47 protein-coding genes and 1 pseudogene (1 of these 48 running past the window's edge) are annotated in these 57,428 nt (G+C 63.7%); 29 read left to right on the forward strand and 19 right to left on the reverse strand.

The window, feature by feature from the left end; translation table 11 throughout:
• The 12 genes and pseudogenes from UB48_RS16885 to UB48_RS16940 all read left to right on the forward strand — a co-directional run.
• Positions 1-765: pseudogene (locus tag UB48_RS16885) on the forward strand (serine hydroxymethyltransferase); the annotation flags it as partial.
• Between the two features lie 20 nt (positions 766-785).
• Positions 786-2,036, forward strand: a complete 1,251-nt coding sequence (locus UB48_RS16890; RefSeq protein WP_038998326.1) for a sarcosine oxidase subunit beta family protein — start codon at positions 786-788, stop codon at positions 2,034-2,036.
• Between the two features lie 14 nt (positions 2,037-2,050).
• Entirely contained in the window at positions 2,051-2,380 is a 330-nt protein-coding gene (locus UB48_RS16895) for a sarcosine oxidase subunit delta (RefSeq protein ID WP_045199126.1), read from the forward strand.
• On the forward strand, positions 2,377-5,394 hold the full coding sequence (locus UB48_RS16900; RefSeq protein ID WP_045199128.1) for a sarcosine oxidase subunit alpha: 3,018 nt from the start codon (positions 2,377-2,379) through the stop codon (positions 5,392-5,394). Before UB48_RS16895 ends, UB48_RS16900 begins: the two co-directional genes overlap by 4 nt.
• Positions 5,395-5,531: 137 nt before the next feature.
• Positions 5,532-6,164, forward strand: a complete 633-nt coding sequence (locus UB48_RS16905; protein WP_045199130.1) for a sarcosine oxidase subunit gamma — start codon at positions 5,532-5,534, stop codon at positions 6,162-6,164.
• 11 nt (positions 6,165-6,175) lie between these two features.
• On the forward strand, positions 6,176-7,033 hold the full coding sequence (gene purU / locus UB48_RS16910) for a formyltetrahydrofolate deformylase (RefSeq protein ID WP_045199132.1): 858 nt from the start codon (positions 6,176-6,178) through the stop codon (positions 7,031-7,033).
• A gap of 178 nt (positions 7,034-7,211) precedes the next feature.
• On the forward strand, positions 7,212-8,411 hold the full coding sequence (fdhA, locus tag UB48_RS16915) for a formaldehyde dehydrogenase, glutathione-independent (RefSeq protein ID WP_045199135.1): 1,200 nt from the start codon (positions 7,212-7,214) through the stop codon (positions 8,409-8,411).
• Positions 8,412-8,594: 183 nt separating this feature from the next.
• A complete protein-coding gene (locus UB48_RS16920; RefSeq protein ID WP_045199137.1) occupies positions 8,595-9,161 on the forward strand; it encodes a DUF2780 domain-containing protein in 567 nt (188 codons plus the stop codon).
• A gap of 71 nt (positions 9,162-9,232) precedes the next feature.
• Positions 9,233-9,661, forward strand: a complete 429-nt coding sequence (locus tag UB48_RS16925) for a DUF350 domain-containing protein (protein ID WP_045199139.1) — start codon at positions 9,233-9,235, stop codon at positions 9,659-9,661.
• Positions 9,662-9,677: 16 nt separating this feature from the next.
• Positions 9,678-10,445, forward strand: coding sequence for a DUF1190 domain-containing protein (locus tag UB48_RS16930; RefSeq protein WP_045199141.1), 768 nt, complete (start codon positions 9,678-9,680; stop codon positions 10,443-10,445).
• A 13-nt stretch (positions 10,446-10,458) separates the two neighbouring features.
• A complete protein-coding gene (locus UB48_RS16935) occupies positions 10,459-11,055 on the forward strand; it encodes a DUF1190 domain-containing protein (protein ID WP_045199143.1) in 597 nt (198 codons plus the stop codon).
• 9 nt (positions 11,056-11,064) lie between these two features.
• Entirely contained in the window at positions 11,065-12,222 is a 1,158-nt protein-coding gene (locus UB48_RS16940) for a glutathionylspermidine synthase family protein (protein ID WP_045199145.1), read from the forward strand.
• On the opposite strand, the gene UB48_RS16945 is transcribed toward UB48_RS16940, so the two are convergent.
• On the reverse strand, positions 12,223-13,110 hold the full coding sequence (locus tag UB48_RS16945) for an acyltransferase (protein ID WP_045199146.1): 888 nt from the start codon (positions 13,108-13,110) through the stop codon (positions 12,223-12,225). It abuts the gene before it with no gap.
• Positions 13,111-13,290: 180 nt separating this feature from the next.
• On the opposite strand from UB48_RS16945, the gene UB48_RS16950 reads away from it, so the two are divergent.
• The 4 genes from UB48_RS16950 to creD all read left to right on the forward strand — a co-directional run bounded on the left by UB48_RS16950 (position 13,291) and on the right by creD (position 17,454).
• On the forward strand, positions 13,291-13,794 hold the full coding sequence (locus UB48_RS16950; RefSeq protein ID WP_045199147.1) for an ATP-dependent zinc protease: 504 nt from the start codon (positions 13,291-13,293) through the stop codon (positions 13,792-13,794).
• A 113-nt stretch (positions 13,795-13,907) separates the two neighbouring features.
• A complete protein-coding gene (gene creB / locus UB48_RS16955; RefSeq protein WP_045199148.1) occupies positions 13,908-14,591 on the forward strand; it encodes a two-component system response regulator CreB in 684 nt (227 codons plus the stop codon).
• Positions 14,591-16,024 (forward strand): two-component system sensor histidine kinase CreC, encoded by a 1,434-nt coding sequence (gene creC / locus UB48_RS16960; RefSeq protein ID WP_045199149.1) that lies wholly within the window; start codon positions 14,591-14,593, stop codon positions 16,022-16,024. The genes creB and creC overlap by 1 nt, the downstream gene beginning before the upstream one ends.
• Positions 16,025-16,119: 95 nt before the next feature.
• On the forward strand, positions 16,120-17,454 hold the full coding sequence (gene creD, locus UB48_RS16965; RefSeq protein ID WP_045199151.1) for a cell envelope integrity protein CreD: 1,335 nt from the start codon (positions 16,120-16,122) through the stop codon (positions 17,452-17,454).
• Between the two features lie 150 nt (positions 17,455-17,604).
• On the opposite strand, the gene UB48_RS16970 is transcribed toward creD, so the two are convergent.
• The 5 genes from UB48_RS16970 to aceE form a co-directional block, all read right to left on the reverse strand.
• Positions 17,605-18,237 (reverse strand): glutathione S-transferase, encoded by a 633-nt coding sequence (locus UB48_RS16970; protein ID WP_045199153.1) that lies wholly within the window; start codon positions 18,235-18,237, stop codon positions 17,605-17,607.
• A 9-nt stretch (positions 18,238-18,246) separates the two neighbouring features.
• The gene (msrA, locus tag UB48_RS16975) at positions 18,247-18,915 is read right to left on the reverse strand and encodes a peptide-methionine (S)-S-oxide reductase MsrA (RefSeq protein WP_045199155.1); all 669 of its coding nucleotides are present in this window, start codon (positions 18,913-18,915) and stop codon (positions 18,247-18,249) included.
• A gap of 131 nt (positions 18,916-19,046) precedes the next feature.
• A complete protein-coding gene (locus tag UB48_RS16980) occupies positions 19,047-21,740 on the reverse strand; it encodes a bifunctional diguanylate cyclase/phosphodiesterase (protein WP_045199157.1) in 2,694 nt (897 codons plus the stop codon).
• Between the two features lie 297 nt (positions 21,741-22,037).
• On the reverse strand, positions 22,038-23,669 hold the full coding sequence (gene aceF, locus UB48_RS16985; RefSeq protein WP_045199159.1) for a dihydrolipoyllysine-residue acetyltransferase: 1,632 nt from the start codon (positions 23,667-23,669) through the stop codon (positions 22,038-22,040).
• 13 nt (positions 23,670-23,682) lie between these two features.
• Entirely contained in the window at positions 23,683-26,328 is a 2,646-nt protein-coding gene (gene aceE / locus UB48_RS16990) for a pyruvate dehydrogenase (acetyl-transferring), homodimeric type (protein WP_045199161.1), read from the reverse strand.
• Between the two features lie 434 nt (positions 26,329-26,762).
• On the opposite strand from aceE, the gene glnE reads away from it, so the two are divergent.
• From glnE to UB48_RS17030, 8 genes are all read left to right on the forward strand, one after another.
• Positions 26,763-29,699: a bifunctional [glutamate--ammonia ligase]-adenylyl-L-tyrosine phosphorylase/[glutamate--ammonia-ligase] adenylyltransferase gene (gene glnE, locus UB48_RS16995; protein WP_045199165.1), complete on the forward strand. Its 2,937-nt coding sequence runs from the start codon at positions 26,763-26,765 to the stop codon at positions 29,697-29,699.
• Positions 29,700-29,855: 156 nt separating this feature from the next.
• Positions 29,856-30,905 (forward strand): lipopolysaccharide heptosyltransferase II, encoded by a 1,050-nt coding sequence (gene waaF / locus UB48_RS17000; protein WP_045199166.1) that lies wholly within the window; start codon positions 29,856-29,858, stop codon positions 30,903-30,905.
• A complete protein-coding gene (gene waaC, locus UB48_RS17005; RefSeq protein WP_045199168.1) occupies positions 30,906-31,964 on the forward strand; it encodes a lipopolysaccharide heptosyltransferase I in 1,059 nt (352 codons plus the stop codon). It begins immediately after the preceding gene.
• The gene (locus UB48_RS17010) at positions 31,964-33,088 is read left to right on the forward strand and encodes a glycosyltransferase family 4 protein (RefSeq protein WP_045199170.1); all 1,125 of its coding nucleotides are present in this window, start codon (positions 31,964-31,966) and stop codon (positions 33,086-33,088) included. Before waaC ends, UB48_RS17010 begins: the two co-directional genes overlap by 1 nt.
• Positions 33,085-33,891 (forward strand): lipopolysaccharide core heptose(I) kinase RfaP, encoded by an 807-nt coding sequence (gene rfaP, locus UB48_RS17015; protein WP_045199171.1) that lies wholly within the window; start codon positions 33,085-33,087, stop codon positions 33,889-33,891. Before UB48_RS17010 ends, rfaP begins: the two co-directional genes overlap by 4 nt.
• Positions 33,891-34,625 carry a lipopolysaccharide kinase InaA family protein gene (locus tag UB48_RS17020; protein ID WP_045199173.1) on the forward strand — a complete coding sequence of 245 codons (735 nt, stop codon included), beginning with the start codon at positions 33,891-33,893 and terminating at the stop codon, positions 34,623-34,625. The genes rfaP and UB48_RS17020 overlap by 1 nt, the downstream gene beginning before the upstream one ends.
• Complete coding sequence (locus UB48_RS17025) at positions 34,622-35,374, forward strand: lipopolysaccharide kinase InaA family protein (RefSeq protein ID WP_045199175.1); 753 nt, start codon at positions 34,622-34,624, stop codon at positions 35,372-35,374. The genes UB48_RS17020 and UB48_RS17025 overlap by 4 nt, the downstream gene beginning before the upstream one ends.
• A complete protein-coding gene (locus UB48_RS17030; RefSeq protein WP_045199177.1) occupies positions 35,374-36,816 on the forward strand; it encodes a lipopolysaccharide kinase InaA family protein in 1,443 nt (480 codons plus the stop codon). Before UB48_RS17025 ends, UB48_RS17030 begins: the two co-directional genes overlap by 1 nt.
• Before the next feature lie 85 nt (positions 36,817-36,901).
• Here the strand turns inward: UB48_RS17030 and UB48_RS28010 are convergent, their stop codons facing one another.
• The 7 genes from UB48_RS28010 to UB48_RS17060 form a co-directional block, all read right to left on the reverse strand.
• On the reverse strand, positions 36,902-37,075 hold the full coding sequence (locus UB48_RS28010) for a hypothetical protein (protein ID WP_176794207.1): 174 nt from the start codon (positions 37,073-37,075) through the stop codon (positions 36,902-36,904).
• Positions 37,072-38,205, reverse strand: coding sequence for a PepSY domain-containing protein (locus tag UB48_RS17035; RefSeq protein WP_045199179.1), 1,134 nt, complete (start codon positions 38,203-38,205; stop codon positions 37,072-37,074). The genes UB48_RS28010 and UB48_RS17035 overlap by 4 nt, the downstream gene beginning before the upstream one ends.
• An 8-nt stretch (positions 38,206-38,213) precedes the next feature.
• The gene (locus tag UB48_RS17040; protein WP_045199182.1) at positions 38,214-40,640 is read right to left on the reverse strand and encodes a TonB-dependent siderophore receptor; all 2,427 of its coding nucleotides are present in this window, start codon (positions 40,638-40,640) and stop codon (positions 38,214-38,216) included.
• Between the two features lie 93 nt (positions 40,641-40,733).
• The gene (locus UB48_RS17045) at positions 40,734-41,714 is read right to left on the reverse strand and encodes a FecR family protein (protein ID WP_045199184.1); all 981 of its coding nucleotides are present in this window, start codon (positions 41,712-41,714) and stop codon (positions 40,734-40,736) included.
• A complete protein-coding gene (locus UB48_RS17050) occupies positions 41,711-42,229 on the reverse strand; it encodes an RNA polymerase sigma factor (RefSeq protein ID WP_045199186.1) in 519 nt (172 codons plus the stop codon). The genes UB48_RS17045 and UB48_RS17050 overlap by 4 nt, the downstream gene beginning before the upstream one ends.
• Before the next feature lie 95 nt (positions 42,230-42,324).
• Positions 42,325-43,035: a PolC-type DNA polymerase III gene (locus UB48_RS17055; protein WP_045199188.1), complete on the reverse strand. Its 711-nt coding sequence runs from the start codon at positions 43,033-43,035 to the stop codon at positions 42,325-42,327.
• Positions 43,032-44,969, reverse strand: a complete 1,938-nt coding sequence (locus tag UB48_RS17060; RefSeq protein ID WP_045199350.1) for a DUF294 nucleotidyltransferase-like domain-containing protein — start codon at positions 44,967-44,969, stop codon at positions 43,032-43,034. Before UB48_RS17060 ends, UB48_RS17055 begins: the two co-directional genes overlap by 4 nt.
• A 235-nt stretch (positions 44,970-45,204) precedes the next feature.
• Between UB48_RS17060 and UB48_RS17065 the strand changes: the two genes are divergently transcribed.
• Entirely contained in the window at positions 45,205-45,648 is a 444-nt protein-coding gene (locus UB48_RS17065) for a response regulator (RefSeq protein WP_045199190.1), read from the forward strand.
• Positions 45,649-45,758: 110 nt separating this feature from the next.
• Here the strand turns inward: UB48_RS17065 and UB48_RS17070 are convergent, their stop codons facing one another.
• Positions 45,759-47,936 carry a malate synthase G gene (locus UB48_RS17070; RefSeq protein WP_045199192.1) on the reverse strand — a complete coding sequence of 726 codons (2,178 nt, stop codon included), beginning with the start codon at positions 47,934-47,936 and terminating at the stop codon, positions 45,759-45,761.
• Between the two features lie 435 nt (positions 47,937-48,371).
• Here UB48_RS17070 and UB48_RS17075 point away from each other — a divergent pair, with 435 nt between their 5' ends.
• Positions 48,372-48,890: a glycine cleavage system protein R gene (locus UB48_RS17075; RefSeq protein ID WP_045199194.1), complete on the forward strand. Its 519-nt coding sequence runs from the start codon at positions 48,372-48,374 to the stop codon at positions 48,888-48,890.
• Positions 48,891-48,988: 98 nt separating this feature from the next.
• On the opposite strand, the gene rarD is transcribed toward UB48_RS17075, so the two are convergent.
• The 5 genes from rarD to UB48_RS17100 form a co-directional block, all read right to left on the reverse strand.
• Positions 48,989-49,876, reverse strand: a complete 888-nt coding sequence (rarD, locus tag UB48_RS17080; protein WP_045199195.1) for an EamA family transporter RarD — start codon at positions 49,874-49,876, stop codon at positions 48,989-48,991.
• 65 nt (positions 49,877-49,941) lie between these two features.
• On the reverse strand, positions 49,942-50,916 hold the full coding sequence (locus UB48_RS17085; protein WP_045199198.1) for a serine/threonine protein kinase: 975 nt from the start codon (positions 50,914-50,916) through the stop codon (positions 49,942-49,944).
• Positions 50,917-51,077: 161 nt separating this feature from the next.
• Positions 51,078-52,985: a PhoX family phosphatase gene (locus UB48_RS17090; protein ID WP_045199200.1), complete on the reverse strand. Its 1,908-nt coding sequence runs from the start codon at positions 52,983-52,985 to the stop codon at positions 51,078-51,080.
• Between the two features lie 63 nt (positions 52,986-53,048).
• Entirely contained in the window at positions 53,049-53,813 is a 765-nt protein-coding gene (locus tag UB48_RS17095; protein ID WP_045199202.1) for a TOBE domain-containing protein, read from the reverse strand.
• Positions 53,814-53,872: 59 nt separating this feature from the next.
• Positions 53,873-54,610, reverse strand: a complete 738-nt coding sequence (locus UB48_RS17100) for a ComF family protein (RefSeq protein ID WP_045199204.1) — start codon at positions 54,608-54,610, stop codon at positions 53,873-53,875.
• An 89-nt stretch (positions 54,611-54,699) separates the two neighbouring features.
• On the opposite strand from UB48_RS17100, the gene bioB reads away from it, so the two are divergent.
• The 3 genes in view from bioB to UB48_RS17115 are tightly spaced (at most 7 nt apart) and all read left to right on the forward strand, a layout consistent with a single transcriptional unit that may run on beyond the window.
• A complete protein-coding gene (gene bioB, locus UB48_RS17105; protein WP_045199206.1) occupies positions 54,700-55,758 on the forward strand; it encodes a biotin synthase BioB in 1,059 nt (352 codons plus the stop codon).
• A 7-nt stretch (positions 55,759-55,765) separates the two neighbouring features.
• Positions 55,766-56,938, forward strand: coding sequence for an 8-amino-7-oxononanoate synthase (gene bioF, locus UB48_RS17110; RefSeq protein WP_045199208.1), 1,173 nt, complete (start codon positions 55,766-55,768; stop codon positions 56,936-56,938).
• A protein-coding gene (locus UB48_RS17115; protein ID WP_045199210.1) for an alpha/beta fold hydrolase crosses the window boundary here: on the forward strand, positions 56,931-57,428 show its 5' portion. Its footprint extends 234 nt past the window's final position; only the first 498 of its 732 coding nucleotides appear in the window; the start codon lies at positions 56,931-56,933; the stop codon falls past the right edge of the window. The genes bioF and UB48_RS17115 overlap by 8 nt, the downstream gene beginning before the upstream one ends.

Genomic DNA, 57,428 nt, shown 5'->3' on the forward strand with positions numbered 1-57,428 from the left:
CGACGAAGTCGAGCGCCTGGCGCTGGAGAACAAGCCGAAAATGATCGTCGCCGGGTTCTCGGCCTACTCAAAAACCCTCGATTTCCCACGCTTTCGTCAGATCGCCGACAAGGTCGGTGCTTATCTGTTCGTCGACATCCCACGTTGCCGGCCTGGTCGCCGCTGGCCTGTACCCGAACCCGCTGCCTTACGCTGATGTGGTCACCACCACCACCCACAAGACCCTGCGCGGCCCGCGTGGCGGTCTGATTTTGGCGCGCAGCAACGAAGAGATCGAGAAGAAGCTCAACGCCGCGGTATTCCCCGGTGCCCAGGGCGGCCCGCTGATGCACGTGATCGCCGCCAAGGCGGTGTGCTTCAAGGAGGCGCTGGAGCCTGGCTTCAAGACCTATCAACAGCAGGTGATCGACAACGCCCAGGCCATGGCCGAAGTGTTCATCAAACGCGGTTATGACGTGGTTTCCGGCGGCACCGACAACCACCTGTTCCTGGTCAGCCTGATCCGCCAGGGCCTGACCGGCAAAGAGGCCGACGCCGCCCTCGGCCGTGCGCACATCACCGNNCGACCCGCAGTCGCCGTTCGTCCCCTCCGGCCTGCGCATCGGCACCCCGGCGGTCACCAGCCGCGGCTTCAAGGTCAGCCAGTGCGTGGAGCTGGCCGGCTGGATCTGCGACATCCTCGATAACCTCGGCGATGCCGACGTCGAGGCCGATGTTGCGAAGAACGTGTCGGCACTCTGTGCAGATTTTCCGGTTTATCGCTGAGTGGTCCAGGAGTAAAGACTATGCAACGTTACTCAGGCTTCGGCCTCTTCAAGCACTCGCTCAGCCACCACGAAAACTGGCAGCGCATGTGGCGCACGCCCACCCCGAAAAAAGTCTACGACGTGGTCATCGTCGGTGGTGGCGGGCATGGCCTGGCCACCGCCTACTACCTGGCCAAGGAACACGGCATCACCAACGTGGCAGTGGTCGAGAAGGGCTGGCTGGGAGGCGGCAACACCGCGCGCAACACCACCATCGTCCGCTCCAACTACCTGTGGGACGAGTCGGCGCACCTGTATGAACACGCGATGAAGCTCTGGGAAGGGCTGTCACAAGACATCAACTACAACGTGATGTTCTCCCAGCGCGGCGTCTACAACCTCTGTCATACCTTGCAGGACATGCGTGATTCCGAGCGTCGGGTCAGTGCCAACCGCCTCAATGGCGTCGACGGCGAGCTGCTCAATGCTCAACAAGTAGCTGAAGAAATCCCTTACCTGGACTGCTCGAAGAACACCCGCTACCCGATCATCGGCGCCACCGTGCAGCGCCGCGGTGGTGTTGCCCGCCACGACGCCGTGGCCTGGGGCTTTGCCCGCGCCGCCGACGCCCTGGGCGTCGACCTGATCCAGCAAACCGAAGTGATCGGTTTTCGCAAGGAAAACGGCGTGGTCATCGGCGTCGAGACCAACAAAGGCTTTATCGGCGCCAAGCGCGTCGGCGTGGTCACCGCCGGTAACTCCGGGCACATGGCCAAGCTCGCAGGTTTCCGCCTGCCGATCGAATCGCATCCGCTGCAAGCACTGGTGTCCGAGCCGCTCAAGCCGATCATCGACAGCGTGATCATGTCCAACGCCGTGCACGGCTACATCAGCCAGTCGGACAAGGGCGACCTGGTCATCGGCGCCGGCATCGACGGCTGGGTCGGTTACGGCCAGCGCGGTTCGTACCCGGTGATCGAGCACACCCTGCAGGCCATCGTCGAAATGTTCCCGATCCTCTCGCGGGTGCGCATGAACCGCCAGTGGGGCGGCATCGTCGATACCACCCCGGACGCCTGCCCGATCATCTCCAAGACCCCGGTGAAGAACATGTTCTTCAACTGCGGCTGGGGCACCGGCGGCTTCAAGGCCACCCCGGGCTCGGGCAACGTCTTTGCCGCAAGCCTGGCCAAGGGCGAAATGCACCCGCTGGCCAAACCCTTTTCCATCGACCGTTTCCACAACGGTGCACTGATCGACGAACACGGCGCCGCCGCTGTCGCCCACTAACAGGAGAAATCCCCATGTTGCATATCTTCTGTCCCCACTGCGGCGAGCTGCGCTCCGAAGAGGAGTTCCACGCCGCAGGCCAGGCGCACATTCCCCGGCCGCTGGACCCCAACGCCTGCTCCGACGAGGAGTGGGGCGACTACATGTTCTTTCGCGATAACCCCCGTGGCCTGCACCACGAGCTGTGGATTCACGCCGCTGGTTGCCGCCAGTATTTCAACGCCACGCGTGACACGCTGACCTACGAAATTCTCGAAACCTATCCGATCGGCGCCAAGCCGCAGGTCACCGGCAAGAACACCAGCCCGCAGTTGGCAGTCAGTGGTCAGGGAGAAAAGGTATGAGCCAGGTCTATCGCCTGTCCAACGGCGGTCGTATCGATCGCAGCAAAGTCTTGAACTTCACCTTCAACGGCCAGACCTACCAGGGCTTTGCCGGTGACACCCTGGCCGCCGCGCTGCTGGCCAACGGCGTCGACATCGTCGGGCGCAGCTTCAAGTACTCGCGCCCCCGCGGGATCATCGCCGCAGGTAGCGAGGAGCCCAACGCCATCCTGCAGATCGGCGCCACCGAAGCCACCCAGGTGCCCAACGTGCGCGCCACCCAGCAGGCGCTGTACGCCGGCCTTGTGGCCACCAGCACCAACGGCTGGCCGAATGTGAACAACGACGTCATGGGCATCCTCGGCAAGGTCGGCGGCAAGCTGATGCCGCCGGGTTTCTACTACAAGACGTTCATGTACCCGCAGTCGTTCTGGATGACCTACGAGAAGTACATCCGCAAAGCCGCCGGCCTTGGCCGTGCGCCGCTGCAGAACGACCCGGACAGCTACGACTACATGAACCACCACTGCGACGTGCTGGTGGTCGGCGCCGGCCCCGCCGGCCTGGCCGCAGCCCTGGCGGCTGGCCGCAGCGGCGCGCGGGTGATCCTCGCCGATGAACAGGAAGAGTTCGGCGGCAGCCTGCTCGACAGCCGTGAGACTCTCGACGGCAAGCCGGCCGCCGACTGGGTTGCGGCAGTGGTGGCCGAGCTCAAGGCACTGCCGGAAGTCACCCTGTTGCCACGGGCCACGGTCAACGGCTACCACGATCACAACTTCCTCACCATTCACGAGCGCCTGACCGACCATCTGGGCGATCGCGCGCCGATCGGCCAGGTGCGCCAGCGCATGCACCGGGTACGCGCCAAGCGTGTGGTGCTGGCGACTGGCGCCCACGAGCGGCCTTTGGTGTACGGCAACAACGATGTGCCGGGCAACATGCTTGCCGGTGCGGTCTCGACCTACGTGCGCCGCTATGGCGTGGCGCCGGGGCGCAAGTTGGTGCTGTCGACCAACAACGACCATGCCTATCGCGTGGCCCTGGACTGGCACGACGCCGGCCTGAACGTGGTCGCCGTCGCCGATGCCCGCCACAACCCGCGCGGTTCGTTGGTGGAAGAGGCGCGGGCCAAGGGCATTCGCATCCTCACCTCCAGTGCGGTGATCGAGACGCGCGGCAGCAAGCACGTGACTGCAGCCCGGGTTGCCGCCATCGACGTCAAGGCGCATAAGGTCAGCAGCCCCGGCGAGTGGCTGGATTGCGACCTGGTAGCCACCTCCGGCGGCTACAGCCCGGTGGTGCACCTGGCTTCGCACCTGGGCGGCAAACCGGTCTGGCGTGAAGACATTCTCGGTTTCGTACCCGGTGAAGCACCGCAAAAACGCGTGTGCGTGGGTGGCATCAACGGTGTGTTCGCCCTTGCCGACACCCTCGCCGATGGTTTTGAAGGCGGCGTGCGCGCCGCCACCGAAGCCGGTTTCAAGGCGGTGCTGGGGGTGATTCCGAAAGTCCTGGCACGCCAGGAAGAACCAACCGTGGCGCTGTTTCAGGTGCCCCACGACAAGAACACAGCACGGGCGCCGAAGCAGTTCGTCGACCAGCAGAACGACGTCACCGCCGCTGCCATCGAACTGGCTACCCGCGAAGGCTTCGAGTCGGTCGAGCACGTCAAGCGCTACACCGCGCTGGGCTTTGGTACCGATCAGGGCAAGCTGGGCAACATCAATGGCCTGGCGATTGCCGCCCGTTCGATGGGCATCACCATCCCGGAAATGGGCACCACCATGTTCCGCCCCAACTACACGCCGATCACCTTCGGCGCGGTGGCGGGCCGGCACTGCGGGCACCTGTTCGAGCCGGTACGCTTTACTGCCCTGCATGCCTGGCATGTGAAGAACGGCGCCGAATTCGAAGACGTCGGCCAGTGGAAGCGCCCCTGGTACTTCCCGCGCAACGGCGAGGACATTCATGCCGCCGTGGCTCGCGAGTGCAAGGCGGTGCGTGACAGCGTCGGCCTGCTCGACGCCTCGACCCTGGGCAAGATCGACATCCAGGGCCCGGACGCGCGCGAATTCCTCAACCGCATCTACACCAACGCCTGGACCAAGCTCGATGTTGGCAAGGCCCGCTACGGCCTCATGTGCAAAGAAGATGGCATGGTCTTCGACGACGGCGTCACCGCCTGTGTCGGCGACAACCACTTCATCATGACCACCACCACTGGTGGCGCGGCGCGGGTGCTGCAGTGGCTGGAGATCTACCAGCAGACCGAATGGCCGGACCTGAAAGTGTACTTCACCTCGGTCACCGACCACTGGGCGACCTTGACCCTGTCGGGCCCCAACAGCCGCAAGCTGCTCAGCGAAGTCAGCGATATCGACCTGGACAAGGACGCCTTCCCGTTCATGACCTGGAAGGAGGGCCTGGTCGGCGGTGTGCCGGCGCGGGTGTTCCGTATCTCGTTCACCGGCGAGCTGTCGTATGAAGTCAACGTCCAGGCCAACTACGCCATGGGCGTGCTGGAGAAGATCGTCGCTGCCGGCAAGCAATACAACCTGACCCCGTACGGCACCGAAACCATGCACGTACTGCGCGCCGAGAAGGGCTTCATCATTGTCGGCCAGGACACCGACGGCTCGATGACCCCGGACGACCTCAACATGGGCTGGTGTGTTGGCCGCACCAAGCCGTTTTCGTGGATCGGCTGGCGCGGGATGAACCGCGAAGACTGCGTGCGCGAGAACCGCAAGCAGCTGGTCGGGCTCAAGCCGGTCGACCCCAACAAGTGGCTGCCAGAAGGCGCGCAACTGGTGTTCGACCCGAAACAAGCGATCCCGATGGACATGGTCGGTCACGTCACCTCCAGCTACGCCAGCAACTCCCTGGGCTATTCGTTTGCCATGGGTGTGGTCAAGGGCGGGCTCAAACGCATCGGCGAACGGGTCTACTCGCCCCAGGCCGATGGCAGCGTGATCGAGGCCGAGATCTGTACTTCGGTGTTCTTCGATCCGAAGGGTGAACGGCAGAACATCTAACGCAAGGTTGATGCAGTACCTGTGGGAGCGGGCTTGCCCGCGATGCAAGGCGAAGCCTTGCGGGGCTCCCATCGCTGGCAAGCCAGCTCCCACAGGGATCGCGTTACCAGGTCCACAGAATTCAAGGCAGGTGTGTAATGAGCACGATCAACCTCTACCAGCAACGCCCCGGCAACGACGCCAAGGCCGAAACGCCACTGCACCACGCCGACCTGCCGAGCCTGATCGGCAAGGGTCGAAAAAACGCCGGGGTAACCCTGCGCGAGAAAAAACTCCTCGGCCACCTCACCCTGCGTGGCGATGGCAAGGACCCGGCCTTCGCCGGCGGTGTGTTCAAGGCCCTGGGCCTGGAGCTGCCGGTGGCCCTGACCGTGGTCGCCAACGGCGAGATGTCGCTGCAGTGGCTGGGCCCGGATGAATGGCTGCTGATCGTCCCCGGTGGTGAGGAATTTGCCGTCGAGCAAAAGCTGCGCGACGCCCTCGATGGCCTGCACATTCAGATCGTCAACGTCAGTGGCGGGCAAACCGTGCTGGAACTGAGCGGCCCCAACGTGCGCGACGTGTTGATGAAATCCACCAGCTACGATGTACATCCAAACAACTTTCCGGTGGGCAAGGCCGTCGGCACGGTATTCGCCAAGTCGCAACTGGTGATCCGTCGCACCGGTGAAGAAACCTGGGAGCTGCTGATCCGCCGCAGTTTCTCCGACTACTGGTGGCTGTGGCTGCAGGACGCTTCCGCCGAATACGGCCTGAGCATTCAGGCTTAAGGAGCAATGCCATGAGTCGTGCACCGGACACCTGGATTCTCACCGCCGACTGCCCGAGCCTGCTCGGCACGGTGGATGCGGTGACGCGTTACCTGTTCGAGCAGCACTGCTACGTTACCGAGCACCACTCGTTCGATGACCGGCTGTCCGGGCGCTTTTTCATTCGCGTGGAATTCCGCCAGCCGGATGATTTCGACGAGGCCAGCTTTCGCGCAGGCCTGGCCGAGCGCGGCGCGGCGTTTGGCATGCTGTTCGAGCTGACCGCGCCCAAGCACCGACCGAAAGTGGTGATCATGGTCTCCAAGGCCGATCACTGTCTCAACGATCTGCTCTATCGCCAGCGCATCGGCCAGTTGAGCATGGACGTGGTGGCGGTGATCTCCAACCACCCGGACCTCGAGCCCCTGGCCCACTGGCACCGCATTCCCTATTACCACTTCGCCCTCGACCCCCATGACAAACCGGCGCAGGAGCGCAAGGTGCTGCAAGTGATCGAGGAGTCCGGCGCCGAGCTGGTAATCCTTGCCCGCTACATGCAGGTGCTGTCGCCCGAATTGTGCCGCAAGCTCGACGGCTGGGCGATCAACATCCATCACTCGCTGCTGCCCGGCTTCAAGGGCGCCAAGCCCTACCACCAGGCCTACAACAAGGGCGTGAAACTGGTGGGTGCCACCGCGCACTACATCAACAACGACCTCGACGAAGGGCCGATCATCGCCCAAGGCGTCGAGGCGGTGGACCACAGCCATTACCCCGAAGACCTGATCGCCAAGGGCCGTGATATCGAGTGCCTGACCCTGGCGCGGGCGGTGGGCTATCACATCGAGCGGCGGGTGTTCCTCAACGCCAACCGGACGGTAGTGCTCTGACGGCCGCCATCGCGGGGCAAGCCCGCTCCCACAGGTACTGCATACACCGGACCTGTGGGAGCTGGCTTGCCAGCGATGAGGCCCTCGAGTCGGAACAAAGATTCCAGTAACACAGCGCCGCCCCCGGGCAGCGCACTTTGCACCGCTACATAACAACAAACTTTAGCGAGGTGAAAGCATGTCTGGTAATCGTGGTGTGGTGTATCTCGGCGCTGGCAAGGTCGAGGTGCAGAAGATTGACTACCCGAAAATGCAGGACCCGCGCGGTCGCAAGATCGAGCACGGGGTGATCCTGCGGGTGGTCTCCACCAATATCTGTGGCTCCGATCAGCACATGGTCCGTGGGCGTACCACGGCCCAGGTCGGCCTGGTGCTGGGCCATGAAATCACCGGCGAAGTCATCGAGAAGGGCAGGGACGTCGAGAACCTGCAGATCGGTGACCTGGTTTCGGTACCCTTCAACGTCGCCTGCGGCCGCTGCCGCTCATGCAAAGAGCAGCACACCGGCGTCTGCCTCACCGTCAACCCGGCCCGCGCCGGCGGTGCCTATGGCTATGTCGACATGGGCGACTGGACCGGTGGCCAGGCCGAATACGTGCTGGTGCCTTACGCCGACTTCAACCTGCTGAAACTGCCGAACCGCGACAAGGCCATGGAGAAGATCCGCGACCTGACCTGCCTGTCGGACATCCTCCCTACCGGCTATCACGGCGCGGTGACGGCCGGGGTTGGCCCGGGCAGCTCGGTGTACATCGCCGGTGCCGGCCCGGTGGGCCTGGCTGCAGCGGCGTCGGCGCGCCTGCTGGGCGCTGCGGTGGTGATCGTCGGCGACGTCAACCCGGTGCGCCTGGCCCACGCCAAGGCCCAGGGTTTCGAAATTGCCGACCTGTCCCAGGACACCCCGCTGCACGAGCAGATCGCCAACCTGCTGGGCGAGCCGGAAGTCGACTGCGCGGTCGATGCCGTGGGCTTCGAAGCCCGTGGCCACGGCCATGCCGGTGCCAAGCACGAAGCGCCGGCCACCGTGCTCAACTCGCTGATGGGCGTGGTGCGGGTTGCCGGCAAGATCGGTATCCCTGGCCTGTACGTCACCGAAGACCCGGGCGCGGTGGATGCCGCGGCGAAGATCGGCAGCCTGAGCATCCGTTTTGGTCTTGGCTGGGCCAAGTCGCACAGCTTCCACACCGGGCAGACCCCGGTGATGAAATACAACCGCCAACTGATGCAGGCGATCATGTGGGACCGCATCAACATTGCCGAAGTGGTGGGTGTGCAGGTGATCAGCCTCGACCAGGCACCTGAAGGCTATGGCGAATTCGATGCCGGCGTGCCGAAGAAATTCGTCATCGACCCGCACAAGCTGTTCAGCGCTGCCTAAAAACATCGCGGGGCAAACCCGCTCCCACTGTGCCTGTGGGAGCGGGCTTGCCCCGCGATAGAGGTCTGTCAGCCACATCGCATCGCGGGGCAAGCCCGCTCCCACCGGGTACAAGGGAACAATCCCCCGCGCACAAGGTCGAAACCTCGTTTTCCCTGCCTTAACGGCTGACGAGGTATTTCGATGAAACGTTTCGCACTGGTCACCCTGGTGGCCCTGGCTGCCACTCCGGTATTCGCAGGCTTCAGCCTCAATGACGCGGCCAATGTCTACAACGCCGCCAAGGGCAACAGCGGCGATGCCGCGGTACAGGCCCCCGCTGCTTCGGCGAACCTGCTCAATACCCTCGGCAGCGAACTGAAAGTCACCCCCGAACAAGCCATCGGCGGCACCGGCGCATTGCTGGGCCTGGCCAAGAACCAGCTCAACAGCGGCGATTACGAGCAACTGAGCAAAGCCGTGCCCGGCCTTGACCTGCTTTCCGGCGAGAAGGCCCTGGGCGGTTTGAACGGTCTGGGCACGCTGCTGGGCAAGAGCGACAAGTCCTCGGCCCTGAGCAATGCCTTGGGTAATGTCAAAGACACCAATGACCTCAACAACGCCTTCAGCGCGCTGGGCATGGACACCGGCATGATCGGCCAGTTCGCGCCGTTGATCCTGCAGTACTTGGGCCAGCAAGGCGTCGGCGGCTCGCTGTTGCAGAGCCTGGGCAGCCTGTGGGGCACAGGGGCGGGCGTACCTTCCGTGTAAGCCAGCTATTTGCGCGGGCGGGGCGGTGTGCTATATGTCCCGCCCCGTTTTACAAGGAAGTGTGATTCGCCATGTTCATGGACGCCCTGAAGATGTCTTTGCCTGCCGACGCCGTGTTCGGCTTTGTGGTCTACATGCTCGGCGCCGCCGTGCTGTTCGGCCTCTACGCATTCATCTACACCCGCCTGACCCCCTACAACGAATTGCGCTTGATCCGCGAAGGCAACAATGCCGCCGCCATTGCCCTGGCCGGTGCCTTGATCGGTTTTGCGATTCCGGTGGCCAGTGCCATTTCCCATTCGATTTCGCTGCTCGACTTCCTGCTCTGGGCGCTGATTGCCGCAGTGGTGCAGTTGCTGGCGTTCGTGGTGGTCAACCGCTGCGTCAAAGGCATGGCTGAACGGGTTGCCCGCCAGGAAACCGCCTCGGCCATTTTGCTGGCCGCCGTGTCCATTGGTATTGGCCTGCTCAACGCCGCCTGCATGACCCCCGCCGCCTGATCAGGGACGATCGACAATGAAACGCAGCAAAACCATTCGCCTGGTCGCCCTCGGCAGCCTGCCGCTGGTGCTGTCCGCCTGTGGCGACCGGCCGACCAAAATCATCAGCGAAACCAAGCGCTACCAGGACGTCGACTATTGCGTCATGGACGGCAAGCCGCGCCAGGTGTGCCAGCAAGCCTGGGTCGCCGCGCAGAACCACCATGCCGCCAACGTCCCGCGCTTTTTGACCGCCGAGGCCTGTGAGGCGGTCTATTTCAAGTGCGATTTTCGCCGTTACGCCAACAACTACGTGCCGCCGATGGAAGGCTTTGCCCTGACCACCGAACGCCAGGTGTACGCCGACGATGAGGACAACAGCAGCAGTTCGTCGACCAACAGCTCATCGTCGAGCGGCGGCTCCGGCGGCGGTCGTCGCTATTACGAGTACACCGACACCGATGCGCGCTATTCGACCGAGGCGATCTATCACGAGCGCGACGGGCGCAATGCGTTCAAGGTCAGCACCCTGACCGAGCAAGTGGCAAACCACAATTACTACGCCGGCCTGGACACCTCGCACCCGGCCTCGCAGCCGTTCAGCGAAGCCGCGCAGCATGCGGCGGCGAGTGGCGGCGGTAGCGCCGTTGCCGGCAGCGACCCGGCGCACGTGGGCAGCGCCCATCCGGCGATTATCCCCATGGCCCAGACTAACAAGCTGATCAGCTCGGCCCGGCCGTTCGCGGTGGGTACCCACAACGGTTTTGTCTCGCGTGCTTCGGGGCGTGGCGGCTTCGCTTCCTGAACGAGGTCAGCCGATGAAACGCAGCAAATCCCTGCGCCTGCTGGCCTTGGGTAGCCTGCCGTTGGTGCTCAGCGCCTGCGACAACCAGGTGGCGGCAATCAAGCCGTATAGCGAGGTGCGTCACCATCAAGGGGTGCAGCAGTGCATTGGCAGTGGCACCCGCGCTGAAGCGTGCAATGAGGCACGGGATGTCGCGCAGCAGCTGCACTATGCCCACGCGCCGCGCTTTGATGACCTCAACGCCTGCCAGCTGCGCTTTGAGCGCTGCCAGCAGGTCGAGGGCAACGGCTTTTTCCTGCCGGGCATGGACGGTTTCAAGCTGACCACCGAGCGCCAGGTCTACGACGACGGGGTGCCGATCGACCAGGCGCACTGGACCAGCCTGCGCTACGTCGATGCCGCACCGCGCTACCTGGCGGAGCCTGTGTACCGGGCGCGGACGGGGCGCGAGGCGTTTGTCAGCAGTGCATTGAGTGAACAGGGCAGAGCTGACGTGGCGCCTGCCCAATTGCGTGTTTTCGGCGGTAACAGCTATGGCTCGACGCGTTGGTTGACCCTGGATAGCAACGGGTTCAACAGCCGCTCGTCGCTACGCGGCTACAGCACCTGAGGATTGCAGATGAAGCGAATTTCCATCGCCCCGCGCCCGGACTGGCGTGCCACCGCCGAGCAGTTCGGTTTCAATTTCCACACCTTCGGCGACGAGCCCTACTGGGACGAGTCGGCCTATTACCAGTTCAGCCTGCGGCAGATCGAAGACGATCTTGAAGAGCCCACCCGCGAACTGCATGAGCTGTGCATGGCGCTGGTGGCCGAGGTGGTCGACAGTGAAGAACTGCTCGAGCGCCTGGCGATCCCGCCACCGTACTTCGATTTGATCCGCCGCTCGTGGCGCGACGGCCACCCGCATTTCTACGGGCGCATGGACCTGTGTTACGACGGCAAGGGCCCGGCCAAGCTGCTGGAGGCCAACTACGACACGCCGACGTCACTCTACGAAGCCAGTTTCTTCCAGTACCTGTGGCTGGAGCAGCAGATGCAGCGCGGCATGCTGCCGGCCGACGCCGACCAGTTCAACAGCCTGGAAGACAAACTCACCCAGGTGATGGGTGCTAATACCTTTGCCACGCCGTTCTACTTTTCTTCGGTGAAAGACTCGATCGAAGACCGCGGCACCGTCGAATACCTGCGCGATATCGCCCTCGGCGCCGGGCTCGATGCGCGCCTGGTAGACATGGAAGACATCGGCCTGAGCCGCGGCGGGCGTTTTGTCGATGATGTTGGCGCACCGATCCCGAGCCTGTTCAAACTCTACCCCTGGGAAGACATCTTCCATGACCCCTACGGCCCGGCGATCGCCACCAGCGGTACCTTGTTCGTCGAGCCGCCGTGGAAGGCGATCCTTTCCAACAAGGGCATGCTGGCGCTGCTGTGGGAGCGCCACCAGGGCCACCCGAACCTGCTGCCGGCGTTCATCGAGCAAACCCCGGGCGCGCCCCTCGACAAGGGCTGGGTGCGCAAGCCGTTCTTCTCGCGCGAAGGCGCCAACATCGAGATCCACACCGGCAGTGGCAAGCGGGTGGTCGAAGATGGCCCGTATGGCGGCGGGCCGAGCATCATCCAGCAGTTCCAGGCGCTGCCGCGCTTTGGCGACAGCTACACGGTGATCGGCAGCTGGGTGGTCGGCGACCTGCCGGCGGGCATCGGCATTCGTGAAGACAACTCGCTGATCACCAAGGACAGCAGCCGCTTTTTGCCCCACGCGATCATCGACTGATCAGCGCAGCTCGGCGCGCAAGGCCTCGATGCGGGCGTCCTTGGCGTGCCAGAGCTGGTTGACCCAGTCCTGCACGGTCTGGCGAAACACCGGGTCGTTCTCGTAGTCGCCGCTCCACAGTGCCGGGTCCAGCTCATGTACCTGGATGTCGATGATCACCTTGGGCAAATTGCCGCTGAGCAGGTCCCAGAACCCTGGGGCCTTGTCGCCGGGGTAGACGATGGTGACATCCAGCAGGGCGTCGAGCTGTTCGCCCAGCGCCGCCAGCACGAAGGCCACGCCGCCGGCCTTGGGCTTGAGCAGATGCTTGAAGGGTGACTGTTGGGCGGCGCGCTTGGCCTCGGTGAACCGCGTGCCTTCGAGGTAGTTGACCACGGTCACCGGCTGGCGCTTGAACAGCTCGCAGGCGGCCTTGGTGATTTCCAGGTCCTGGCCCTTGAGCTCGGGGTGCTTGTCGAGGAAGGCCTTGCTGTAGCGCTTCATGAACGGGTAGTCCAGGGCCCACCAGGCCAGGCCCAGCAACGGTACCCAGATCAGCTCCTTTTTCAGGAAGAACTTGAAGAACGGTATGCGCCGGTTGAGCACCTGGATCAGCGCCGGGATATCCACCCAGCTCTGGTGGTTGCTGACCGCCAGGTACGAGGTGTCGAGGCGCAGGTCGGCGGCGCCGCGCACGTCCCAGATGGTCGGGATGCACAGGCGGAAGATCAGTTTGTCGATTTCGGCCCAGGTTTCGGCGATCCACATCACCGCCCACGAGGCATAGTCGCGGTAACGGCCGGGCAGGACCAGTTTGAGCAGGGCAAAGACCATCAGCGGGCCGATCAGGACCAGGGTGTTGAGCAGCAACAGCAAGGTCACAAGAATGCCCGTCAGCAAGCGGCGCATAAGAAAGCTCTTATATTCAAGTAAGCGGTCGACAATGATAAGCACCCGGTCGGCGTACGCCAAATGCTCCGGTCTGCTCCCTCCGGACAAATGTTTCACATTGTGTTGAATAAGCTATTGGCGCGAACCTATCCTGCCTTCGCAGTCTAAACACTGTCTTATCTCAAGGAAGCGGATCCTGTGAAATCGGTACTTGCACTGCTGTCCCTGTTAGCCCTGCCGGCCCTGGCCGCCGAGCCGACCCTGTATGGCCGCTACGAATACATCAAACTGCCGGAAGTCGGTGGCCAGACCTTCAAGGCCAAGATGGACACCGGCGCGCTGACCGCTTCGCTGTCGGCCAAGGACATCGAAACCTTCACCCGTGACGGCGAAGAGTGGGTGCGCTTTCGGGTCGCCACCAAGGACGCCGACGGCAAGGTCTATGAACACAAGCTGGCGCGCATCAGCAAGATCAAGAACCGCGCCGATGAAGACGAAGACGGCGAGGGCGCCGAGATCAGCAAGCGCCCGGTGGTCGACCTGGAGCTGTGCCTGGGCGACGTGAAACGCAACGTCGAGGTCAACCTGACCGACCGCAGCAGTTTCAACTACCCGTTGCTGATCGGTGCCAAGGCGCTGCGCGAGTTCAAGGCGGCGGTAAACCCGGCGCGGCGCTTTACCGCAGACAAGCCGAGCTGCTGAGCAGCTCACTAGCTGCAAGCTTTAAGCGACAAGCTGCAAGAAAAAGCGGTTCAGTGTAACTTCACGCGATCCGCTTCTTCTTGAAGCTTGTCGCTTGAGGCTTGCCGCTCCAGATGCCCCACATTTTAATTGTCGAAGACGAAGCGGCCATCGCCGATACGCTGATTTTCGCCCTGCAAGGCGACGGTCACAGCACCGAGTGGGTGACCCTGGGCAGCGCCGCGCTGGAGCAGCAACGCCAGCGCCCGGCCGACCTGATCATCCTCGACATTGGCCTGCCGGACATCAGCGGCTTCGAAACCTGCCGGCAACTGCGCCGTTTCAGCGAGGTGCCGGTGATGTTCCTCAGCGCTCGCGATGGCGAAATCGATCGGGTGGTGGGCCTGGAAATCGGCGCCGACGATTACGTGGTCAAACCCTTCAGCCCTCGCGAAGTGGCGGCCCGGGTACGGGCGATCCTCAAGCGCATGGCGCCGCGCGCGGAACCTGTGGTGAGCGCCGCCGAGCTGTTCCAGGTCGATACCCTGCGCATGCAGATCCACTACCGTGGCCAGGCCCTGAGCCTGACCCGCCACGAGTTTCGCCTGCTGCAAAGCCTGCTGGAGCAACCGGAGCGGGTGTTCAGCCGCGAGCAACTGCTCGATGCCGTCGGGGTCGCCGCCGATGCCGGCTACGAGCGCAGCATCGACAGCCATATCAAGAGCCTGCGCGCCAAGCTGCGTGCGGTGGCTGCCGACGCCGAGCCGATCCAGACCCACCGCGGCCTGGGCTACAGCTACAGCCCGAGCCATAGCTGATGCGCCTGGGGATCCGGATTTTCCTGGTGTACTTCCTGTTCGTCGGGCTGACCGGCTACTTCATCCTCAGCACTGTGCGCGAGCAGATCCGCCCCGGTGTGCGTCAGTCCACCGAAGAAACCCTGGTCGACACCGCCAACCTGCTGGCGGAAATCCTCCACGACGACGTCAAGGCCGGCACCCTTGGCCAGAGCCGTTTGCCGGTGCTGCTGCGCGCCTACGGCCAGCGCCAGCCCAAGGCCGATATCTGGGGCTTGTCGAAGAACCAGGTCAACCACCGCATCTATGTCACCGATGCCCAGGGCAAAGTGCTGCTCGACTCGGCCGGCGTGGCGGTAGGCGAGGACTATTCGCGCTGGAACGACGTCTACCTGACCCTGCGCGGCCAATACGGTGCACGCTCGACTCGCAGCAACCCGGACGATCCGGATTCGTCGGTGATGCACGTGGCGGCGCCGATCCTCGATGACGGCAAGATCATCGGCGTGATCACCGTGGCCAAGCCGAACAAATCGCTGCAACCCTATATCGACCGCTCCGAGCGGCGCCTGCTGTACCTCGGCCTGGGCCTGATCGGCCTTGGCCTGCTGGTGGGCGCGGCATTGTCGTGGTGGCTGGCGCGCTCGCTGCGCCGCCTGACGCGCTACGCCCAGGCGGTCAGTGAAGGCGAGCGCACGGCGCTGCCGCATTATCGCGGGGGTGAGTTGTGGCAACTGGCGGCGGCGGTGGAGCGCATGCGCACCCAGCTTGAAGGCAAGGATTACGTCGAGCGCTATGTGCACACCCTGACCCATGAGCTGAAAAGCCCGTTGGCGGCGATTCGCGGCGCCAGCGAGCTGCTCCAGGGGCCGATGAGCGACGAACAGCGCCAGCGTTTTGCCGGCAATATCGAAAGCGAAAGCGCACGTATGCAGCAATTGATCGAACGCCTGCTCAACCTGGCTCAGGTCGAGCAGATGCAAGCGCTGGAAGAACAGCAACAGGTGCCGCTGGCAGCATTGGTCGACGAGTTGCTGCTGGCCCAGGGCGCGCGGATCGAAAGCGCCGAGCTGCAGGTGCGTCAGCGTCTGCCCGCGGGCGCGCGCCTGCTGTGTGACCCGTTCCTGATGCGCCAGGCCATCGCCAATCTGCTCGACAACGCCCTGGACTTCACCCCTCCAGGCGGTTTGCTGGTGTTCGAGCTGGAGCACGGCGATGGCCGCGTGGCCTTGAGCCTGTTCAACCAGGGCGAGTCGATTCCGGACTACGCCCTGGGCCGGCTCAGCGAGCGCTTCTATTCGCTGCCACGACCGTTCAGTGGGCGCAAGAGCACCGGCCTGGGGCTGAATTTCGTCGAAGAGGTGATGCAGCTGCATGGTGGCGCGCTGGAAGTGGCCAACGTCGAGGACGGCGTGCGCGTACGGTTGTGGCTGCCGGCCAAGCGCCTGGGCTGAAAACTTCACAGAGTCTGCACACAGGCTCCACATAAGTCCGCAAGGGCTCCATTTCGTTTGCGCAGACTCTGCCCATCGAAACCGGAGTCCTGTCCATGCACCGCAAACTGAGTTACAAACTGGCCGTGATCGGCTTTTTGATCGTATTGCTGCTGATCCCGTTGTTCATGATCGGCGGCTTGATCCAGGACCGTCAGTACCAACGCGATCGCGTGGTGCGCGACATTGCCGAAAGCTCAAGCTTCGCCCAGCAGATTACCGGGCCGATGCTGGTGGTGCCGTACCGCAAGATTGAACGGCGCTGGAAGACCGAAGAGGGCAAGAGCTTCCAGGAAATCAGCCAGGTCAACGGTCATTTGTATTTCCTCCCGGAAACCTTCGACCTCAACGCCAGCATCGACACCGAGCTGCGTTCGCGCGGTATCTACGAAGCGCGCCTGTTTCACGCCAATAGCCACATCAACGGCCATTTCGAGATCCCGGCAAACTGGGGCATTACCGAGGACTTCGAGGATTACCGCTTCGAACCTGCGTTCCTGGTCGTCGGTATCAGCGACATCCGCGGCATCGAAAAAGGCCTGCAACTGCAGCTCAACGACCAGCGCCTGGACTTTGCCGCCGGCACCAAGCTGGGCTGGATGAGTGGTGGTGTGCACGCACTGTTGCCCGGTGTCGATGGCAAGGTCGCCAGCGTGCTCAACTATGCCTTCGACCTCAGCCTGCAAGGCACCGAGCAGCTGCAGGTGGTGCCGGTAGGGCGTAGCACCAGCGTGGCCATGGCCGCCAACTGGCCGCATCCGAGCTTTGACGGCAACTACCTGCCGGTCAGCCGCAAGATCGATGCCGGTGGTTTCTCGGCGCGCTGGCAGACCTCGTTCTTCTCCACCAACCTCGAAGACGCCCTGACCCAGTGCGTGGTCAACGACAAGTGCAATGCCTTCAACGGTCGCGCTTTCGGGGTCAGCTTCATCGACCCGGTGGACCAGTACCTCAAGAGCGAGCGGGCAATCAAATATGCGCTGCTGTTCATCGCCCTGACCTTTGCCGGCTTCTTCCTCTTCGAAGTGCTCAAGGGCCTGAGCGTGCACCCGATCCAGTACGGCCTGGTGGGCGTGGCCCTGGCATTCTTCTATCTGCTGTTGCTGTCGTTGTCCGAACACCTGGGCTTTGCCATGGCCTATGCCTTGTCGGCGAGCGGCTGTGTGTTGCTGATCGGCTTCTACCTGTGCCACGTGCTGCACAGCGTGTTGCGCGGCATGGGCTTTGCCCTGGGCCTGGCGATGCTCTACGGCATGCTCTACGGTCTGCTGACGGCCGAGGATTACGCTTTGCTGATGGGTTCGCTGCTGCTGTTCGCGCTGCTGGGTGTGTTCATGGTCCTGACCCGTCGCCTGGACTGGTATGGGGTTGGCCAGGTGAAGCTGTCGTGAGCGGCTTGCGCGAGGAGAGGTATCTGGGGGCTGTGCTGGCGATGAAAATCGCCAGGCTGTTCGTGCGCTGGGAGGCAGAAGTCAGCATCGCGGGGCAAGCCCGCTCCTACCACGCACGTAGGAGCGGGCTTGCCCCGCGATAAGGCCGGCTCAGACAATCGACGGGTCAGTCGCGCGCATCGATTCACGCAGGCATACCTGCGCATACCACCCCGCCAGTTGCGGCTGTTGTTCACGCCAGCCGAAGTCGGGGAAGCGCAGGTCGAGGTAACCCAGGGCGCAGGCCACACCGATGGCGGCGATGTCGAAGCCTGAGGCAAGGTCGGCGAAATGCTGCTGCTCAAGGTTGCTCAGGCCACGACGGATCTTGTCCTGCTGCGCCTCGATCCAGCTGTCCCATTGCTTGTCCTTGGGCCGCAGGAAGGTTTCGTAACGGGTCAGCACCGCGGCATCCATGATCGCATCGGCCAGCGACGCCAGGGTCAGGCGATGCCAGCGCGGCCAGCCGTCACGGGGGATCAGCGGGTTGCCGACATGCTGCAGGTCGAGGTATTCGCAGATCACCCGGCTGTCGTGCAGCACGCTGCCGTCAGCCAGGCGCAGGGCCGGGATCTTGCCGGCCGGGTTGCCCTGGTTGAGCTCGGCCACCGGATCGACCGGGGTGAGGTTGACGGTCTGCAGCGCCACCCGGTCGGTTTGCCCGGTTTCGTGCAGCACCACCAGGACCTTGCGCACGAACGGCGAGGCCGGCGAATGGAACAGGGTCATGCTTGGTGCGGACATGTCGATCCCTCAGTTGCCCTGCAGGCTCGGTGGCAGGCAGACACCGGTACCGCCGATGCCGCAGTAGCCGTCGGGGTTCTTGGCCAGGTACTGCTGGTGGTAGGCCTCGGCAAAGTACACGGTCGGCGCCTGGTCGATCTCGGTGGTGATCTCGCCGAAACCGGCTTTGCTCAGTTCGGCCTGGTAGGCCTGCTTGCTGGCCAGTGCCTCGTCCAGTTGCTGGGGGCTGGTGCAGTAGATTACCGAGCGGTACTGGGTGCCGATGTCGTTGCCCTGGCGCATGCCCTGGGTCGGGTTGTGCAGTTCCCAGAACATCGCCAGCAGCTCTTGGTAGCTGACCTTGTCCTTGTCGAACACCACCAGCACCACTTCGGTGTGGCCGGTCAGGCCCGAGCAGACTTCTTCGTAGGTCGGGTTGGGGGTGAAACCGCCGGCATAGCCGACCACGGTGCTGACCACGCCTTCACGCTGCCAGAAGCGCCGCTCGGCCCCCCAGAAGCAGCCCAGGCCAAAGATTGCGAAGTCGATGGCGCCTTCGAAGAACGGGCCGAGCAGCGGGGTGTCCTTGAAGACAAAATGCTTCTCGGGCAGGGTCATCGGGGTTTCGCGGCCAGGCAAGGCCTGTTCGGCAGTGGGCAGGACGTTTTTGTTCACCAGAATCTCCGAGCGCAGGACCATGATCGTTCCTCTGCTGATTGGGGTAGGCAAGGCTGGCCCCATCGCGGGTCAAGCCCGCTCCCACTGTGGGAGCGGGCTTGACCCGCGATGGGACCCGAATGAACCTATATTGCCCGAGACAAGCGCCGCTGTCAGGCGATAGGGCCACGCGGATAGCGTTTGAGTTTGGTGATCAGCTCGCTGCCCGGAATCGGCCGGTCGAACAGGTAGCCCTGGCCGACATCGCAGCGGTGGCGACGCAGGAAGGCCAGCTGCTCGGCGGTCTCGATGCCTTCGGCCACCACCTTGAGCTTGAGATTGTGGGCCATGGCCACCACCGCCGAGGTAATCTCCATGTCGTCCTGGTTGTCGGGGATTTCGTGGATGAAGCTGCGATCGATCTTGATGATGTCGATCGGGAATTTCTTCAGGTAGCTCAACGACGAATAGCCGGTGCCAAAGTCGTCCATGGCCAGGGTCAGGCCCAGTTGCTTGAGCTGGTCGAGCTGGCGGTGAGTGTCTTCGGTGGCTTCCAGCAGCAGGCCCTCGGTCAGCTCCAGCTCCAGCAGGTGCGGGGGCAGGGCTTCTTCCTTGAGGATATTGGCGATCGAGGCGACCAGGTCCGGGTCGGAAAACTGCTTGGGCGAGAGGTTGATCGCCACCTGCAGGTTGCCCAGGCCCTCCAGGCGCAGCGTCTGGCTCATGCGGCAGGCCTGGCGGGCGATCCACTTGCCGATGGGGATGATCAGCCCGGTCTCTTCGGCGACGCTGATGAACTGGTCGGGGCGAATCATGCCCTTTTCCGGGTGGTTCCAGCGCAGCAGCGCTTCCAGGCCCAGCAGGCGGCCGCTGCGCAGGCACAGCTTGGGCTGGTAGAACACGTCCAGCTCGTTCTGGGTCAGGGCGCGGCGAAGGTTGTTCTCGACGAACAGCTTGTAGCTGGCCTCGGCATTGAGCGCTTCGGTGAACACCTGGACCTGGTGCTTGCCGTTGGCTTTGGCCTTGTGCAGGGCAAGGCCTGCGTTCTTCATCAGCGTCTGCGGGTCGCGCCCGTGCAGCGGCGCGCAGGCCAGGCCCACGGAGCCGGTGACGTTGATCAGCTGGTTGTCGACGAACATCGGTTTGTCGAGGGTGCGCAGCAGTTGCTGGGCCACCTGCTGGCCGCTTTCAAGGTCGGTGTCTTCGAGCAGCACGGCGAATTCGTTACTGGCAAAGCGCGCCAGACTGCCGCCGGGGCTCAGGCTGTTGCGCAGGCGCCGGGCCAGGCTGATCAGCAGCTTGTCGCCGGTCTGGTGGCCGAGGCTGTCGTTGATCCGCTTGAAGTTGTCGATGTCCACCAGCAGCAGGCTGATCGGGCTGTCGCTGTCACGGGCGAAGCGCTCGTCGAGGTTGCGGATGAACGCCGGGCGGTTGCCCAGGCTGGTCAGGTTGTCGGTGTAGGCCAGGCGCTCGATGCGCTGCTGGGCCAGCTTGCTCTGGGTGATGTCTTCGTAGATGCCGATATAGTGGGTCAGTTCGCGATTGTCGCCGAACACCTTGGAAATCGACAGCTGGCCCCAGTAGGGCTCGAGGTTCTTGCGCCGGCTCTTGAACTCGCCTTGCCAGCTGTTGCCCATGGCCAGGCTCGACGGCGCGTCGAACAGCAGCTCGCTGAGGTTTTCCAGCGCCGGCAGCTCCGACAGGCGGTGGCCGTGGACTTCATCGGTGCTGTACTGGGTGATGGCGGTAAAGCTTGGGTTGACGTACTCGACCACACCGTCGCGGTTGACCAGCAAGAAGGCGTTGGCGCTTTGCTCGACGGCGCGCTGGAACAGGTGCAGGGCATTGGTCGCGGTGCGCCGGTTGTGGTTGTTGATGACCTGGGCGAACTGGTCGGCCAGCTCGCCAGCAAAGGCGATCTCATCGGTTTGCCAGGCCCGCGCCGAGCCGGTCTGCTCCAGGCACAGCACCCCGACCACCTGGCCATCGATGCGGATACTGGCATCGAGCATGGCGTTGATATCGCGTGGGCGCAGGCTCTCGGCCATGTCGCGGGTGCGCGGGTCGTGGGTGGCGTTGTGGGCGTCGATGGCGCGGCTGGTGTGCAGCGCTTCAAGGTAGTCGGGAAAACGGCTGGCGTCGATGGGCTCGGGCAGGCGGTATTCCTGGGTCGAACGGTAGAACGCCGAAATCGGCTGCAGTTGCTGCTCTTCCAGGTACCAGATGCTTGCGCAGTCGATCTTGTAGATCTCGCAGGCACTGCGGGTGATCAGCTCGGCGGCTTCGAGCAGCGAGTTGCTGGCGCTGTAGCGATGGCGCGCCAGGTGCAGGATCAGGTCCTGCTGGGCGCGCACCCGCTCCAGGTGCTCGAGCTGTTCCTGCTGGGCCCGCTGGTTGAGCTGCAGGGCGATCTGCAGGCGACTGTTGCGGGTTTCGAGGTCGGCGGCCGACAGGTCCGGGGTATCTCCCGGCTGGCTGTCGAGGACCATCAGGTAACCGCGCAGCAGCTGGCGGTTGTGCTGCTTGTAGGCTTCGCCCAGCTCCAGCAGGTGCAGCGGGCCCTGGCCGGTGTGCAGGGTGTAGCGCACCAGGTAATGCGGGCGCTGGGCCAGTTGCAGCTGGATGGCGTCGTGCAGTTTGTAGCGCGCTTCGGGCTCCATCAGGCTGGCGTAGGGCGAGCCGACCAGGGCGCAGAGTTCGACGGCGGCCAGGCCAAATTGCCGTTCGCAACCAGGGTCCAGATAGAGCAGCGCCCAGCTCGCCTCGTTCAGCCGCTCGAAACGCAGCATCCCGAGCCGCGAGGGCACGGGCAACTGCGTCACGACCTCGGCCACCATACGGCTGGCGGCATCAGGTTGGCTTTTCATCGAGAGCTCGCTTCAAGAAGGCTGTTCGCGCAAATAGAGCAATCTGCTACTACGCGTGTCGGCAAGGTTGCATCATGCGCTTGAGGCTGACAAGCGATACAGAGACCTCCGTACTAACTGTGTCGGCATTGGCGTAGGAATCTTAAGTCGGACACAGCGCATCGCGGGCTCAGCCCACTTCCACAGGACCTTTCCAGCAGATAAAAAAAGCCCCGCCAAAATGACGGGGTTGAGGTACGAGCGTGGCAGCTCGAAAAGGGAGCCTGTCTCCCCGGCAGGGGAGACAGGAAACAGCAATTACAACAGCATGGTGCGGATGTCGGTCAGCAGGTCGCCCAGGCGCTTGGTGAAGCGCGCAGCAGCAGCACCGTTGATCACGCGGTGATCGTAGGACAGCGACAGCGGCAGCATCAGCTTCGGCTGGAAGGCTTTACCGTCCCAGACTGGCTGGATGGTTGCCTTGGAGACACCGAGGATCGCCACTTCCGGCGCGTTGACGATCGGCGTGAAGCCGGTGCCGCCAATGTGGCCGAGGCTGGAAATGGTGAAGCAGGCGCCTTGCATGTCGTCGGCCGAAAGCTTCTTGGTCCGGGCTTTTTCTGCCAGGGCCGCCGCTTCGCCAGCCAGTTGCAGCAGGCTCTTCTGGTCGACGTTCTTGATCACAGGGACCAGCAGGCCGTCCGGGGTATCCACCGCGAAGCCGACGTTGACGTACTTCTTGCGGATGATCGCCTTGCCGCTCGGGGCCAGCGAGCTGTTGAAGTCCGGCAGTTCCTTGAGCAGGTGCGCGCACGCCTTGAGCAGCAGTGGTAGCACGGTCAGCTTGACGCCAGCCTTCTCGGCCACGGCCTTCTGGGCTACGCGGAAAGCTTCCAGCTCGGTGATGTCGGCGCTGTCGAACTGGGTCACGTGCGGCACGTTCAGCCAGCTGCGGTGCAGGTTGGTGGCGCCAACTTGCATCAGGCGGGTCATCGGCACTTCTTCGATTTCGCCGAAGCGGCTGAAATCGACTTCCGGGATCGGCGGGATGCCAGCACCACCGGTGGCACCGGCGGCTGGAGCTTCCTTGGCCTTCTGCATCATGGCCTTGACGTAAACCTGCACGTCTTCCTTGAGCACACGACCGTGCGGGCCGCTGGCGGCAACCGCGCTCAGTTCGACGCCGAACTCACGGGCCAGCTGACGCACGGCAGGGCCGGCGTGAACCTTGGCACCGCTTGGTGCAGGGGCAGCGGCAGGCGCCGCTGCGGCCTCGGCTTTGGCAGCCGGAGCAGGTGCAGCAGCAGGTGCGGCTTCAGCCTTGGCGGCCGGGGCAGCAGCGGCAGGCGCTGGCGCCGGGGCAGCAGCGCCCTGGACCTTGAGCTTGAGGATGAAGTCGCCAGTGCCGACTTCGTCTTCAAGCTTGACGCCGATGCTTTCCACCACGCCGGCAGCCGGTGACGGGATTTCCATCGAGGCTTTGTCCGATTCCAGGGTGATCAGCGACTGGTCGGCTTCGACGCTGTCGCCGACCTTGACCAGCAGCTCGATGATCTTGGCCTTGCCCGAGGAGCCGATGTCCGGAACATGAATGTCCTGGACGGTTGCGGCAGCCGGTGCCGCGGCCGGGGCCGCCGGGGCCGGGGCAGCAGCAGGTTTTTCTTCGCCAGCAGGCGCTGCGGCAGGGGCGGTAGCCGCCGAGGCCGCAGCAGCGGCGCCCTCGACTTCCAGCTCCAGCAGTTCGTCGCCTTCTTTCAGACGGTCGCCCAGCTTGACCTTCAGGCTCTTGACCACGCCGGCCTTGGGAGCAGGGATTTCCATGCTCGCCTTGTCCGATTCCAGGGTCAGGATGCTCTGGTCGGCTTCAATACGGTCGCCAACTTTGACGAACAGCTCGATGACTTCACCTTCACCGCTGCCGATGTCAGGTACGCGAATGAGTTCGCTCACTTAAAAATACTCCTCAGCAGTCCAGTGGGTTGCGTTTGTCCGGGTCGATGCCGAACTTGGTGATGGCTTCAGCCACGACCTTCGGTTCGATATCGCCACGGTCAGCCAAGGCTTCCAGGGCAGCCAGCACCACGAAGTGGCGGTCGACTTCGAAGAAGTGACGCAGCTTCTTGCGGCTGTCGCTGCGACCGAAGCCATCGGTACCCAGGACTTTGAACTCTTTGCTCGGAACCCACTGGCGAATCTGCTCGGCGAACAGCTTCATGTAGTCGGTGGAGGCAATGACCGGGCCCTTACGGCCAGCCAGGCACTCTTCGACGTAGGTAACCTGAGGTTTCTGACCAGGCTTGAGGCGGTTGCTGCGCTCTACGGCCAGGCCGTCGCGACGCAGTTCGTTGAAGCTGGTAACGCTCCAGACGTCGGCGCCAACGTTGAACTCTTCACGCAGGATCTTCGCCGCTTCGCGAACTTCACGCAGGATGGTGCCGGAGCCCAGCAACTGAACGTGGTGCGCCGCTTCGCGGGTGTCTTCCTCGAGCAGGTACATGCCCTTGATGATGCCTTCCTCGACACCGGCCGGGATGGCAGGCTGCTGGTAGGACTCGTTCATCACGGTGATGTAGTAGAAGACGTCCTGTTGTTCTTCGGTCATCTTCTTCATGCCGTCCTGGATGATCACCGCCAGCTCGTAGCCGTAGGTCGGATCATAGGTGCGGCAGTTCGGGATGGTCGCGGCCAGCATGTGGCTGTGACCGTCTTCGTGCTGCAGGCCTTCACCGTTGAGGGTGGTACGGCCGGCGGTACCGCCGATCAGGAAGCCACGGGTGCGGCTGTCGCCAGCGGCCCAGGCCAGGTCGCCGATACGCTGGAAGCCGAACATCGAGTAGAAGATGTAGAACGGCAGCATCGGCTGGTTGTGGTTCGAGTACGAAGTACCGGCAGCGATGAAGGAGGACATGGCGCCTGCTTCGTTGATGCCTTCTTCGAGGATCTGGCCCTTTTTGTCTTCGCGGTAGAACATCACCTGGTCTTTATCGACTGGCTCGTAGAGCTGGCCGACGGACGAGTAGATGCCCAGCTGGCGGAACATGCCTTCCATACCGAAGGTACGGGCTTCGTCCGGGATGATCGGGACGATGCGCTGGCCGATTTCCTTGTCCTTGACCAGTTGCGCGAGGATCCGCACGAAGGCCATGGTGGTGGAGATTTCACGGTCGCCCGAGCCGTCGAGGATCGCCTTCAGGGTTTCCAGTGGCGGGGTCGGGATGCTGAAGCTCTTGGCGCGGCGCTGCGGCACGAAGCCACCCAGGGCGCTGCGGCGCTCGGCCAGGTAACGGGCTTCGGCGCTGCCTTCTTCAGGCTTGAAGAACGGCAGGTTTTCCAGCTCTTCGTCCTTGACCGGGATGTCGAAACGATCGCGGAAGTGACGCAGGCTGTCGACGTCGACCTTCTTGGTGTTGTGCGCGGTGTTCTTGGCTTCGCCAGCACCGGTGCCGTAACCCTTGATGGTCTTGGCCAGGATGACGGTCGGTTGCTCTTTGTGGTTGACCGCCTGGTGGTAGGCCGCATAGACCTTGTACGGGTCGTGGCCGCCACGGTTGAGCTTCCAGATCTCGTCGTCAGACAGGTCGGCGACCATGGCCTTGAGTTCTGGGGTGTTGAAGAAGTGCTCACGGACGAACGCGCCGTCCTTGGCCTTGTAGTTCTGGTACTCGCCGTCGATGACTTCGTCCATGCGACGCTGCAGGATACCGTCGACGTCCTTGGCCAGCAGTGGGTCCCAGAAACGGCCCCAGACCACTTTGTTGACGTTCCAGCCACCACCACGGAACACGCCTTCGAGTTCCTGGATGATCTTGCCGTTGCCGCGAACCGGGCCGTCGAGGCGCTGTAGGTTGCAGTTGATGACGAAGATCAGGTTGTCGAGCTTCTCGCGGCCAGCCAGCGAGATTGCGCCCAGGGATTCCGGCTCGTCGCACTCGCCGTCGCCCATGAAGCACCAGACTTTCTGCTTGCCTGCAGGGATGTAGCCGCGGCTTTCCAGGTACTTCATGAAGCGTGCCTGGTAGATCGCCTGGATCGGGCCCAGACCCATGGAAACGGTCGGGAACTGCCAGAAGTCAGGCATCAGCCATGGGTGCGGGTACGAAGACAGGCCCTTGCCATCGACTTCCTGGCGGAAGTTGTTCATCTGGTCTTCGCTGATGCGGCCTTCCATGAAGGCGCGGGCGTAGACGCCAGGCGAGGCGTGGCCCTGGAAGAAGATCAGGTCGCCGCCGTGTTCTTCGGTCGGAGCCTGGAAGAAGTAGTTGAAGCCGATGTCGTACAGGGTGGCACTGGAGGCGAAGCTCGAAATGTGGCCGCCCAGGTCCGAGTCTTTCAGGTTGGTGCGCATCACCATGGCCAGCGCGTTCCAACGGACCAACGAGCGAATGCGGCGTTCCATGAACAGGTCGCCAGGCATGCGTGCTTCGTGGGTAACGGGGATAGTGTTGCGGTATGGCGTGGTGATGGCATATGGCAGCTGAGAGCCACTACGGGTGGCCAGCTCGCCCATACGGGTCATCAGGTAGTGAGCGCGGTCTTCGCCTTCTTTGTCGAGAACCGACTCCAGGGCGTCCAGCCATTCCTGGGTTTCGACGGGATCGAGGTCTTGCATGGCTTGCTCCAGGGCGGAAAGGCTTCCAGAATCGGTTGCCTGAGTTTGCGACTGGCCTTTTGGGCAGACGACATAAAATTCTTGGATTACCGGAGAGTGTACCGGCGTTGTGTAGTTTTACTACAAATGAATCACCATTTCATGCTTTTGAAGTGATCGGGCAGTAGTAAAACTACACAAAAATGGCTCGTGGCCGCAGTTCGGGTTGTGGGAAAAATCGATACCGGTGGTTAAAAACAAGTTAAGAAAAGGTTTGCTGCGATGGTTTCTGCCAGAAAATCAGTTTTTACAGCTATTTCTAACTTTTGTACGACAGTCCAGCAGTGGTCGGTAGGAGCGGGCTTGCCCCGCGAAGCGATTTTCCTGAAAAAGCCCAATCGCGGGGCAAGCCCGCTCCCACTCGCCAATCTTTTCTCGCCGATCAAGGATAGACCATGAGCCTGCCTTTGCTGGCCGAACTGCCGGCCACCCTCACTGCCTTGGTCAGCCGTAACGAGCAATCGTTTCGTGCGGCTGTCGCCCTGCAGCCAGAACTGTCTGTTGCTGACTGGAGCGCCGAACGCTGGGCGCAGTTCGCCCGGGTGAGCGCGGCCAGTGATTTTGCCCTTGAACAGGTGCTGCGCGACCCGGCGATGCTGGTCGATCTGGCCGCCAGTGGCGAGCTCGACCGGGCCTTTGCCGCGGGCCAGTTGTGCGCGCAGATCGCTGCCGCCAGCCAGGCCGCCGAGAGCGAGGACGAACTGGCGCGCAACCTGCGCCGCCAGCGCAGCCGCCAGCAGGTGCGGATCATCTGGCGCGACCTGACTCGCCAGGCCGACCTGGTGCAGACCTGCCGCGACCTGTCCGACCTTGCCGACGCCTGTATAGACCAGGCCTACAACTGGCTGTACCCGCGCCATTGCCAGCAGTTCGGCACGCCGATCGGCCATCGCAGCGGTGAGCCGCAGCACATGGTGGTGCTGGGCATGGGCAAGCTCGGCGCGGTGGAGCTGAACCTGTCGTCGGACATCGACCTGATTTTCGCCTTTCCCGAAGGTGGCGAGACCGAAGGGGTCAAGCGCTCGCTGGACAACCAGGAGTTCTTCACCCGCCTGGGCCAGCGGCTGATCAAGGCCCTCGACCCGATCACCGTCGACGGCTTTGTATTTCGTGTCGACATGCGCCTGCGCCCGTACGGCTCGGCCGGCGCCCTGGTGCTCAGCTTCAATGCTCTGGAGCAGTACTACCAGGACCAGGGCCGCGACTGGGAACGCTACGCGATGATCAAGGCGCGGGTGGTGGCCGGTGACCAGGTGGCCGGCGCGCAGTTGCTGGACCTGCTGCGGCCCTTCGTTTACCGGCGTTACCTGGACTTCTCGGCGATCGAAGCGCTGCGCACCATGAAGCAGCTCATCCAGCAGGAAGTGCGGCGCAAGGGCATGGCCGAGAATATCAAGCTGGGTGCCGGCGGCATCCGCGAAGTCGAATTTATTGCCCAGGCCTTCCAGTTGATTCACGGCGGGCGCGACCTGAGCCTGCAGCAGCGGCCGTTGCTCAAAGTGCTGTCGACCCTCGAAGGCCAGGGTTACCTGCCGCCGGCGGTGATTGCCGAGCTGCGCGAAGGCTATGAATTCCTGCGCTATACCGAACACGCGATCCAGGCGATTGCCGACCGCCAGACCCAGATGCTCCCAGACGATGAGCTGGACCGCGCGCGCATCGCCTTCATGCTTGGCTTTGCCGACTGGCCGAGCTTCCATGCCCAACTGATGCACTGGCGTGGGCGCATCGACTGGCACTTTCGCCAGGTGATTGCCGATCCGGATGAAGACGAGAATGAAGAAGGCGAAGTGATTGTCGGCGGCGAATGGCTGCCGCTGTGGGAAGAAGCCCAGAATGAAGAGGCCGCCTGCCGTCAGCTGCAGGACGCCGGTTTTGCCGACCCGCAAAAAGCCCTCAAGCAACTCGCCGGCTTGCGTGTCAGCCCGCAGTTGCGGGCCATGCAGCGCCTGGGGCGTGAACGTCTGGATGCCTTTATTCCGCGCCTGCTGGCCCAGGCGGTGGAGCACGCCGACCCGGACCTGGTGCTGGAACGGGTGTTGCCGCTGGTCGAAGCGGTAGCCCGGCGTTCGGCCTACCTGGTGCTGCTCACCGAAAACCCCGGCGCCCTGCGCCGCCTGCTGACCCTGTGCGCCGCCAGCCCATGGATCGCCGAGCAGATCACCCGCTTCCCGCTGCTGCTCGATGAACTGCTTAATGAAGGCCGCCTGTTCAGCCCGCCGCAGGCCCCGGAACTGGCCGCCGAACTGCGCGAGCGGCTGACGCGCATCCCCGAGGACGACCTCGAGCAGCAAATGGAAGCCCTGCGCCACTTCAAACTGGCCCACAGCCTGCGCGTGGCCGCTTCAGAAATCGCCGGCAACCTGCCGTTGATGAAAGTCAGCGACTACCTGACCTGGCTGGCCGAGGCGATTCTCAACCAGGTGCTGGCCCTGGCCTGGCGCCAGACGGTCAGCCGTCACGGCCAGCCCAAGCGCAGCGACGGCAGCCTGTGCGACCCGGGCTTCATTATTGTCGGCTACGGCAAGGTTGGCGGCATCGAGCTGGGCCACGGCTCGGACCTGGACCTGGTGTTCATCCACGACGGCGACCCGCAGGCCGAAACCGATGGCGCCAAGCCGATCGACAGCGCGCAGTTCTTTACCCGCCTGGGCCAGCGCATCATTCACCTGCTGACCACCCAGACCAACTCCGGGCAACTCTACGATGTGGACATGCGCCTGCGACCTTCGGGTGCGTCGGGGTTGCTGGTCAGCTCCCTGGGCGCCTTCGAGCGTTACCAGCAGAACGAAGCCTGGACCTGGGAGCACCAAGCCCTGGTCCGCGCCCGGGTGCTGGTCGGTTGCCCGCAGGTGGGCACGGCGTTCGAGGCGGTGCGCGCGCGCATCCTTGGCCAGGCCCGCGACCTGCCCAAGTTGCAGGCCGAGGTCTGCGAGATGCGCGCCAAGATGCGCGATAACCTCGGCACCAAGCTCAGCGCCGCCGGGACTGCGGCCAATGCTTTCGAGGCCGGCGTGCCCTTCGATATCAAGCAGGATGCCGGTGGTATCGTCGATATCGAATTTATGGTGCAATACGCCGCTTTGGCCTGGTCTCACGACCATCCGGCACTGCTGCGCTGGACCGACAACATCCGCATCCTCGAAGAGCTTGAGCAGGCCGGGCTGATGCCCGCCAGCGATGCCGTGCTGCTGCGCGAGGTGTACAAGGCGTTCCGTTCCGCCGCGCACCGCCAGGCCCTGCAAAAGCAGGCCGGGGTAATCGATGCCGGGCAGTTCGTCCAGGAGCGCCAGGAGGTGCGGCGGATCTGGTCGCAGCTGGGTTTGAGTTGAGCCATCGGCCAGGCGGTTCAGGCACCAGGACGCCTGCCACGACCACAGTACAGCCCGAGTGGCGTACACTGGTCGACATATAGCCTGAATATAAAGAGGGGAGGCCAGGCTGTTTGCGAACAGTTTGCAGCCTCCCTGATCGTTTCTGGATAAAGCATGAGAATTTTGATCATTGGCCCCAGCTGGGTGGGCGACATGGTAATGGCGCAGACCCTGTTCCAGTGCCTGAAGCAGCGTCACCCGGAATGTGTGATCGATGTGCTGGCGCCCGAGTGGAGCCGGCCGATCCTCGAGCGCATGCCTGAAGTGCGCCAGGCCTTGAGCTTCCCGCTCGGCCACGGCGCGCTGGAGCTTGCCACGCGCCGGCGTATCGGCAAGTCCCTGGCCGGCCAGTACGACCAGGCGATCCTGCTGCCCAACTCGCTGAAATCGGCGCTGGTGCCGTTCTTTGCCGGCATCCCCAAGCGTACCGGCTGGCGCGGCGAGCTGCGTTTCGGCCTGCTCAACGACGTGCGCAAGCTCGACAAGGCCAAGTACCCGCTGATGATCGAGCGCTTCATGGCCCTGGCCTACCCGGCCGGCGCCGAGTTGCCGCAGCCGTACCCGCGCCCGAGCCTGCAGATCGAAGCGCCGAGCCGCGACGCCGCCCTGGCCAAGTTCGGCCTGAGCCTGGATCGCCCGGTGTTGGCACTGTGCCCCGGTGCCGAGTTCGGCGAAGCCAAGCGCTGGCCGTCGGAGCATTACGCCAAGGTCGCCGAGACCAAGATCCGCGAAGGCTGGCAGGTCTGGTTGTTCGGCTCGAAGAACGACCACGCGGTCGGCGAGGCCATTCGTGCGCGGCTGATCCCGGGCCTGCGTGAAGAAGCAACCAACCTCAGCGGCGAAACCTCGCTGGCCGAGGCCATCGACCTGCTGTCGTGCAGCGATGCGGTGGTGTCCAACGATTCCGGGCTGATGCACGTGGCGGCGGCGCTGAACCGCCCGCTGGTGGCGGTCTACGGTTCGACCTCGCCGGGCTTTACCCCACCCTTGGCCGATCAGGTCGAGGTGGTGCGCCTGGGCCTGGAGTGCAGCCCATGCTTCGACCGTACCTGTCGCTTCGGCCATTACAACTGCTTGCGTCAGCTGGAACCGGAAGCCGTGGAAGCTGCGTTGCAGCGCCTGAACGGCCCGAGCCTGATCGACGTCATGGCCGAGGTCGACTAAGTGCGGGTACTGCTGATCAAGACCTCGTCCCTGGGCGATGTGATCCACGCGCTGCCGGCGCTGACCGACGCTGCCCGGGCGATCCCCGGCATCCGCTTCGACTGGGTGGTGGAAGAAGGCTTCGCCGAGATCCCCAGCTGGCACCCGGCAGTCGACACGATCATCCCGGTGGCCATCCGTCGCTGGCGCAAGAACCTCTGGCAGACCTTCAAGAGCGGCGAATGGCGCCAGTTCAAGCAGCGTCTGCGCGAGCGCAAGTACGATTTGGTGATCGACGCCCAAGGCCTGGTCAAGTCGGCCTGGCTGACCCGTTACGTCAAGGCGCCGGTGGCCGGCATGGACCGTTACTCGGCCCGTGAAGGGCTGTCCAGCCGCTTCTACGACCGGCGTTTGTCGGTCGAGCGCGGCCAGCATGCGGTAGAGCGGGTACGCCAGTTGTTTGCCCTGGCGCTGGGCTACAACCTGCCAGCAGGCCTGGGTGATTACGGCCTGGACCTGAACCGCCTGCAGTTGCCGCCGGCGGCGCCGTTCGTGGTGTTCCTGCACGGCACCACCTGGGCAACCAAGCACTGGCCGGAAGCCTACTGGCGCCAGTTGGCCGAACGCCTTGGCCAGCAAGGCCTGCAGGTACGCTTGCCGTGGGGCAACCCGGCCGAACAGGCGCGTGCCGAGCGCATCGCCAAGGGCCTGGCCAACTGTCAGGTACTGCCCAAGCTCAACCTGGTGGGTGTCGCCCGGGTGCTGGCGGCGGCCAAGGCCTGCATTGCCGTGGACACCGGCCTTGGTCACCTGGCGGCGGCGCTGGATGTGCCGACCCTGTCGCTGTTCGGGCCGACCAACCCGGGGCTGACCGGGGCCTATGGCAAGTCCCAGGTGCACATCGCCAGCGATTTTGCCTGCGCGCCGTGCCTGCAGAAAAAATGTACCTACAAGCCGAGCGCTGATGACCAGCGCCGGTTCGATCTCAAACGCGAGTGGCCGCTGTGCTTCACTCGCCTGAATCCCGAGCGTGTGGCGAGCCAATTGCGCGCGTTGCTGCTGGCTGAGGATGTTCGTTGATGCAACTGGCTTTTGTTCTGTACAAGTATTTCCCCTTCGGTGGCCTGCAGCGCGACTTCATGCGCATTGCCCTGGAGTGCCAGCGTCGCGGTCATCAGATCCGCGTCTATACGCTGATCTGGGAAGGTGACGTGCCCGAGGGCTTCGAGGTGCTGGTGGCGCCGGTCAAGGCGCTGTTCAACCACCGGCGTAACGAGAAGCTCAGTGCCTGGATGCAAGCGGATCTGGCCAAGCGCCCGGTCGATCGCCTGATCGGCTTCAACAAGATGCCCGGGCTGGATGTCTACTTTGCTGCCGACGGCTGCTTCGAAGACAAGGCGCAGACCCTGCGTAATTCGCTGTATCGGCGTTGGGGCCGTTACCGGCATTTCGCTGAATACGAGCGGGCGGTGTTCGCCAAGGACGCCAAGACCGAGATCCTGATGATCTCCGAAGTCCAGCAGCCGCTGTTCATCAAACACTACGACACGCCGATCGAGCGCTTCCACCTGCTGCCACCCGGCATCAGCCAGGATCGCCGGGCGCCGGCCAATGCCGCCGAGATCCGCGCCGAGTTCCGCCGCGAATTCGACCTGAAAGACGATCAGCTGCTGCTGGTGCAGATCGGTTCGGGCTTCAAGACCAAGGGCGTCGACCGCAGCCTCAAGGCCCTGGCCGCCTTGCCGTCGGCCTTGCGCAAGCGCACGCGGCTGATGGTTATCGGCCAGGACGACCCAAAAGTGTTTCAACTGCAAAGCGCGACCCTCGGCCTGACCGACCAGGTGCAGTTCCTCAAGGGCCGCAGCGATATTCCGCGTTTTCTGCTCGGCGCCGACCTGCTGATTCACCCGGCCTACAACGAGAACACCGGCACTGTGCTGCTTGAAGCACTGGTCGCCGGGCTGCCGGTGCTGGTCTCGGCCGTGTGCGGCTATGCCCATTACATCGCCGAGGCCGACAGCGGCCTGGTGCTCGATGAGCCGTTCGCGCAGGAGCAGCTCAATCGCTACCTGCAACGCATGCTCGAAGACGGCTCGGCCCGCGTCGACTGGGCGCGCAATGGCCTGGCATTTGCCGATACCGCCGACCTCTACAGCATGCCCGAGCATGCCGCCGACGTGATCCTGGCGCAGGAGCGCGCATGAAACTGATATTGGCTGAGCCGTTCAAGCGCCTGTGGGCCGGGCGTGATGCCTTCGAGGCCGTCGAGGCCTTGCAGGGCGAGGTGTACCGCGAGCTGGAAGGCCGCCGTACCCTGCGCACCGAGGTCGAAGGCCGTGGCTATTTCGTCAAGATTCACCGCGGCATCGGCTGGGGCGAGATCTTCAAGAACCTGTTCACCGCCAAGCTGCCGGTGCTCGGTGCCGGCCAGGAATGGCAGGCTATCCAGCGCCTGCACCAGGTGGGCGTGCCGACCATGACCGCGGTTGCCTATGGCGAACGTGGCGACAACCCGGCGACCCAGCATTCGTTTATCGTCACTGAAGAGCTGGCGCCGACCGTCAGCCTTGAAGACTTCAGCATCGACTGGCTCAAGCAACCGCCGCAGCCACGCCTCAAGCGTGCGCTGATCGCTGAAGTGGCGCGCATGACCGGCATGATGCACCGCGCCGGGGTCAACCACCGCGACTGCTACATCTGCCACTTCTTGCTGCACACCGACCGGCCGGTGACGGCCGATGACTTCAAGTTGTCGGTCATCGACCTGCACCGCGCCCAGACCCGGGCGAAAATCTCTCGCCGCTGGCGTGACAAGGACCTGGCCGCGCTGTATTTCTCGGCGCTGGACATCGGCCTGACCCGGCGCGACAAGTTGCGCTTTTTGCGGGGCTACTTCCAGCAGCCGCTACGCCAGATCCTGGCCGAAGAAGCGGGGCTGCTGGCCTGGCTGGAAGGCAAGGCGCGCAAGCTCTACGAGCGTAAACAACGGTACGGAGACGCGCTCTGATGGCGGGTTGGAAACTGGAGCCTGCGTATCAGGCCCTGGCGACGGATTTTGGCAGTATCGACGCGGTATTCGCCCTCAAGGGCGAGCGCCTGACCCACGACCCGCTGAGCGAAGTGATCCGGGTCGAGCGCGACGGGGTCAACTATTACGTCAAACGCTATACCGGCGCCGGCAAAGGCTTGCGCCGCTACCTCGGGCGGCCGCGGATCAAGGCTGAATGGCAGAACCTCAAGCAGTTCGCCAAGTGGGACATTCCCACCGCCGAGGTGGTCGCCTTCGGTCATGAGCGCAATGGCCTGGCGTTCGGCCGCGGGGCGATGATCACCCGCGAGCTGCCGCGCACCGAAGACCTTTCGGCCCTGGCCGAGCGCAACGATGCGCGCCTGGCCGATCGCGCCTGGGTCGATCACATCAGCCGTCAGCTGGCCCGCCATACGCGGATCATGCATGACCATCACTTCACCCATAACGACCTGAAGTGGCGCAACCTGCTGGTGGACGACCAGGCCACGCTATTCTTCATCGACTGCCCGACCGGCGATTTCTGGTGGGGCTTCATGCTGCGTTACCGCATCACCAAAGACCTGGCGTGCCTGGACAAAGTGGCCAAGTATCACTTGTCCAACACCCAGCGCCTGCGCTTTTACCTGCAGTACCGCGGGCGCGAGCGTCTGAATGAATCGGACAAGCGCCGCATTCGTCATGTGGTGACGTTTTTCGAGGGACGCGAATGACTGATTTTCTTGCCGGTGCCGATAAGGCATTGCTAGAGCGCCATGGCCTCAACGGTTTCGACCAGCTCTGGGCCCTGCAGCTCGATGCGGTGGATGAGCCCAACACCGGCCGTGGCGGCTGGAGCAGCGTCTATCGCCTGGAACTTGAAGGCAAGGGCTACTACCTCAAGCGCCAGAGCGACTACCTGACCCGCACGTTGCACAAGCCGTTTGGCGAGCCGACCTTCGCCCGCGAGTTTCGCAATATCAGCCGCTACCAGAAGCTCGGCATTCCCGCATTGCAGGCGGTCTATTACGGCGAGCGCAAGGTTGAAGGCGAGCGCCGGGCGATCCTCATGACCCGCGCCCTGGATGAGTGGAGCGACCTCGACAGCCTGCTGGCGCAGTGGCCACAGCTGGACATCGGCCAGCGCCAGGGCATCCTGCGCGCCTGCGGGCAGCTGGCGCGCACCCTGCACGCGGCCAACCAGGTGCATGGCTGCTTTTATCCCAAGCATATCTTCCTGCGCACCCGCAGCGACGGCTGGTTGGCGCAACTGATCGACCTGGAGAAAACCCGGCCGTTGCTGCTGGGCATGCGCGACCGCCTCAAAGACCTTGAGCCGCTGTTACGCCGGGCGCCGATCTGGAGCGAAGGCGAAGTGCGGGTGATGCTCTCGTCCTACCTGGACCAGCCCAGCGACAGCCCGCTGGTCGATACCTGGCTGCAGCGCCTGACGCGCCGCCGCCGTGAGAAAGAGGCTCGCTGATGCGTTTGTCTGAACTCAAGGATGCCGGGCGCAGCCCGGACCTGCCGCTGAACATCAGCCTGGCCGACGCGGCTGGCAGCGCCGAGCTGCAATTGCTCAGCCTGTTGCGGGTGTTGCCCGGCCAGCGTTACGTCGGCGCCGGAATCTGGCGCGGCAAGCCGGTTTTGGCCAAGTTGCTGGTTGGCAGCAGCGCCGCCCGGCATTTTCAACGCGAGTTGGACGGCGCACGGCTGCTGGCCGCGCAGGGCCTGACCACGCCGTTGCTGCTGGCCGATGGCTTGCGCGAAGGCGAGGGTGGCTGGCTGCTGTTCGAGTTTCTCGAAAACGCGCAAAGCCTGGCCGATGCCTGGGCGCAGGTCGAAGCCCTGCCGCCGCTGGCCGATGAACAGCACCTGGTACTTGGCGAAGCGCTGACCGCCGTGGCGCAGATGCACGCCAAGGGCCTGTGGCAGGACGACCTGCACCTGGACAACCTGCTGCGTCACGACGGCCAGCTGTATCTGATCGATGGCGCCGGGATCAAGGCCGAAACCCTCGGCCAGCCCCTGTCGCGCCAACAAGTGCTACACAACCTCGGGGTGTTGTTCGCCCAGTTGCCCAAGCGCCTGGAGCCTTTTATCGAAGAGCTGCTGGTGCATTACCTGCTGGCCAACGCCGAGCACGCCTTGCCGCTCGAAGCACTGCAAAAGCAGATCGACAAGGTGCGCAGCTGGCGCCTGAAGGACTACCTCGACAAGGCCGGGCGCGAGTGCACGTTGTTCAGCGTCGAGCGCGGCCCGTCGGGCCTGCGTTCGATCCGCCGCACTGAAGTGGCCGCCATGCTGCCAGTGCTGGAGCAGGCCGATGCGCTGATCGACCAGGGCCACCTGTACAAGACCGGCGGCGCTGCCAGTGTCGCGAAAGTCGAGGTCGATGGCCGGCCGCTGGTGCTCAAGCGCTACAACATCAAGAACACCGCCCACTGGTTCAAGCGCTTCTGGCGTCCGAGCCGGGCCTGGCATTCGTGGATCGAAGGGCATCGCCTGGAGTTTCTCGGCATTGCCACGCCCAAGCCGCTGGCGGTGCAGGAGCTGCGTTTCATGGGCTTGCGCAGCCGCGCCTACCTGGTTACCGAGTATGCCGATGGCCCGGACTTGCTGGCCTGTTTTGCGCCTTATGTCGAGTCTGGCGAGGTGCCAGAGGAGCAGTTGCAGGCCCTGCAACAGCTGCTTGGGCAACTGATCCACGAGCGCATCAGCCATGGCGACATGAAAGGCCACAACCTGTTCTGGCAGGACGGCCAATGGTCGCTGATCGACCTCGATGCCATGTGCCAGCACGCCACCCAGATGAGCTTCGCCCAGGCTTTCGCCCGCGACCGCGCGCGGCTGTTGCGTAACTGGCCCGCTGGCAGTGCGCTGTACAAGCGGCTGGATGAGTGCCTGCCGAAGCTGGTGAGCTAATCAAGCGCATCGCGGGTCAAGTCGAGTCGTCGCACCGCCGCTCCTACAGGACCCATGCTGTGGGAGCGGGCTTGACCCGCGATAGCTATCTCGCCAAGCCTCGCAGGCTGTAAAGAGCCGGCAGCCCCAGCCCTACCCAGGCCAGCGCATCCCACCAGCCATCGCCGAGCAGGGCAGCGAACAGCCCCAGCGCGCCCAGCAGGGCAATGACTGTCGGTATGGCGAATACGCTCCAGAAACCTGACGTCTTGCGCTTCATTGCAGCGTCTCCATCTGCGCCGCAACCAGCGGCTTGCTGGCCCGCCGGCGCACCACCCAAAGGTACACGCCGCTACCCAGGACGATGATGGTCAGCACATCCAGCACTGCCCAGAGGATCTGCATTGGCCGGCCGCCGTAGTCACCAAAGTGCAGCGGCTGCGACAGGCCCATGGCGTCCATGTACCAGGGGCGGTCGCCGATGGCGGTGACTTGCAGGTTGCTCGCGTCGATCAGCACCGGCGTCAGCAGGTGCGCGGTCAGGTGGGTGCTGCCTTTCATGAACACCGCATAGTGGTGCTCGCTGGAGAAACGCGTACCGGGGAAGGCGATGAAGTCCGGCTGCATGCCCGGTGCGGCGTCGGCGGCGATATCCAGCACACGGCTGACCGGTGCCAGTTCGGTCAGCGGTGGTGCATCGCGGTAGGGCGCAACCATCGCCGTCAGGCTGTCGTTGCGCCAGGCGGCGATGACCAGGTCCGAGAGCGCGCTGATCACCCCGGTGACGCCCACCACCAGCGCCCAGGTCAGGGTGACGATGCCGATCAGGTTGTGCAGGTCGAGCCAGCGCAGACGCGTGGATTTGTCGTTGCGCACCGTAGCGAACTTCAGCCGGCGCATGAACGGCGCATAGAGCACCACGCCAGAGATGATCGCCACCACGAACAACAGCCCCATGAACGCCAGCAGCAGTTTGCCGGGCAGGCCGGCAAACATGTCCACGTGCAGGCGCAGCATGGTCATCATGAAACCGCCGTTGGCCGAAGGCATTTCCACCGCTTCACCGCTGCGCGCATCGAGCATGAAGGTGTGCGACGAGTTCGGCTCGGTACCTGCGGTAGCGGCCATGATCGCGACCACGCCGTTGCGGTCGTCTTCATCCCAGCCGAAGTATTGCATCACTTCACCGGGGCGATGGGCCTGGGCCTTGAGCACCAGTTCCTGCAAGTCGAGCCTGGGCGTGTCGGCCGGCATCTCCTTGAGCTCGGGGGCATCGCCCAGCAGGTGGTCGATCTCGTGATGAAAGATCAGCGGCAAGCCAGTAACTGCCAGCATCAGCAGGAACAGGGTGCAGATCAGGCTGGTCCAGGTATGCACGAAGGACCAGCGGCGGATGGTTCGGCTGTTCATCCGCGGCCTTAGAACTTGTAGTTGACGCTGGCAACCACGTTGCGCTCGTCACCGTAGTAGCACCAGTAACCGTCGCAGTTGGCCAGGTAGTCCTTGTTGAACAGGTTCTTGGCCTCGACGGCGACGGTCATGCCTTTGAGCGTGCTGACCTTGCGGCCCAGGTCGTAGTGCACCGAGGCGTCGTAGACGGTGTAGGAGCCGACATAGCCCAGATCGGTGTTGGTGGTGTTGCCGTAGTTGTCACCCACATAGCGCACGCCACCGCCGACGCCGAAGCCGTCGAGCAGGCCGTTGTGCCAGGTGTAGTCGGCCCACAGGGTCGCCTGGTTGCGCGGGATCAGGGCCATGCGGTTGCCTTGCTCGTTGGCCGCACCCTTGAGGATCTCGGTATCGGTGTAGCTGTAGGAACCGATCACCTTGAGGTTCTCGGTCACCTGGGTGGTGGCTTCCAGTTCCAGGCCGCGGACCTGCAACTGGCCAACCTGCTGGGTAATGTTGCCTTCGGTGACCTTCACGTTGTCCTGGCGCAAGTCATACACGGCAGCGGTGTAGAGGTTCTTGCTGCCCACCGGCTGGTACTTGATGCCGACTTCGTACTGGCGGCCTTCGGTGGGTTTGAACGAGTCAGTCGAGGCGACGGCGGCGCCGGTGGTCGGCTGGAACGACTCGGTGTAGGAGATGTACGGGGTTACGCCGTTGTCGAACACGTAGCTCAGGCCGATGTTGCCGGTGAAGGCCTTGTCGCGCTCGGTGCTGGTGGCATCGTTCTGGTTGTGGAAGGTGGTGCCGGTGTGCACCCAGTCTTCACGCCCGCCCAGGGTCAGGCGCCAGTTGTCGAGGGCGATCTGGTCCTGAATGTAGAGGCCGGTCTGGCGGGTTTTCTGGCCGTAGTCGTACATGGTGAAGTACGACACCTTGGAGAAGTCCTGGCCGTACGGCGGGTTGATCACGTTGCCTGGCGGCACGCTGAAGGCCAGGCCGTAGTCCCAGCGGTAATTGGTGTTCGAGCGCTGGTGATCGAGGCCGATCAGCAGGGTGTGGCTCAGGGCGCCGGTCTGGAAGTCGGCCTGGAAGTTGTTGTCGACGGCGAACTGGCTGATGTCTTCGTTGACGATGCCGGTTTCACGCGGGACGCTGCCGTCTGCTTCGACCAGGCCGTTGTTCATGGTCGCGACGTTGATGCCCTGGAACGACAGGTCGCTCTTGGTATAGCGCAGGTTCTGACGGAACTGCCAGACATCGTTCAGACGGTGCTCGAAGGCATAGCCCAGGGCGTAGTAGGTGCGATCGTAGAACTCCCAGTCCGGGTCACCGAGGTTCTTGTGGTGGGAGATGTCGCCAGCCGGCGAGCCCAGCTTGGTGCCCTGCAGCGGCAGGAACTGGCCGCTGATACCGGTGTCGTCACGGGTGAACTGGGTGATGAAGGTCAGGCTGGTGTCTTCATCCATGTTCCAGGTCAGGCTTGGCGCGAGGTTGTAGCGCTTGTCTGGAACGTGGTCGGTCGGTGCGCCGCTGTCGCGTACCACGCCGCTGACGCGATACAGGAACTGGCCGTCGTCATCGATCTTGCCGGTGCTGTCGAAGTTGATCTGGCGGTGGTTGTTGCTGCCAACCTGGGCTTCGACCTGGTGGGCACTTTCAGCCTGGGGGCGACGGCTGACCATGTCGAGCATGCCGCCGGGCGGGGTCTGGCCATACACCGACGAGGCCGGGCCGCGCAGCACGGCAATGCGCTCAAGGTTCCACGGCTCGACCTTCGGGTTGGCGAACGAGCCTTTGGGCAAAGGCAGGCCGTCGAGGAACTGGGTCGGGTCGAAACCGCGTACCCGCAGCCAGTCGGCGCGGGGGTCGGAGCCATAGCCGCTGCTTTGTACGCCAGCGGTGTAGCGCAGCGCGTCGTTGAGGTTGAGAACCTGGCGGTCGTCCAGTTGTTCACGGGTGATCACGCTCATCGAGCGGGGTGCTTCAACGATCGGGGTGTCGGTTTTGGTTCCAGCGGCGGTGCGCGTGGCGGTAAAACCGGTGGCCGGGCCCCAGGCGCTTTCGTAGTCGCTGCGCGCGTTGACGCTGGTTTCCGGCAGCGCCAGGGTGCCCTCGGGGGTGGCGATCAGGCTGTAGGTGCCGGCGCTGCTCTGCTGCAGTTGCAGGCCGGTGCCGCGCAGGGCCGCTTGCAGGGCGCCGACGCCATCGTACTGGCCGTTGACCGGCGCCGAGGTGCGGCCGCTGGCCAGGCTCGGGTCCAGGGCCAGAGCGATGCCAGCCTGGCTGGCGATCTGGTTGAGCGTGGTCGACAGCGGCGCGGCAGGCAGGTTGTAGCTGCGCAGGGTGGCCGATTGCTCGGCAGCGATCAGCGGGCTGCTCGCCAGAGGTGCTGTCAGGGCAATGGCCACGGCCAGCAGACCGGGACGCAGGAAGTTCTCAAAAGCGCGGGACATACAGCGGCTCCTCGACGGAAGTAAGTGCTAACTAGCTTCCTTGCCGAGTGAGTTGGAAAAAGTGTCAGGGGTTAGTGAAAATAATTTTGATTTTTATTTCACGCTGCTCGCCGGCGTATCGCTTTTAGCCACCACCGTCACCCACCACGGCGTGCGCTGCTCGATCTGCACCGGCAAGGTCGGTAGCAACGAGGTCAGTGCCAGGTCGATATCATTGAGCGGGAAGCTGCCGGTAATGCGCAGGTCGGCCACATCCGTAGCAACCCCCAGGTGCCCGCTGCGGTAACGCCCCAGCTCCTCGACCAGATCGGCCAGGCGCACGTTGTCGACCACCAGCATGCCGCGGGTCCAGGCATCGGCTCCGGCGGCCAGGCCGTCGGCGCGGCCCAGGCGGTCGTGGTTCATCAGCACCTGCTGGCCTTCCTTGAAAATCTGCTCGTCGCCGCTGTCTTGCGGGCGCGCCGCTACTGCCGACTGCAGCACGCTCAGGCGTGTGCCCTGGTCTTCGAGCTTGACCAGGAAGCGCGTTCCCAGTGCGCGCAGGCGACCGTCTTCGGTGGTGACTACAAACGGACGATCGTCCTTGTGGCCGGTCTCGATGGAGATTTCGCCTTCATGCAGGACGATCAGGCGCTGTTTCTCGTCGAAGCGGATATCCACCGCCGAATGGGTGTTGAGGCTGATCAGGGTGCCGTCGGTGAGGCGCAAGGTACGCTGCTCGCCGGTGCCGGTGCGCTGGTCGGCCAGCCAGTAGCCCAGCGACTGATGGGCACTGACCCAGCTCAGCAGGCCGACCACCAGCACCAGGCTGGCCAGGCCGCTGCCCAGCTTGCGCACCCGCTGGCGCAGGCCGGCGCGTGATTGCAGCAGGGCCTGGCGCGCAGGGCCGGCAGCGGCGCTGAAGCGCTGGTCGAGCATGCCCAGTTGCAGCCAGGCACGGGCGTGCTCTTCGCTGGCGGCGTGCCAGCGGGCGAACTCGGCGCGCTCATCGGCGCTGCCGCTGCCCGAGTCCAGGCACAGCTGCCAGGCGATCGCGGCATCCAGTACCCGCGCCGAAACCGGCTTGCTGTTCATGTCGGCTCACCGTACAGCGCCACGTAGCACTGGCGCATGCCCTGGGCCAGGTACTGGCGCACCCGCGACACGGAAACCCCCAGACGCTCGGCGATCTCGGCATGGCCCAGGCCGTCCAGGCGGTTGTACAGGAACGCCGCCCGGGCTTTGCTCGACAGCTTGCCGAGCAGGCGGTCTATGGCCTTGAGGTCTTCGAGGATCAGGTGCTGTTCTTCCGCAGAGGGCTGTTCGGCTTCGGGGATGAGCATCAGTTCGGCCAGGTACGCCTGTTCCAGTGCCGCGCGGCGAAAGTGGTCGAACAGCAGGCCCTTGGCAATGGCCAGGAGGAACGCCCGGGGTTCGCGTGGCGCCGGCAATTGCTCGCGCCCGAGCAGGCGCACGAAGGTGTCCTGGCTCAGGTCTTCGGCGCGCTCGGCGCAGGCGATGTTGCGCCGCAGCCAGGCGAGCAGCCAACTGCGATGGTCGCGGTAAAGCGTACCGACCAGCTCAGTGTGTGGGCTTTGCACAGACGACAAGGCGTTCCCCGAAAAGATGCGTTAACTAACGAGAATTATTCGCGATTGTCGCAGAAGCTCCCCATTAGACGCAATTCACGCTCATCGGATGATGCTTAAAAGCCATGACTTTGTTGCCGCCGCCTGCGCAGGCGGTGCAACTGCTGGTCGAGCAAGGCCGGGCTGTCCAGCTGCTGGCGGCGGGCCTGGCTGAACAGAATCAGCGCCAGCTCGGCGGTGACCATGGCATCGGCGCTGGCGTTGTGCCGTTCGGCGGCCTCAAGGCCAAAGTAGGCGGTCCAGTCATCCAGCCCGGCTTCACGCAGGGTGATCTGCGGGTTGAGCAGCGGTGCCAGCTCGGCGACATCGAAGAACGGATGCTGCAGGCGATAGCCCAGGTGGTCCTTCAGCGCTCGGCTAAGCATGCGTTGATCGAACGGTGCATGAAACGCCAGCAGCGGGCTGTCGCCGATAAAGTCCATCAGCTCCAGCAGCGCCTGGGCTGGATCACTGCCAGCGGCGATGGCGCTGGGGCCCAGGCCGTGGATCAGCACACTGGAGGTGAGCTTGTGGTCCCGCTGGTGCAGGGTGCGTTCGAACTGCTGGCTGAAGTCGATGGCGCCGTCTTCGATCACCACCGCGCCAATCGACAGCACCTGGTCGCGGTTGAGGTTCAGGCCGCTGGTTTCCAGGTCGAGCACCACCCAGCGCTGCTGGCGCAGGCTGTGTTCGGCCAGAGGCGCGGGGGCTGTCAGTTGCTCCACGCGCTGGCGCAGGTGCTCGTCGAGCCGCGGTTGGTTGGGGCGCAGCCAGGCAAACAGGCTCATAGCTGGTACCGCAGGGCCAGGCTGCTTTGCAGGCGCTGGGCCTGGCGCAGGGACTCGCGCAGGATGCGCCGGTCCAGGTGGTTGAGGCTGTCGGGGTCGACCCGGTTGGAGTAGGGCCGGTTCTGCCGGCTCTGCAATTGATGTTGCTGCATGCGGGTTTGCTGAATGAAGTGGTAGGCCTCTTCATAGGCGGCGCCGTCGAGCGGGTCGATCACTTGCCTGGCCACCAGTTGGCGCAGGCGCTCCAGCGTGTTGTTGGCGCCGATGCCGTTGGCCAGGGCCAGTAACCGTGCGCCATCGACGAACGGCGTCAGGCCCTGGACCTTGAGGTCGAGAGTGGCGGCCTTGTCGTTACCCTGGCGGGTCAGCACGAACTCCCGGAAACGTCCCACCGGCGGGCGCTGGCGCAGGGCATTATCGGCCATCATGCGCTGGAACAGGCGGTTGTCGGCTACCTGCTCGAGGATGCTCTGGCGCAGTTGCTCACAGGCCTGTTCGTCGCCCCAGACCACCCGCAGGTCGAAGTAAATGCTCGACGCCAGCAGGTTTTGGGGCGTGGCTTCGCGAATGAAAGCGGCAAAGCGCCGTGCCCATTCGGCGCGGGACAGGCACAGCTCGGGGTTGCCGGCCATGATGTTGCCCTTGCACAGGCTGAAGCCGCATTGCGCCAGGCCCTGGTTGATGTGCTGGGCCAGCGGCAACAGGCGCCCGCGTAGTTCGGCGGCATGGGCGGCATCGCGGGCTTCGAAAATGATGCCGTTGTCCTGGTCGGTGTGCAGGGTCTGTTCGCGGCGGCCTTCACTGCCGAAGCACAGCCAGCTGAACGGCACGCCCGGGTCGCCCTTGTCTTCGATGGCCAGCTCGATCACCCGGCATACGGTGTGGTCGTTGAGCAGGGTAATGATCTGGGTAATCTGTGTCGACGAGGCGCCATGGGCCAGCATGCGCTCGACCAACTGGCTGATTTCGCCGCGAAGTGACACCAGGTTTTCGACCCGGCTGGCGTGGCGGATGGTGCGCGCCAGGTGCACCAGGTCGACCCGTTGCAGGGAGAACAGGTCCCGCTCCGAGACCACGCCGCACAAGCGCCGCTCTTCGACCAGGCAGACGTGGGCGATATGCCGCTCGGTCATGGCGATGGCGGCGTCGAAGGCGCTTGCTTGCGGGCTCAGGTAGAACGGCGCGGCGGTCATGTGCCGGCTGATCGGCTGAGCGAAGTCGGCGCTGGCATCGGCGACCACCTGGCGCAGGTCGCGCAGAGTGAAGATGCCGATGGGAAAGCGCTGCTCGTCGACGATGACAATACTGCCTACCTGTTGCTCGTGCATCAGCCGCACCGCTTCACGCAACGGCGTGGCCGGGTCGCAGACTACCGGGTGACGCATGGCCAGCTCGCCCAGGCGGGTGTTCAGTGAATACTGGTTGCCGAGGGTTTCCACCGCGCGGCGCTGGACCTGCTGGTTGACCTGGTCGAGCAGGCTGCTGACCCCGCGCAGGGCGAAGTCGCGGAAGGCTTCGGACAGGGTGAACAGTCGAATGAACGCGGCCTTGTTCAATTGCAGGCAAAAGGTGTCTTCGCCGGCCAGGTGTTCGGTACGGGTTGCCCGTTCGCCGAGCAGGGCGGCGAGCGGGAAGCACTCGCCGCTGGTGATCTCGAAGGTGGTTTCGGTGCCCGGGCGGCTTACGTGCTGACGCTCGCCGACCACCCGGCCCTGCTTGACGATGTAGAAATGCTCGACCGGGCCGTCGCTGGGCTTGATGATGCTGTCATTGGCCGCATAGAAGCGCAGTTGGCACTGTTCGACGAGAAACGCCAGGTGGGCGTTCTCCATCTGATTGAAGGGTGGAAAGCGTTGCAGAAACTGCATGGTCCCCTGGATGTTCTGCATGACTGCAGTCTTTCCTGCCTGGGCGAAGGCGTCCTTTTTGCTCATGAGCATTACCGCGTCTTTGTGTCGAGCTGTGACCATCGACCTTGTTGTTTTCGTTGTTCATGGTCGGCCGCGGGCTGCTCAGTGCCCATTGGACGTAAGTCTATAAACTGCGTCAGGCTGTTGAAGCGTTGCGTCATGTGTCAATTTGCCGACGAAAGGCAGTTTGCAAGTAATCTCAATGCGGTCTGAACTTGATTCACAGGACATTTTGCAGGTCATTGATGATGAGACAGCCATGTCCGACCACGAAGACATACTGAGCGAAGCCGAGCGCAAAGCCCTGGCATCGGTGATTGCGCCTGAGGCTGCGCCGCCCAAGGTTTTGATCGTCGACGACAACCGTGTGGCCCGCGATGCCCTGGCCAGGTACCTGAGTTCAAAACGCATCAAATGCCTGACCGCCAACAGCGGCAAGCAGGCGCTGGAGTGCCTGGCCAAGGAGCGCGGTATCGGTCTGGTGATCACCGACCTGCGCATGGGCTCGTTCGGTGGGCTTGAGCTGATACGTCAGATTCGCGAATCGGAGCGCGCGGCGATGCCGATCATCATCGTCTCAGGGGCTGCGGATGTGAAAGACGCCATCGAGGCGATGCACTTGAGCGTCGTCGACTTTCTGCTCAAGCCGATCGATCTGGACAAGCTGGTGCGGTTGGTGCGCAGGGAACTGGGGATTTCTTAGGCAGGTCTGGCCTCATCGCTGGCAAGCCAGCTCCCAAAGGGACTGCATTCACCGACCCTGTGGGAGCTGGCTTGCCAGCGATGGGGCTGCAAAGCAGCCCCCCGAGGATGTTACAGACCGTTCCGGGCCTTGAACTCGCGACGACGACGATGCAGCACCGGCTCGGTGTAACCGTTCGGTTGCTTGCTGCCTTCGACGACCAGCTCAACCGCCGCCTGGAAGGCGATGTTGTTGTCGAAGTCCGGAGCCAGCGGGCGGTACAGCGGGTCGTTGGCGTTCTGCTTGTCGACCACCGGCGCCATGCGCTTGAGGCTCTCCAGAACCTGCGCTTCGCTGACCACGCCATGGCGCAGCCAGTTGGCCAGCAACTGTGCGGAAATCCGCAGGGTGGCGCGGTCTTCCATCAGGCCGACATCGTTGATGTCCGGCACCTTCGAACAACCGACACCCTGGTCGATCCAGCGCACCACGTAACCGAGGATGCCCTGAGCGTTGTTGTCCAGTTCGTTGCGCTTTTCTTCGTCCGACCAGTTGGTATCGGTCGCCAGCGGGATGGTCAGGATGTCATCGACCGAAGCCGGTGTACGCTTGGCCAGTTCCGCCTGACGGGCGAACACATCAACCTTGTGGTAGTGCAGGGCGTGCAGGGCCGCAGCAGTCGGCGACGGTACCCAGGCGGTGTTGGCACCGGCCAGCGGGTGGGCGATCTTCTGCTCGAGCATGTCGGCCATCAGGTCCGGCATGGCCCACATGCCTTTACCGATCTGGGCGCGGCCTTGCAGGCCGGTGGCCAGGCCGATATCGACGTTGGAGTTTTCGTAGGCGCCGATCCACTTCTGGGTCTTCATGGCGCCTTTGCGCACCACGGCGCCGGCTTCCATGGAGGTGTGGATTTCGTCACCGGTACGGTCGAGGAAGCCGGTGTTGATGAACACCACGCGCTCGCTGGCCGCCTGGATACAGGCCTTGAGGTTGACCGTGGTGCGGCGCTCCTCGTCCATGATCCCGACTTTCAGGGTGTTGCGCTTGAGGCCCAGGGCATCTTCGATGCGGCCGAACAGCTCGTTGGTGAACGCAGCTTCTTCCGGGCCATGCATCTTCGGTTTGACGATGTACATGGAGCCGGTGCGGCTGTTCTTGCGGCTGGTGTTGCCATTGAGGTTGTGCATCGAGGCGAGGCTGGTAACCAGGCCATCGAGGATGCCTTCCGGCACTTCGTTGCCGTCCTTGTCGAGGATGGCGTCGATGGTCATCAGGTGCCCGACGTTACGCACGAACAGCAGCGAACGGCCGTGCAGGCTGACCGAACCACCGTTAGGCGCGGTGTATTCGCGGTCCGGGTTCATGGTCCGGGTGAAGGTCTGGCCAGCTTTGCTGACGCTTTCGGCCAGGTCGCCTTTCATCAGGCCCAGCCAGTTGCGGTAGATCACCACTTTATCGTCGGCATCGACGGCGGCAACCGAGTCTTCGCAGTCCATGATGGTGGTCAGGGCGGCTTCCATCAGCACGTCCTTGACCCCGGCGGCGTCGGTCTGGCCGACCGGGGTGCTGGCGTCGATCTGGATTTCGAAGTGCAGGCCGTTGTGCTTGAGCAGGATCGCAGTCGGCGCCGAAGCGTCGCCCTGATAGCCGATCAGCTGGGCATCGTCGCGCAGGCCGTTGTTGCTGCCACCCTTGAGGGCGACCACCAGCTTGCCGCCTTCAATGCGGTAGGCAGTGGAGTCGACATGGGAGCCGGCAGCCAGTGGCGCCGATTCGTCGAGGAAGGCGCGGGCGAAGGCAATCACCTTGTCGCCGCGAACCTTGTTGTAGCCTTTGCCTTTTTCTGCGCCGCCGGCTTCGCTGATGGCATCAGTGCCATACAGCGCGTCGTACAGCGAACCCCAACGGGCGTTGGAGGCGTTCAGGGCAAAGCGGGCATTCATGACCGGCACGACCAGCTGTGGGCCGGCCATGCGGGCGATTTCGTCGTCGACGTTCTGGGTCGAGGCCTGGAAGTCTGCAGCTTCTGGCAGCAGGTAACCGATGTCCTGAAGGAAGGCCTTGTAAGCCACGGCATCGTGAGCCTGGCCTTTGCGCGCCTGGTGCCAGGCGTCAATCTGCGCCTGCAGTGCGTCACGTTTGGCCAGCAGTGCTTTGTTCTTTGGAGCGAGGTCGTTGATGATCTTTTCCGCACCTACCCAGAATTGTTCGGCGTTGACGCCGGTTCCGGGAATGGCTTCGTTGTTCACGAAGTCGAACAGGACTTTGGCGACCTGAAGGCCACCGACTTGAACGTGTTCAGTCATTGCTTGCCTCACTCTGCTCAGCTATTCAGCTCTTCTATTTAAGCCTTGCGCGCTTCTCTAAACACGGCACCAGAACATGCCCTTGTGGGCGGCTGGGTGCGGCCTGCCAGACAGGCTGGCAGGCGTTGGCGTATTTTCACAGGCGCCTTGGCAGACATCGATCCAACGTTTTGTAGTCCACGCTGCGGCATACTACATGATGCGCTGCGGTTGTGAAAATCAGACTAAATACGTCGTTCTGCGACCAATTGGTCGCATAGGGTCACGCTGGGAGTGCGTATGTTCTCAAAAAAGCGGCAGATTGTTCCAGATAAATCTTGAAACAGTACACGATTAGTCAATCGCTGCTCCTGCGGCAGGTTGCCGCGCCTTGCCTATACTTTCTGCGCGCCCTTTGATTTCGGGGGCTGAACGTCAAAAGCAGAGGGTTAGCGCGTGGATCATCTCGTATTGACAGTGATCGCCCCCGATAAGGCCGGGCAGGTCGAGCGGATCGCTCAGTGCATTGCCGAGCATAACGGTAACTGGTTGGAGAGCCGCATGTCGCGCATGGCCGGGCAATTTGCCGGCATTCTCAAGGTAGCGGTGCCGGCCGAGTCCTACGATGAACTGGTCGAAGCGCTGAAGGCCCTGATCAAGCACGACATTCGTGTGCTGATCGCCGAGAGCGGCATTGAGCCGTCCTGCACCTGGAAGCCAATCGCCATGGAGCTGGTGGGCAATGACCGCCCGGGTATCGTTCGCGACATTACCCGGCTGCTGGCCGAGCAGGGCGTCAACGTCGAGCGCCTGACCACCGAGGTGCGACCGGCGCCGATGAGCAGCGAACCGCTGTTCCATGCCGATGCCTTGCTGGCGGTACCGCTGACACTGTCGCTGGAAGTGTTGCAGGGCAAGCTGGAGGCATTGGCCGACGACCTGATGGTCGAATTGAACCTGCGTCCCGAGGATTAGTTATCCCGTTTTATCGGGGATGCGCCTGTGGATAAGCTTGGGAGATGTCGCTGCAGGCCACGATCGGCGTGGCCTGCAGGTGGTTGTGTGTTTTTTGATCAGCTGCGTCGGCGCAGGCTCAGCCAGGCGTCGACGCTGTACAGCGCCAGGCCCGCCCAGATGAACATGAAGGCCACCAGGGTGCTGCTCGACAGGTGCTCGCCGAACAACCACACCGCCTGCAGCAGGACCAGGGTCGGCGCCAGGTACTGCAAGAAGCCCAGGGTGGTGTAGGGCAGGTGCCGGGCGGCAGCGTTGAAGCACACCAGCGGCACCAGGGTGACCGGACCTGCGGCTATCAGCCACAAGGCTTCGCTACTGGTATAGAAGCTGGCCTGGGCGCTGTGAGCCATGGGGTTGAGCAGCATCCAGCCGATGGCCAGCGGCACCAGCATCCAGGTTTCCACCACCAGCCCGGGCAGGGCGGCGACCGGCGCCTGTTTGCGGATCAAGCCATAGAAACCAAAGCTCAGCGCCAGTACCAGGGATACCCAGGGCAGGCTACCGACCTGCCAAACTTGTTGCGCTACCCCAAGCGCGGCCAGCCCTACTGCGACCCACTGCAAACGGCGCAGGCGTTCACCGAGTAAAAGCATGCCCAGCAGCACGTTGACCAGCGGGTTGATGTAGTAGCCCAGGCTGGCTTCAAGCATGCGCCCGTTGTTAACCGACCACACGTAAGTCAGCCAGTTGCCGGCGATCAGCGAGCCGCTCAGGGCCAGGATCGCCAGGCGCTTGGGGTTTTCGCGCAGTTCGCGTAACCAGCCCGGATGTTTCCAGACCAGCAGCAGCAACGAGCCGAACAGCGCCGACCAGAGCACCCGGTGGACGATGATTTCTACCGCGGGCACGCTTTGCAGCGCTTTGAAGTAGAGCGGGAACAAACCCCAGATGATGTAGGCGCTCAGGCCCAGGATGTACCCGCGGCGCGGGTTGGCGGCGTGCATGCAGATTCCTTGCTTAGGCAGCTATCTAAAAGCAGGGGGCTATTGTAGACAGACTCGCGTGCGCTTCAGAACAATTTCAGCGGTTCTTCATCCAGCGCCGCCATTTGCTCGCGCAGGGCGAGGATCTGGTCGCCCCAGTAGCGCTCCTGGCCGAACCAGGGGAAGCTGCGCGGGAACGCCGGATCGTCCCAGCGCCGGGCCAGCCAGGCACTGTAATGCAACAGGCGCAGGGCGCGCAGAGGCTCGATCAGCGCCAGCTCGCGCGGGTCGAAATCGTGGAACTCGTTGTAGCCATCCATCAGCTCGGCGAGTTGGCCCAGGCGCTCGTGGCGCTCGCCGGCAAGCATCATCCACAGGTCCTGCACGGCCGGGCCGGTGCGGCAGTCGTCGAGGTCGACGATGTGGAACACATCGTCGCGGCACATCATGTTGCCCGGGTGGCAGTCGCCGTGCAGGCGGATGACCTGGTGCGGGGTGCTGGCGTAGATCGCTTCGACCCGCTTGAGCAGGTCGCGGGCTACCGATTCGAAAGCCGGCAGCAGGCTTTTAGGGATGAAGTTGCCTTCGAGCAGGGTGTTCAGCGAGGCGTGGCCGAAGTTATCCACCGCCAGCGCTTCGCGGTGCTCGAACGGGCGGGTAGCGCCAACCCCGTGCAGGCGGCCGAGCAATTGCCCGAGGCGATACAGCTGATCAAGATTGCCTGGCTCCGGCGCGCGACCACCGCGGCGCGGGAACAGGGTGAAGCGAAAGCCGCTGTGCTCGAACAGGGTCTCGCCGTTGTGCACCAGTGGCGCCACCACCGGCACTTCGCATTCGGCGAGTTCCGCGGTAAAGCTGTGTTCTTCGAGGATCGCCGCGTCGCTCCAGCGGTCCGGGCGGTAGAACTTGGCGATCAGTGGTTCAGCCCCTTCGATGCCCACCTGGTAGACCCGGTTCTCGTAGCTGTTGAGTGCCAGCACCCGGGCGTCGCTGAGAAAGCCAATGCTTTCCACGGCGTCCAGGACCAGGTCGGGGGTGAGTGTTTCAAAGGGGTGGGACATGCTCGCTCCTGCTATGCGGCAGGTGGCCGCAAGGTTCCTGCATGGTATCGCACATCGCCGGCTCGTGTGGGAGCGGGCTTGCCCCGCGATGCAGACACCAACTGATGTGCCGTCTGCACTGGCGTCATCGCGGGTTAAGTCGAGTTGTCGCACCGCCGCTCCTACAGATGGGCGCCAACGATCCCACCATCCTCCCTGCTGATTGCCATCACCGACGAGCGCGGCTTGCCATTGGGCAGGTGCTCGGGGAAGGTCGAACCGCCGGTTTCGCCCGGATGCTGGATACCGACGAACAGCGTGCGCTGGTCCGGGGCAAAGGCGATGCCGGTCACTTCGCAGGCCACCGGGCCGACCATGAAGCGGCGGATCTCGCCACTGGCAGGATCTGCACAGAGCATCTGGTTGTTGCCCATGCCAGCGAAGTCACCGCTGTTGCTGTAGTCGCCGTCAGTCAGTATCCACAAGCGGCCATCGGCATCGAAGCCCAGGCCATCGGGGCTATTGAACATGTTTTGCGGGGTGATGTTGGCGGAACCTGCCTTGGCATCACCGCCATGCACGGATGGATTGCCGGCCACCACGAACAGGTCCCAGTCGAAGCTCATGGCGCCATGGTCATCGGCGGATTCGCGCCAGCGCAGGATCTGCCCGTAGACATTCTTCTCGCGCGGGTTGGGGCCGCCGACCGGCTGGCCGTCTTCACCGCGTTTGACGTTATTGGTCAGGGTGCAATAGACCTGGCCGTCCTTGGGGCTGACCACGATCCACTCCGGGCGGTCCATGCGCGTGGCCTGCAGGTGACTGGCGGCCAGGCGTGCATGGATCAGCACCTGGGCCTGGCTGGCAAAACCGTTGGCGGCGTTGAGGCCGTGCTTGCCGTGGGTCAGCTCCAGCCATTGGCCTTTGCCGCGCGGATGGTCAGGGGTACGGTCGCCATCGTCGAAGCGCGCCACATACAAGGTGCCGTGGTCCAGCAGGTTGCGGTTGGCGCTGGCGTTCTTGTGGTCGATGCGCTCGCGGCTGATGAACTTGTAGATGAACTCGCCGCGCTCGTCGTCGCCCATGTACACCACGGCGCGGCCGTCGGCGGTCTCGGCGAGGGCGGCATTTTCGTGCTTGAAGCGGCCCAGGGCGGTGCGCTTGAGCGGTGTTGATTGCGGATCGAACGGGTTGATCTCGACCACCCAGCCATGGCGGTTGAGTTCGTTGGGGTTTTTCGCCAGGTCAAAGCGCGGGTCGTGCGGGTGCCAGTCGACGTCCTTGCCGCTGACCGAAGCGCCATAACGCTTCTGCGCGGTATCGAAGGCCTGGGCCGGATCGCTGCTGCCGAAGCAGTCGGTGAAGTTCTCTTCGCAGGTCAGGTAGGTGCCCCACGGGGTTTTGCCGTTGGCGCAGTTCTGGAAGGTACCCAGCACCTTGCGCCCGCTGTTGTCGGCCGCGGTCCTGAGCAGGGCATCGCCGGCGGCGGGGCCGCTGAGGCTGATGGGCGTGTTGCCATGGATGCGCCGGTTGTAGGGCGAATCCTGGATGAATTGCCACTGGCCGTCGGCGCGCCGCACTTCGATTACCGACACCCCTTCAGCGGCCTGGGCCTTGTGCACCTCTTCGGCAGAGGCCGGTTTGCCGCCGTGGCTGAACAGGTAGCGGTAGTTGGTGTACTCGTTGTTGATCGCCATCAGCGCGCGGTTGTCGTCGCCGGGGAAGGGGAACAGGCTCATGCCGTCGTTGTGGTCACCGAACTGCAGTTCCTGGGCCTGGGCACTGCCATTGCCGGAAGGGTCAAAGGCTGGCGCGTCGGCGTGCAGCGGCTGGCCCCAGCTGATCAGCACCCGGGCCTTGTAGCCTGGTGGCAGGCTGATGCTGTCGGCGCTGGCGGCGGGAATGCTGGCAAAGCCCAGCAGGCTGCTGTTGCCGGCGCTGACGCTGGCGGCCAGAACGCTGCGGCTGAGCAGATTGCCACCGAGAAACAACGCTGCGCCGCACAGGGCCCCGGCACCGATAAAGCGCCGGCGGCTGAGACGGGTGAGCTGTTCGAGGTCGGTTGGCTGGTGTTCTTCTAATAGGTGCATGACAGGCTTCCTGCGGGTTTGGCAGTCACCTTAGTCAGGGCGCATGACGGTTTTGTGGCAGTTTTACAGCGGCGTTCCGAGAAGTACGTAGGAAGGCTGGAACTGCACCTGCAGGTCGCTACCTACAACGACCCGGTGATCCTTCAGCCAGTGAGCTTCGGCAAAGGCACACAGGGTTTGCCCGCTGGCCAGGGCCAGGCGCACTTCGGTGGGGCCCTCGGCGTCGTCAAGCAAGGCATCGACCTTGACCGGCAAGCAGTTGTAGCCCTGCGCAGGTTGTTCACCGAGGCCGAGCAACTCCAGCCAGCCGGCCTTGATCAGGGCGACGACGGCGGTACCGGGGCTCAGTTCCAGGCGAGCGGTGCTGTCGTGGGTGATCTCGGCGTCGATGCGCAGATCACCCGCCAGGGTCAGGCTGATGCGGTCATAGCGCCCCTGGGTCTCGATCGAACTGATGCGCCCGTGCAGTTGGTTGCGCGCGCTGGTGCGCAGCATCAGGCGGCCGAGCAGGTCGAGATCGCTGGCGTCTTCGGCGGCTTCGAGGATCTGCGCCTGCAGCGCCTGCAAACGCTGGTACAGGCGCAGCACCCGTTGGCCTTCGGTGGACAGTTTGGCCCCACCGCCGCCACGGCCGCCGACACTGCGCTCGACCAGCGGGCTGGCCGCCAGGTTGTTGAGCTCGTCGATGGCATCCCAGGCGGCCTTGTAACTCATGCCGGCGCTTTTCGCCGCACGGGTGATCGAGCCTTGTTCGGCAATGTGTTGCAGCAAGGCAATACGCTGCGGACGGCGGACGATGTGCTGGGTGAGCAGGGCAGGCAGAGACATAAGCGGTAACGGGCACCTGAAAGGAAACAGCCCGAAAGTGCCCGCACCCCGCGTGCAAGTCAAGCGCTGCCGGGCTTGGCGGTACGTGCCAGGCAGTAGACATCGACCCGCCGGGCGCCCGCCTTGAGCAGCAGGCTGGCCAAGGCCTGAGCAGTAGCGCCAGTGGTCAGCACGTCATCCACCAGCGCCACATGACGCCCGGCAATCAGCTTGTTGTCGTGGATGGCGAAGGCCTGGCGCAGGTTGCGTTTGCGCGCATGCGCCTTGAGGCCTTGCTGGGCCGGGGTGTCGAGGGTGCGGATAAGCGCCTGTTCGCTGCAGCTTATGCCCAGTTGCTGCGCCAGCCAGTGACCGAGCATGCCCGCCTGGTTGTAGCCACGTTGGCGCAAACGCCGCTTTGCCAACGGCACCGGCAGCAACAAGGCCGGGCGCGGCAGCCCTTCTTCAAAGCGATGGATCAACCAGCGCCCGAGCAGTTGCGCCAGCAGGCGGCCCAGCGGCCACTGGCTGTTGTGCTTGAAGCGGGTGACCAGCGCATCGACCGGAAAGCCGTAGTGCCAGGGCGCCTCGACCCGATAGAAAGCCGGCGGGCGCCGGCTGCACTGGCCGCAAACCAGACCGTGCATGGGCAGCGGCAGGGCACAGACCTGGCAATGCTCATCGAGCCAGGGCAGTTCGCTTTCGCAGGCGACACACAAGGGGTAGGGCTGCTCGGCCGCTTCATTGCAGAGCAGACAGGTATGGTTATTAAATAGCCAGTTGTAAACCTTGTTTTTGACTTGTGGTTGACAGTGCATCCGCCTTCCTTAACTATGCGAGCTATCCGTGATGCGCTGGCGGGGTTTCCTGTGCCGGCGCTTGTACAAGCCTAAACAAGGAGCCGCCGATGAGCGCCAGCACAACTGCAACAACACGTCACGACTGGTCCCTGGCCGAGGTCAAAGCCCTGTTCCAGCAGCCGTTCAATGACTTGCTGTTCCAGGCGCAGACCGTGCACCGTGCGCATTTCGACGCCAACCGCGTGCAGGTCTCGACCCTGCTGTCGATCAAGACCGGCGCCTGCCCGGAAGATTGCAAATATTGTCCGCAGTCCGGCCACTACAACACCGGGCTGGAAAAACAGAAGCTGATGGAAGTGCAGAAGGTCCTCGAAGAGGCCGCCCGCGCCAAAGCCATTGGTTCGACCCGCTTCTGCATGGGCGCGGCCTGGAAGCATCCGTCGGCCAAGGACATGCCCTACGTGCTGCAGATGGTCAAAGGGGTCAAGGCCATGGGCCTGGAAACCTGCATGACCCTCGGCAAGCTCGACCTTGAGCAAACCCAGGCGCTGGCCGAGGCCGGGCTGGACTACTACAACCACAACCTCGACACCTCGCCGGAGTTTTACGCCAGCATCATCACCACCCGCACCTACAGCGATCGCCTGCAGACCCTGGCCTATGTGCGCGACGCCGGGATGAAAATCTGTTCGGGTGGCATCCTCGGCATGGGCGAGTCGCTGGACGACCGCGCCGGGTTGCTGATCCAGCTGGCCAACCTGCCGGAGCACCCGGAGTCGGTCCCGATCAACATGTTGGTAAAGGTCGCCGGCACTCCGCTGGAAAACGCCGAAGACGTTGACCCGTTCGATTTCATCCGCATGCTCGCCGTGGCCCGCATCCTCATGCCCAAATCCCACGTGCGGCTGTCCGCCGGCCGCGAAGCGATGAACGAGCAGATGCAGGCCCTGGCCTTCTTTGCCGGTGCCAACTCGATCTTCTACGGCGAGAAACTGCTGACCACCGCCAACCCGCAAGCCGACAAGGACATGCAACTGTTCGCGCGCCTGGGCATCCAGCCCGAAGCCGGTGAAGAACACGCCGACGAAGTCCATCAAGCGGCCATCGAGCAGGCCTTGGTCGAGCACAAGAGCAGCGAGCTGTTCTACAACGCTGCCTCGGCCTGAGGCGCGCATGGCTTTTGATCTTCGCGCGCGGCTCGAGCAACGCCGCGCGGCTGACCTGTACCGTCAGCGCCCGCTGCTGCAAAGCCCGCAGGGCCCTGAAGTGGTGGTCGACGGCCAGCCGTTGCTGGCGTTCTGCAGCAATGACTACCTGGGCCTGGCCAATCACCCGGAAGTGATCGCCGCCTGGCGCGCCGGTGCCGAGCGCTGGGGTGTCGGCGGCGGCGCTTCGCACTTGGTGATCGGCCACAGCAGTCCGCATCACGCGGTGGAAGAAGCCCTGGCCGAACTTACCGGGCGGCCGCGGGCACTGCTGTTTACCACCGGCTACATGGCCAACCTCGGTGCTCTGACCGCGTTGGTCGGGCAGGGCGACACGGTGCTGCAAGACCGCCTCAATCACGCCTCGCTGCTCGATGCCGGGTTGCTCAGTGGCGCGCGCTTCAACCGCTACCTGCACAACGATGCCCAGAGCCTGGCCAGCCGCCTGGACAAGGCCGTCGGCAATACCCTGGTGGTGACTGACGGGGTGTTCAGCATGGACGGTGACCTGGCCGATCTGCCCGCCCTGGCTGCAGCAGCCAATGCCCGCGACGCCTGGCTGATGGTCGACGACGCCCATGGCCTGGGTACCTTGGGACGCAACGGCGGCGGCATTGTCGAGCATTTCGGCCTGACACTGGCGCAGGTTCCGGTGCTGATCGGTACGCTGGGCAAGGCTTGCGGTACCGCAGGTGCTTTCGTGGCGGGTAGCGAAGAGCTGATCGAATGCCTGATCCAGTTCGCCCGGCCCTACATCTATACCACCAGCCAGCCACCGGCGCTGGCCTGTGCCACCCTGCGCAGCCTGGAACTGCTGCGCAGCGAACACTGGCGGCGTGAGCACCTGGCGGCGTTGATCCAGCAGTTTCGCCATGGCGCCGAACAGATCGGCCTGCAGTTGATGGACAGCTTCACGCCAATCCAGCCGATCCTGATCGGCGACAGCGCGCGCGCCTTGCGCCTGTCGCAGATGCTGCGCGAGCGTGGCCTGCTGGTGACCGCGATCCGCCCACCCACGGTGCCTACCGGCAGTGCGCGGCTGCGCGTGACCCTGAGTGCGGCGCACAGCGCGGCGCAGGTGCAGCTATTGTTGAATGCATTGGCTGACTGTTATCCGCTGCTGGAGCCTGCTGATGCGTAACCATCTGATCCTGTTGCCGGGCTGGGGCCTGGGCAGTTCCGCCTTGCAACCGCTGGTGGCGACCCTGCGGGCCATCGACCCCGGTTTGCGGGTCGAGATCCAGGCCTTGCCCAGCCTGGTGTCGAGCAACCCCGAAGACTGGCTCGACAAGCTTCACCGGCAACTGCCACGCCATGCCTGGCTGGGTGGCTGGTCGCTGGGCGGCATGCTCGCCGCAGAGCTCGCTGCTCGCCGAGGCGATGACTGCCATGGCTTGATCACCCTGGGCAGCAACCTCAGTTTTGTTTCGCGCCCAGGCTGGCCGCACGGTATGGCGCTGGATACCTTCCAGACCTTCCTCGAAGGCTGCCGTTATCACACCCAGGTCACCCTCAAGCGCTTTGTTTCGCTGTGCAGCCAGGGCGCGCAAGAGCCGCGCAGCCTGGCCCGGTTGCTCAGCGCCTGCATGCCCGCGCCGGCCCCCGAGGAACTGGTGGCGGGGTTGCAGGTG

Source organism: Pseudomonas sp. 2(2015) (genome assembly GCF_000955865.1).
Lineage (GTDB): Bacteria > Pseudomonadota > Gammaproteobacteria > Pseudomonadales > Pseudomonadaceae > Aquipseudomonas.

Bases quoted from the DNA above. Each gene is read 5' to 3' on its own strand.
- rfaP (WP_045199171.1), top strand. From the start codon at position 33,085: ATGAAACTGATATTGGCTGAGCCGTTCAAGCGCCTGTGGGCCGGGCGT.
- waaF (WP_045199166.1), top strand. From the start codon at position 29,856: ATGAGAATTTTGATCATTGGCCCCAGCTGGGTGGGCGACATGGTAATG.
- UB48_RS16895 (WP_045199126.1), top strand. From the start codon at position 2,051: ATGTTGCATATCTTCTGTCCCCACTGCGGCGAGCTGCGCTCCGAAGAG.
- UB48_RS17010 (WP_045199170.1), top strand. From the start codon at position 31,964: ATGCAACTGGCTTTTGTTCTGTACAAGTATTTCCCCTTCGGTGGCCTG.
- UB48_RS17095 (WP_045199202.1), bottom strand. From the start codon at position 53,813: ATGTCTCTGCCTGCCCTGCTCACCCAGCACATCGTCCGCCGTCCGCAG.
- purU (WP_045199132.1), top strand. From the start codon at position 6,176: ATGAGTCGTGCACCGGACACCTGGATTCTCACCGCCGACTGCCCGAGC.
- creD (WP_045199151.1), top strand. From the start codon at position 16,120: ATGCACCGCAAACTGAGTTACAAACTGGCCGTGATCGGCTTTTTGATC.
- UB48_RS28010 (WP_176794207.1), bottom strand. From the start codon at position 37,075: ATGAAGCGCAAGACGTCAGGTTTCTGGAGCGTATTCGCCATACCGACA.
- UB48_RS17070 (WP_045199192.1), bottom strand. From the start codon at position 47,936: ATGACTGAACACGTTCAAGTCGGTGGCCTTCAGGTCGCCAAAGTCCTG.
- msrA (WP_045199155.1), bottom strand. From the start codon at position 18,915: ATGGTCCTGCGCTCGGAGATTCTGGTGAACAAAAACGTCCTGCCCACT.
- UB48_RS16940 (WP_045199145.1), top strand. From the start codon at position 11,065: ATGAAGCGAATTTCCATCGCCCCGCGCCCGGACTGGCGTGCCACCGCC.
- UB48_RS17090 (WP_045199200.1), bottom strand. From the start codon at position 52,985: ATGCACCTATTAGAAGAACACCAGCCAACCGACCTCGAACAGCTCACC.
- fdhA (WP_045199135.1), top strand. From the start codon at position 7,212: ATGTCTGGTAATCGTGGTGTGGTGTATCTCGGCGCTGGCAAGGTCGAG.
- UB48_RS17065 (WP_045199190.1), top strand. From the start codon at position 45,205: ATGTCCGACCACGAAGACATACTGAGCGAAGCCGAGCGCAAAGCCCTG.
- UB48_RS17020 (WP_045199173.1), top strand. From the start codon at position 33,891: ATGGCGGGTTGGAAACTGGAGCCTGCGTATCAGGCCCTGGCGACGGAT.
- rarD (WP_045199195.1), bottom strand. From the start codon at position 49,876: ATGCACGCCGCCAACCCGCGCCGCGGGTACATCCTGGGCCTGAGCGCC.
- UB48_RS17045 (WP_045199184.1), bottom strand. From the start codon at position 41,714: ATGAACAGCAAGCCGGTTTCGGCGCGGGTACTGGATGCCGCGATCGCC.
- UB48_RS17085 (WP_045199198.1), bottom strand. From the start codon at position 50,916: ATGTCCCACCCCTTTGAAACACTCACCCCCGACCTGGTCCTGGACGCC.
- UB48_RS17100 (WP_045199204.1), bottom strand. From the start codon at position 54,610: ATGCACTGTCAACCACAAGTCAAAAACAAGGTTTACAACTGGCTATTT.
- UB48_RS16920 (WP_045199137.1), top strand. From the start codon at position 8,595: ATGAAACGTTTCGCACTGGTCACCCTGGTGGCCCTGGCTGCCACTCCG.
- UB48_RS17040 (WP_045199182.1), bottom strand. From the start codon at position 40,640: ATGTCCCGCGCTTTTGAGAACTTCCTGCGTCCCGGTCTGCTGGCCGTG.
- UB48_RS17060 (WP_045199350.1), bottom strand. From the start codon at position 44,969: ATGAGCAAAAAGGACGCCTTCGCCCAGGCAGGAAAGACTGCAGTCATG.
- bioF (WP_045199208.1), top strand. From the start codon at position 55,766: ATGGCTTTTGATCTTCGCGCGCGGCTCGAGCAACGCCGCGCGGCTGAC.
- UB48_RS17035 (WP_045199179.1), bottom strand. From the start codon at position 38,205: ATGAACAGCCGAACCATCCGCCGCTGGTCCTTCGTGCATACCTGGACC.
- glnE (WP_045199165.1), top strand. From the start codon at position 26,763: ATGAGCCTGCCTTTGCTGGCCGAACTGCCGGCCACCCTCACTGCCTTG.
- UB48_RS16935 (WP_045199143.1), top strand. From the start codon at position 10,459: ATGAAACGCAGCAAATCCCTGCGCCTGCTGGCCTTGGGTAGCCTGCCG.
- bioB (WP_045199206.1), top strand. From the start codon at position 54,700: ATGAGCGCCAGCACAACTGCAACAACACGTCACGACTGGTCCCTGGCC.
- UB48_RS17055 (WP_045199188.1), bottom strand. From the start codon at position 43,035: ATGAGCCTGTTTGCCTGGCTGCGCCCCAACCAACCGCGGCTCGACGAG.
- UB48_RS16980 (WP_045199157.1), bottom strand. From the start codon at position 21,740: ATGAAAAGCCAACCTGATGCCGCCAGCCGTATGGTGGCCGAGGTCGTG.
- UB48_RS16945 (WP_045199146.1), bottom strand. From the start codon at position 13,110: ATGCGCCGCTTGCTGACGGGCATTCTTGTGACCTTGCTGTTGCTGCTC.
- UB48_RS16900 (WP_045199128.1), top strand. From the start codon at position 2,377: ATGAGCCAGGTCTATCGCCTGTCCAACGGCGGTCGTATCGATCGCAGC.
- UB48_RS17025 (WP_045199175.1), top strand. From the start codon at position 34,622: ATGACTGATTTTCTTGCCGGTGCCGATAAGGCATTGCTAGAGCGCCAT.
- UB48_RS16970 (WP_045199153.1), bottom strand. From the start codon at position 18,237: ATGTCCGCACCAAGCATGACCCTGTTCCATTCGCCGGCCTCGCCGTTC.
- creC (WP_045199149.1), top strand. From the start codon at position 14,591: ATGCGCCTGGGGATCCGGATTTTCCTGGTGTACTTCCTGTTCGTCGGG.
- UB48_RS16890 (WP_038998326.1), top strand. From the start codon at position 786: ATGCAACGTTACTCAGGCTTCGGCCTCTTCAAGCACTCGCTCAGCCAC.
- UB48_RS16925 (WP_045199139.1), top strand. From the start codon at position 9,233: ATGTTCATGGACGCCCTGAAGATGTCTTTGCCTGCCGACGCCGTGTTC.
- UB48_RS17030 (WP_045199177.1), top strand. From the start codon at position 35,374: ATGCGTTTGTCTGAACTCAAGGATGCCGGGCGCAGCCCGGACCTGCCG.
- aceE (WP_045199161.1), bottom strand. From the start codon at position 26,328: ATGCAAGACCTCGATCCCGTCGAAACCCAGGAATGGCTGGACGCCCTG.
- UB48_RS16905 (WP_045199130.1), top strand. From the start codon at position 5,532: ATGAGCACGATCAACCTCTACCAGCAACGCCCCGGCAACGACGCCAAG.
- creB (WP_045199148.1), top strand. From the start codon at position 13,908: ATGCCCCACATTTTAATTGTCGAAGACGAAGCGGCCATCGCCGATACG.
- UB48_RS16930 (WP_045199141.1), top strand. From the start codon at position 9,678: ATGAAACGCAGCAAAACCATTCGCCTGGTCGCCCTCGGCAGCCTGCCG.